This window comes from Gracilibacillus pellucidus, from assembly GCF_033949965.1.
GTDB lineage: Bacteria > Bacillota > Bacilli > Bacillales > Amphibacillaceae > Gracilibacillus > Gracilibacillus pellucidus.
The window spans coordinates 346028-403698 of the sequence record NZ_JAWZSR010000003.1 but is presented as its reverse complement, the minus strand read 5'-3'; the positions used below and the strand labels follow the sequence as shown (position 1 = coordinate 403698).

Sequence of the window (57671 nt, the reverse complement as noted above, 5' to 3'; positions counted from 1 at the left end):
CTCAAAGTCAGCATCATTTTCTGGCATGACAGTGAAGGTTGCTTGTTTATTCATACCAGCATTAGCGATTGTAGCATCTTCTGCTTTAATTTGTTGATACTTGTCACCATCTAATGTCAAAGATATTTGTAATAAGTAATTTTCAATAAAAACTGAATTAGCATCCTTATTTGTAGATGTTTTTATTTCTAGCGTTAAGTGTCCATCTTTACCGAGCATCTCTTCTGGATTCATTTCTTCTCCATTTAGCTTGTAATCAACGGAAAACTTCCAAGGTAATGACTTATTATCCAAGGTTCCTTGGTAATAAAAAGAATCACCTGATCCCTCAAAGGAAACTTCATCTCCCGATTGGGAAATTTCTGATAGATCGGTTAAGTTCTTAACAGCTGTATAATCACCGTAATCTACTACTTCTCCCTCTTCATTCATCTCAAAACTATTCACTACATATGTGTCTAATTCTTCACCAGTTGAAGCTAATGTTGTATAAACGACTTCATCCTTTGCCGGAGTTGTACTAGCACTAACCATTGTAAACGGTGAAAGTACTAAGACACTTATCATTAACAACAGTAACAATCGTTTTATTCGCATAATCAACCCTTCTTTTTATCTAGATTCACAGAGCTATTTTGAACGTTTATCTCCATGATAAAAGTTTGCCCTCCATGTTGTTTTTTCCATTACTTTATCAAACACAAGTAACATCGCCGGTAAGAAAAAGACTACCAAAATAAACGCAAGTAATGCTCCTCTACCAAGCAATAAACCAATCGATCCTACAATCGGATTAGACGAAGTCAGCCATAGGATAAATCCAACACTTGATAAGATCGATGCCGAAATTAATATCGAGAATATCTTCTCATCAATCGTTTTCTTAATTGCTTCAAGTGCAGACATCTTTCTTCTATTAACGTGATATGCTTCCGATAACAAAATTGCATAATCTACTGTTGCAGCTAATTGAACTGTACTAATAATCAAATAGCCTACATATACAAGTGGCGAATCCATAAAGTATGGAACAGACAAATTAAACCAAACAGCCGCTTGAATCGTTAACAATAAGACAATTGGCATCGAAATCGAACGGAAGGTAATCAATAATACAATCGCAATTGCAGCAATCGTTAATGTATTGACGACAATATTATCTTTCTCCACCGTTTTCTTAATATCATAAAGAGTCGCGCTTTCACCTAAAGCATGAACATCATCTTCACCATAATAATTTTCTGCTAATCCGGTGATATCCTCCACAATTTGAAAGGCTGCACGCCCCTCTGGCTCTGTATCAGAATAAATAACAATTCGTGCGTAATTATCTGAGTAAAATTGATCTGTTACGGACGCATCAAGATATTCTGGTGGAATAACTGGACTGACGGTATTCACATAAGCAAGTACACTTGATACATGATTGAGTTCCTCTATATGCTGGACGAGCTCTTCTTCTTTCACTAGATCACCTTTTGGCACTAATACAACCATTGGCGTGTACTTACCAAATGTATCTTCTATTGTTTGCACATCCTGACCTATACGAGTAGAATCTGGATGTTCTCCGACACCGTAAATGAAATTCGTATTACTTTGAGCTAAAAATGCTGGCACAATTAGAAGCAGTACTAATAATAAACTAGGAATTCTTACTTTCACCACTTGCTTACCGAAATTTCGGATTGGTGGAATAAACGGTTTATGTTCTGTTTTATCAATCCATTTATAAAAAGTAAGTGTTAAGGCTGGTAAGAAGACCATTACACTAATAAAACTTAATACGATACCTTTCACTAAGTTAATTCCTAAATCTGCACCCATTTCGAATTTCATAAATGTTAGTGCCATAAATCCGAAAAATGTAGTTGATGCACTTGCAGCAATCGCAGGGAATGACTGTTTCATCGCTAAACGCATCGCAGTTGTTGGTTCCTCACCTTTGTTACGAAAATCAGAAAAACTATGTAACAAAAAGATTGCATAATCAAGTGACACCGCTAACTGGAGAATTGGTGCGACCGACTGCGTAACAAACGATACTTCTCCAAGAAAAATGTTTGTTCCTAAATTAATCAAGACAGAGACACCAATAGCTGTTAAGAAAAAGACGGGCTCTATCCATGAGTTCGTTGACAGAACTAAAATGATAATAATAATTGGGACTAATAACAGTGCAGCATAAGCAGATTCTGTACCTGCCATTTGTTGTGATACTGCTGTATCTGCCGCCTCTCCAGATAATGCATTGTCCTCACCAATTACCTCATATACCTGATCCGTAATAGCCACTTCATCACCATCACGAATATGGAAAGAAATCAATGCATGGTTATCTTTATAATAAGATTCAACCGTGTCAGTATCAGCCATTTCTATAGGAGTTTTAATATCAATAGCATCATCTAACCACATAACATCAGTTACACCATCAATCGACTCTAATTGTTCTTTGTAGGTTAATGCTTCTTGTACTGTCACATCATGAATCATAACCCGTGCATTTGCGACAGATGCATCAAACTCTTCCTCCATTAAATCCATTGCTTCAGTTGATGGAGCATCATCAGGTAAATAATCTACCATATTGTAATTAACAGCTACCGCAAACTGTGTGATAACACTAATAAGTGCCACAATAATAAATGTAATTACAATCGATTTTTTATGTTTAATAATTCTAGCTGAAAGATCAATAATCAGTCATCCTCTCTTGCAAAATTCATTCAATCACATTAACATTATATAGACACTGTGTTGGACATTCAACAAACAGTTATGTTCACTTCGTTAGTTTTCCAACAAATTTGTGATCTATGTTGGAAATTAACAAAATCTTCACATTTAAGGAGTGGTTCTTTTGGGTGAAAAATTAGATCGCCGAAAAAAATATACACGAATGGTATTAAAGGACAGCTTAGTACAATTAATGAATGAAAAATCATTTTCGTCCATTACCGTTAAAGAAGTTTGCTTACATGCTGATATTAATCGTTCCACCTTTTATACCCATTTTACAGACGTAGAAAATTTACTTTTTTCCATTGAAGAAGAAATTATCACGGAGATGAATAGATCATTAGAGGCATTAAAATTTGCTAAAGAAGAAGAATCGATCAAAATGACAGAAAAGCTTTTAGAATATGTGCAAAAGCATAAAGAAATTTTTGAAGCATTATTAGAAAATAACACAGGAACAAGTTTTGAAAAACGAGTTATGGATATTGCAAAAATATGTTTATTAGATAGTACACCTGCTACTAACACAGATGCCGCAGCTTATTTAAGTACATTTATGATAAGTGGTTCTGTTCATGTCATTAAAGATTGGTTATTTAATGAAAAAAAACAAACACCAAAGCAAATGGCAGAACTGATTAGTGAGTTTACCAATAAAGGCCTTGGTGCGTTAAATGTGTGAATAACACAAATGTAACTACATTTGTGTTATTTTTGTTTGATTTTTATAATAACAGAAGCAAATATATTTGCTCCCCAGAACAATGGATTGCCTTGTGCATTTACAGTAAGAATCTGTTCTGAGACCGTTTTTCCTCCGTAGTATTCCAGTTGTGTTTGTCCTGCTTTCTGTTGTTCCTCTTTTAGCCCAGTCAAATAACGATACTGGAATGGGGTAATAATAACCGAAAGCAATATGTATATACCTAAAAAAGTCCAAAATAACGTTACTACCATCCTCATCACTCTCCATTCTCATTTTAACTTTCCTAACTAAAAATACGATCATAATGTTAAAATGTTTCAATTTTATTATTTATTCATAAGATAAGACTTGAATCAGTATAAGTGAATGTTCGTGATAAAATTTCAAACTATTAATGTATACTTTTTGTACTAGTGTCCATAATATAGACTAATAGAGTTATATTGTTACGTATTCTTCAAGATTATGTAATATATTGATAAAATCGAAGTATAATAAGGTTGGAGCGAATTTTTTTAATGGATTGATCAATGTTAGAAAGGTTGAAATAAATGAAAAAACGAAGTACTGCAAGGAAAAAAAGGAGATTTATCAAACGAAGTATACTCACCTTTTTCTTCACTGTCCTACTAATTATTGGTATTAGTCTCTTCGTACTTTTGAAAGATACACCTGCACTCGCTGAAGCACATTTAGAAAACCCGAGTACATCTGTTATTTACGATAAACACGGGGATAAAGTAGCGAACATATCGGGAATGGAACATCGCTTACCAATCGATATAAAAGATGTGCCACCACATGTAAAAAATGCGTTTATCGCAATCGAAGACGCCCGTTTTGAAAAACATATGGGAATTGATCTGCAACGAATTGTCGGAGCAACCCTTGCTAACATAAAGCAAGGATGGGGTGCAGAAGGTGGTAGTACCATTACACAACAAGTAGTAAAGAACACACACCTTTCACCAGAAAAGACGTTTAAACGAAAAGTGCAAGAGGCATATCTTGCTATCAGGATGGAACAAAGTTACTCTAAAGACGATATATTAGAAATGTATTTAAATAAAATTTACTTCGGACACGGGGCATATGGATTAGGTGCTGCAGCAGAAGTATATTTTAACAAAGATGTAAGTAAACTCACCATCTCGGAAGCTGCTTTACTTGCCGGCCTGCCACAACGTCCTAGTGGATATGATCCTTTTAAGTATCCAGAGGATGCGGCAAACAGAAGAGAAATCGTCCTTTCCGCAATGGAAACACACCATTTCATCTCAACAGACGAAGCCAAAGAGGCCAAAAACATCGATGTAGAAGATATGTTATATGATAAACAACAAACAGACAGCTACCAAGGCTTTATCGATTATGTGATTACAGAATTAATTGATAAAGGATATGAGGAAAGTGAACTATTTAACGGGGGATTACAGATCTATACGACACTTGATCAAGATGCACAGGACTATACAAATGAATTAATGACAGGAACAGATATTATTCCTTTTCCGGATGATGCGTTTAAAGCTGGTATCGTATTAACCGAAACAAACAGTGGTGCAATCCGGGCAATTGGTGGTAATCGTGACCCAGAAAGCCAAGGAATACAACGCGGGTTCAATTTTGCTACAGATATTAAACGACAACCTGGTTCGACTATCAAGCCAATCTTAGATTACGGGCCGGCTATAGATTTTCAAAAATGGTCTACTTATGAGCAAATAAAAGATGAAAAGCTTGTCATTAATAACAAAGAATTTAAAAATTATGACGGGAGATTTCATGGCATAGTTTCCATGAGGGAAGCTCTTGTCCACTCCTATAATATCCCTGCAATCAAAACATTTTTGGAACAAGATCAGCAGCAAGTACAGAAATTTGCTTCAAACCTAGGTATCGATTTAGAACAGATTTATCCAGCTTATGCGATTGGTGGTTTTGGTGAGGATGATGGTATTTCGCCATTGGATATGGCAGGTGCATATGCTGCATTTGGTAATAATGGAGAATATCATGAACCATATGCAGTGGAAAAGATCGAATTCCCTAATGGTGAAGTAAAACAATTGGTATCTCAGTCCGTTCAGGCGATGAATGATTATACTGCCTATATGATCACAGATATGTTGAAAGATGTAGTAGAACGCGGAACAGGAACAGTCGCAAAAATTGACGGTTTACCTATCGCCGGTAAAACAGGTACGACTAATGCACCAGAAGGAGTAACAAGTGGTGCTACTGATTCATGGTTTGTTGGCTATACAACAGAGTACACTGCAGCAGTTTGGACTGGATATGAAACGACGAATAAAGAACAATATGTACGAACAGAAGATGCACGTGTTTCCAGGTTAATCTTTAAAGAGCTGATGTCACACGTCTCAAACGAGAAAAAGGCCATTGATTTTAAAAAACCTGATAGTGTAGAAAAAATAAATATAGATACACGTAACGGAAAAATAGCTACTGACTATACACCTTCAAGCAGTATTATAACCGAATTATTTGTCAAAGGGACTTCCTTGCCAGATACTTCATATCTAGGCTCTCCTACTCAAGAGAAAACAGAGGATAAAGAGAAAGAAGAGGAAAGTGTTGATGATGAGGAAGAGGTTGAGGAAGAGGTTGAGGAAGAGGTTGAAGAAGTACCAGACCAACCTACGGATACCGAAGAAACAGATACCGATCAGCCTGAAAGCAATGAAGAAAAACAAGAAGAAACAGTTCCTAACGAGGAGGCAGATCGAACAGAAGATGAACAGGAAAATGATGAGACGGTAGAGGACGAGGAGGAAGAGCCAGCACCAGACGAAATGAATGCAGAAGACAATGAACAAACAGAGGACCTAATGGAGGAAACAACAGAGCAAGATGAAGAAGATACGGAAGAATAGTTTCCCAAGAAAAGAAGAAAGCAGTGAGAAAATGTTAATAATTAGATTTGCTGACAAAACGAAGAGAAATTCGAAGAAAAAGTGTTAGCAAATAGATTTACCGACAAATCAAAGAAGAATTCAGCGAGAGAATGTCATCAACTAATTTTGTTTACTAAACTGTAGAGGAAAAAAGAATGGATTGATAAAACAGTATACTCACACAGTGAGGCACTCCCCCTAAGACTATAGATTCACAATACCAGACCAAGCTTCTTTCCTATCAAAACAAAGTCAGATCGGGTTTACACCGTAAGAAAAGGACGTTCTGCTTTAGCCATGAAGAACGTCCTTTTTATCTATTTCACATCGAGTGATAATAAAGTTGCTTTAAAACTTTCATATACATAATTCCATAGTGTTTCATCACTAGAATATTTTGCTGTTAATATCGTATAAAATTCTTTTTGTTTTTCAGTAAAGTCTGGTGCATCTTTAGCAGGTAATGCCGCTCTTCCTTCATCTACAATCGCTTGTACTTCCGGTGCTCTAGGTCCCCATTTTCCAATTAGTTGTCCTTCTCCATTTAAAATAAGGACCATTGGAATTGCTCTTCCACCATTAGTTAGGTGGCGATCAATTAGATCTGTATCTTGATCACGCAATGTAACGCGAGATTCAATGTTAGCAGCCTCCGCTATCTTGCGAATCACCGGATTAATCATCATTGCATCCCCACACCAATCTTCCGTGATCGTTAGGAAATGAATATCTGCATCTGTTATTTGTTCCATTAATCCGTCATTTGGCAGTTCAAAGTTATGGTAAACTTGAAAACTTTCGTCCTTTAATTGGCTCATTTCATCCATATATGTTTGAATCGTTCTACCTTCTTCAAAATATTGTTGTTCTGATTTCATTTTTCCACCTCTTCATTCCATTACTTGTAAAAAAGGTATCATACTATACTCCACATGTACAGAGATTAAACCAGACTTCGTTCAACTAGATTTTTATGAGCGTTTACACTGCAAGAAAAGTTACTATATTATAAGTAGTGGAAACCAAGATTGATTTTGATATTGCTTCTTTTCGGGCGTTCATCAGCCTTATGAGTGACTCAAATTCTTGGATTCGCTCTTCCTCGGTCGTTCATCCGACTCATGAACATGGAATGAAAACATTTCATGATTGGTTTTTATTGTCATATAATTTTAATGAAATGTTAACTCAAAGTTCGAACTATTATGATATAATAATTAATTAGTGGGATTTATAACATAAATCTTTTTTCATTTAACGTACGATAGAAATATATACTGTAAGCGGAGGTTTAACTCGTGCAAAGCCGATTTAATCAACACATGAAACCAAGAGAAATTGTCATGCAATTTCATCCAGCAAGGTCGATTTTTCTTCATCATGAAATTGACTACCGTTATAGCGAAGAGCGTACTCTTGAAGAGGTAATAGAAGAAAAAAAATTAGACAAAAATCAGATTTTAAGGGAAATAACAAAACTTTATCAAGCAACCTCCAAGAAAGACTCTAACAAGGACTGGGCGCAAAAATCTATGGTTGAAATAATCGAATATATCATGGAAACTAGTCATGAATTTTTACATAAGACATTACTAGACTTAGATGCTATGTTGACCGTATTAGTGGAAGATGATGATAGCGAAGACTATGCAACTATCCAAAAAGTTCAACCCATGTTTCAACATAGTAAAGAAAAAATAGAACAGTATCTTTCAAAAGAAGAGAGTGTTCTGTTCCCTAAAATGTTTGAAGACGATATCGTTTCTGTAAGAAAGCTCCTTCCTTTTTACAAAGATGAGCTGGAAACTATTCTAGATCTTGTACAATCCATAAATCAGGAAACATCTTCCTATATAGTGACTAAAAATTCTGATTTCATAACACCTTTCGTATATTTGACATTACATGAAGTGGAATCGGTATTACTTAAACATTATTACCTTGAAACAGAGATATTATTCCCGCGCTTTTCTTGTTAGCGCTGGTTCCATAACATAACTGTAAAGAAACTACTATTTATATCAATCTACTATTCATCCAACTATTAAAAATCTAGTAGTTTCTTTTTTAATGCATATTCTACAAGCTCTGGTTTACTATTCAAGTTTAATTTTTCCATTATCTTTGCTTTATGTGCTTCAACGGTTTTAACAGATACATAAAGCATGTTAGCAATTTCTTTATTTCCGTATCCTTTCGCAACTAATGGAAGTATCTCTAATTCTCGTTTCGTTAAAGCCTGCAATGGATCCGATTGTTCGAATTCCCCTTCTTGTTTCACCAATTCCTTCACTAAAGAACTTGCCATTTTTGGTTCAATATATGTACCATCTTGATAAACAATTCTAATCGCTGAAATAAGTTCCTCATCAGGCGCATTTTTTAATACATAACCGGAAGCACCATTTCTTAAAACATGGAATAAGTATTCATCGTCATCATGCATCGTTAAGATGAGAATTTTCGTTTCGGGAAAATCATCATGAATTTTTCCCGTCGCAATTAATCCACTTTCGCCAGGAGGCATGCTTAAATCTAATAAAATAATATCTGGATGATGCTTCGCCACTTCTTGATAGGCTTCCATACCATCTGCTGCTGTCGACACTACTTCCATATCCTCTTGATAATTAATAATCATAGAAAAACCACTGCGCACAACCGCATGGTCATCTGCTATCACAATTCTCATCTAAATGACTCATCCCTTTCTTTCAAAACAGGCAATGTTAAATAAACCGTTGTGCCACTTCCTTGATCTGAATGAATACGTAAGTTTCCATTAATCAATTCGGCTCTTTCCTTCATACCATATAAACCAATTCCAGATCCTTTAATATCTGGCTTCGAAACATTAAAGCCTTCTCCTTCATCTTTAACCATCAATTCTAATTGGCCCTTTTTTTCCGTTAACATAACCAAAATTTCTGTTACCTTGGCGTATTTTACTGCATTAAAAATGGCCTCCTGGCCGATACGGTATACAGCTGTTTCAATATCAGCTGGATATCGTTGTTGTTGGAGTGTAGAATGAAATTGAATGACTGTACCATAATGTTGTTGAATCCATTTCATATGTGATCGAAAAGCTGCTTCCAAACCTAAATCATCCAGAGAAGCCGGTCGTAAAAACACCGAAATATTACGAATATCTTCGATTAAGCGATTCATCGATCCTTCTGTTCGTTTAAGCTGTTCTTGTATTTCTTGTTCATCTTTCATATATTTCGTTACACGCATATCAACCAGTGTACTAATTAATTCTTGTAATACACTATCATGAAGCTCTCTAGAAATTCTTTTTCTCTCACTTTCTTGCGCTTCAATTACTTTTTTCATCATTTTATTTTGATAATAATCTTCCTGTGTTTTATATTGCACAGATAGATCTCGTAGCATAAAGACATAGACATCGTTCTCTTCATCAATCGCGTGATAGCTCGCAGCATACGGAACTGTCCCTTTATCACGGGTCTCTAGATATACTTGAAAAGATGAGAAATCACCTTCAGGATTTTTTACATAACAGCTAGAACACGTCATCAATTGCTCCTGATTTGTATATCCCCGACAAAAAGAACAGATCGAACTATTTCCGTGATGTTTGATCGTTTCTAAAATCGTAGGATTAATAATCTGCTCTGCAGCTGGATTTAACGCCAACACACTACCTGTATGATCTAAGAAAAATATTGCCTCAGAGCTGTTTTCATACATTTTAATCAATAAATCTACTACTTCTGTTCTCTTCTTTGCCAACATTTATTGTCATCTCCTCCGTGTAAAACGGACCAAATCGGTCACCAATCTCCGCCATCAACAATTGATAAGTTTCTTCCGTTACTTCTCCAGGCTTTCTTGATGCAACTAATAACACTGCCTCCACACGGTGATATTGAAACAACGGAATAGCTATCAAACTTTTAATATCTTCGAATTGTACGATCGGGTATTGATAGATTTCGTCTGGAGCAATCGCAGCGTCTACATCAGGCATTTTCAGGACTTTTCCTGTTTTAAATACGGTCCCAGCAATGCCCTTCTCCGCCTTTAGCATAATTCGATTGTATTGATTATGCTTATTCCCTGCAATAAATACCCATTTTAACATAAAATGATGATCTGGTTGAACGAGTGCTAAAGCTGTTAAATCAAATGAGTACGTTTCTTTTAATTCAGTAATCATTACTTGAAAATCGTTTCTCTCTCCCATCCACACTCTTCCCTTCTTTTATTTTAGCATACCGCTACCTATCTATGCTTATGTCTTCTATATAAAATATAGCTTCTTCCTACGTACGAAAGTGGAACACTCCAAACATGGACAAGTCTTGTATATGGCCATAATCCAATAATTAAAAAACCGAGTAACATATGCAATTTAAATGATAACGGTACACTAGACATATACGATACATCTGGCCTAAATATCAGCAGATCTCTAAACCAAACAGAAATAGTCTCGCGATAATCAAAATCATGTTGAATAGTGTTTGTTACAAGTGTAGAATACACCCCTAAACATATAATAAGCAATAGCAAGACATTCACTGCTATATCAGAACTAGAACTTAACTTACGAACAGAACGTTTCGTCACCCTTCTCGCAGTTAGCATCAGCATCCCTAACAGTGTAAGTACACCAAATAAACCACCAATATACACTGCCCCAATATGATAAAGATGGTCATTAACCCCGATTGTGCGCATCCATTCTTTCGGAATACCGAGCCCTGCTACATGACCAAATGCAACAGGAATAACGCCAATGTGAAATAATAAGCTGCCGATTACTAATTGCTTTTTCTCGATAAATTCACTAGATTTCGCTGTCCATGTAAATTGGTCATGCTTATAACGATAAATATGACCAATAATAAACGACGCTAGACATAAATACGGAAAGATCAGCCAGAGGAATTGATCGATCATGTTAGCTCTACCTCCTCTGCTATAACACAATCCTTCATCGTTTCTCGTAAACTCTTGATCAAGTAATAATAAGGAGAATCCTCTTCTTTAAGTGCCTCGAGGACATGATAAGTACCATCTTCTATTACGGCAAATAGCATCGCAAAACTCTCTGGTGCCCGCTCATCCCCTAACCATTCCGCTGCATAGATGAACTCACACATTAACGGAAGAAAATCCGATAATTCCCCTTTGGGCATATCTAACCCAAACATTTCATACAACACTTTTAATCTAGCTAACATTTGTCCTCGTTCTTTACTATCTTCCAATTTAGCATAGGTCATGTATAAGGCTGCCTCTTTTTGAAAATCAAATGTCTCGGTATAACGTTCTTGTCTTTCATCTAAACTATCATCTTTCACTAATTGCCAGTAAGCACAAGCAAGTTCATATCCTGGGTCGTTCTCCTCAAAAAATAAAGAAGGAGAATCGACTTGTTCAGGATAAGAAAGATGTTGGCTATAAAAGGCAAATGCTTCTTTACATTGATGTAATTGTTCTAAATTAATCACGCCAAATCCCTCCGTAGAAATTTTCCTCATAGATGTCCTTACCAGATTTTCCGGCTGGAACTGCTGGACCACATCCAGCACAATCCATACCATATCCTTCAGATCCTTGTGCACGATAAGTATCCATATATTCTTCTTTATGACTTGTTGGAATCACAAAACGATCTTCATATTTCGCAATAGATAGAAGACGATACATTTGTTTTGTTTGTTCAGTAGTTAACCCGACACGATCAAGCCTTTTTTCATCAAATTCTTTTCCACTTGATATTGCACGCATATAAGAACGCATCATAGCCATCCGTTGTAAGGACTCTTTCACAGATTCTGTATCACCAGCAGTCAACATATTAGCTAAATATTGAATGGGTGTACGCATTTCCTCAATGGCAGGGAAAATCATATCTGGATTTTTGATGGAATCTTTTCCTTCAAAATAACTCATAATCGGGCTAAGTGGTGGTACATACCATACCATTGGCAATGTGCGATATTCTGGATGAAGCGGGAACGCCAATTTATAATCAATGGCTAATTTATAAACTGGTGAATGCTGTGCTGCCTCAATCCAATCTTCGGCAATCCCATCTTTTCTCGCTTGTTCCATTACCTCCGGATCATGTGGATCTAAAAATAAATCACATTGTGCTTGATATAAGTCTTGTTCATTTTCTGTTGATGCTGCTTCTAACACGCGATCTGCATCATATAACATCACACCTAAATAACGGATTCTTCCTGTACATGTTTCAGAGCAAACAGTTGGTAATCCTGATTCAATTCTTGGGAAACAGAATGTACATTTTTCCGCTTTATTTGTTTGCCAATTGAAATATACTTTTTTATACGGGCAACCTGTCATACAATAACGCCAGCCGCGACATGCTTCTTGATCGACTAAAACAATTCCATCTTCATCCCGTTTATACATCGCACCTGACGGACATGATGCGACACAACTTGGATTTAAGCAATGTTCACAAAGTCGGGGTAAATACATCATAAACGCTTGATCAAAATTGAATTTAATTTCCTCTTCGATCTTTTCAATATTAGGATCTTTTGGTCCGGTCACATGTGCACCTGCTAAGTCATCCTCCCAATTCGGTCCCCAGTCAAGTTCCATTTCATCACCTGTTACAACAGAATGTGGTTTCGCTACGGGTTGATGCTTCTTCTCTTCTGCATTCGTTAAATGTTCGTAATTGTATGTCCATGGCTCATAATAATCTTTCATTTCTGGCATATCTGGATTGTTAAAGATTTTCCCTAAAGCAATTTTGGACATCTTTGTTCCTGATTTCAGTTCTAAATTACCTTTTTTATTTAATTGCCAGCCGCCTTTATACGTTTCTTGGTCTTCCCAACGTTTCGGATAACCGATACCAGGTTTTGTTTCGACATTGTTAAACCACATGTATTCTGCACCTGGACGGTTAGTCCAAGTGCTTTTACATGTCACACTACATGTGTGACATCCAATACATTTATCTAAATTCATGACCATTGCTACTTGTGCTTTAATCTTCAAGCCAATCAACCTCCTTCATTTTTCTCACTGCAACATAGACATCTCGTTGATTTCCGATTGGTCCATAATAATTAAATCCATAACTTAATTGTGCGTAGCCACCAACCATTTGTGTCGGTTTAACATGAATTTTCGTAGGTGCATTATGACTACCACCACGCTCACCAGTTATTTCTGAGCCAGGAACATTAATATGTTTGTCTTGAGCATGATACATGAACATCGTACCTTTAGGCATTTTGTGGCTAACAACGGCTCTTGCCGTCACAACACCATTTCGGTTATAGACTTCTAACCAGTCATTGTCTTCAATATGTTGTGCTTTTGCATCGACATCACTGATCCATACAGTCGGTCCACCTCTAAACAACGTCAACATGTGTAAATTATCTTGATACATACTGTGAATATTCCACTTACCATGTGGTGTGAGGTAACGTAAAACAAGTGTGTCTTTACCCGCGATTACCTTTTTATCTTTTGATCCGAATACCATTGGTGGCAATGTTGGCTTGTAAACTGGTAATGCCTCACCAAACTGTAAGAAGATCTCATGGTCAATATAGAAATGTTGTCTACCTGTCAATGTTCGAAATGGTACTAACCGTTCGATATTCGTTGTAAATGGAGAATAACGTTTATCTCCTTGATTAGCCCCTGTAAACACAGGTGTTGGTATTACTTCACGTGGTTGTGCTGTAATTTGGTCAAACGTAATTTTTTCTGCTGCCCGATCTGCTGAAATATCCTTTAAGCTGACACCCGTATCTTGTTCCAATGATTCATATGCAACCTGTGATACTTCACCATTTGTCGCCGATGACAAATGAAGCATTGCATTTGCTGCTTGTCGAGCTGTTTTTAATTTAGGTAGACCATTCTTAATGGAATCATCTACATAAGAACCATTAATCGCTTTTAATTCTTCATATTGCTTTTCTACAGGAAAATTAACGCCATGTGCGCCAAGCTTGCCTTTTTCCAGATTTGGGCCTAACGTAATATATTTATCGTGGATTTTCGCATAATCTCGCTCCACTACCGTAATATTTGGCATTGTTTTTCCTGATATCGCGTCAATTTCACCTTTTTTCCAGTCCTTCACGATGCCATTTGGCTGTGCTATTTCACTTGGTGAGTCATGCCCAAGTGGTGCTGTCACCACATCTTTATATGTACCTGGCAAATGGGTTTCCGCCATTTTCGAAAATGTCTCTGCCAAGGTACGATAAATATCCCAATCCGATTTTGATTCCCATAATGGATCGATTGCCGGATTAAATGGATGTACAAATGGATGCATATCTGTTGATGATAAATCTGTTTTCTCATACCATGTTGCTGCTGGTAAGACAACATCGGCATACATTGGTGTAGCTGTCATTCGAAAGTCTAGCGCGACTAATAAATCTAGTTTTCCTTCTACATCTTCACGCCATCTTATTTCCTCAGGCTTCTCTTCTTCATTTGGTGTAGATAATAAACCATTATGTGTACCGAATAAATGCTTCATAAAGTACTCTTGCCCTTTTGCCGAGCTAGAGACTAAATTAGATCGCCAAACAAACAAGGATCTTGGGAAATTTTCTTCCGCATCAGGATCTTCTACCGCAAATTCCATTTCACCTTTTTTAAGCTTATCTGCTGTGTACTGTGCAATCTCTTTATTTGATTGCTTACCTTTTGCCGCTGCTTCTTTTGCTAGCTCCAAACTATTTTGATTAAATTGCGGATAAGACGGTAACCAACCAAGTCTTGCCGCTAATACGTTATAATCTGCTGGATGTTTATAGCGTAAATCACCACCTGTTGGCGATTTTAATGACTCTGTGCTTGATTCTTCATATTTCCATTGATCGGTAGCGAAATAGAAGAACGATGTCGCATTTTGCAAACGTGGTGGTCCTTGCCAATCTTTCGCAAAAGCGATCGTAGACCATCCTTCAATTGGACGACATTTTTCTTGCCCAACATAGTGCGCCCAACCTCCGCCATTTTTACCTTGTGATGCAGTTAAAATAACGAGATTCAAAATAGCGCGGTAAATCGTATCACTATTAAACCAGTGATTAATTCCGGCTCCCATAATAATCATCGAGCGCCCATCTGTATCGATCGCATTTTGGGCAAATTCACGTGCAACTTGTGTAACGATGGATGCTTTCACCCCTGTTATACTCTCCTGCCATGCAGGTGTATAATTTGATGAGGTATCATCATAGCCTTCCGCCTCATACTCCGTTCTGAACTTATTAATGCCATATTGACTAATCATTAAGTCGTAAACTGTCGCAATATATTTTGTGCTACCATCAGCAAATGTTACTTCTTTGACTGGAATAGGTCGCTTAAATGTTCCTTTTTTGTCCTTCTCAAAGTATGGAAATACGATTTCTTTGCGCGTAGAATCTGTAGAAACAACAGATAGCGCTGGTTCAATAAAACTTCCGTCCTCTTTTTCTAAAGAAAGGTTCCACTCTTTTCCTTCTTCCCAACGTTGTCCCATCGTTCCATTCGGTACAACCAATTCATTTGTTGCTTGATCAAAAATAACTGGCTTCCATTCAGCATTGTCTTGATGTTGACCTATATCACTAGCTCGTAAAAATCGCCCTGCTTTTAGCTCATCACCTTCCGGCTCTAACATAATAAGAAATGGCATATCCGTATATTGCTTGGCGTAATCAATAAACATTGGCTCTTGACGTTTTTCATAAAATTCATTCAAGATAACATGTGTCATTGCTTGAGCAACAGCTGCATCTGTACCAGGATTTGGTGCTAACCAGTTATCGGCGAACTTCACATTTTCCGCATAATCGGGTGCCACAGAGACCACTTTTGCCCCTTTATAACGTACTTCTGTCATAAAATGGGCATCTGGTGTACGTGTTAGTGGTACATTGGACCCCCACATAATTAAATATTGGGCATTGTACCAATCAGATGATTCTGGTACATCTGTTTGTTCTCCCCATATTTGCGGTGAAGATGGTGGTAAATCTGCATACCAATCATAGAAACTGAGCATTTCTCCACCTAATAGATTGATAAAACGAGCTCCCGAAGCATAGCTAATCATCGACATCGCTGGAATGGGTGTAAATCCAGCAATTCGGTCTGGACCATATTTTTTTATCGTATAAATTAATTGTGCAGAAATGAGCTCTAGAGCATCCTTCCAATTAACACGAACATGCCCACCTTTACCTCGTACCTTTTTATAGCTTGCTGCCTTTTCTTTATCTTCTACAATACTTGCCCACGCTGTTACTGGATCTTGATGTTCCTTGATTGCTTCTCGCCAAAGTCTCCATAGTTTCCCTCGCATATATGGATATTTAACACGCAATGGACTATATTCATACCAAGAAAAAGAAGCACCTCGTGGGCAACCACGTGGTTCAAACTCTGGCATATCAGGCCCGCAAGATGGGTAATCAATTTGTTGATTTTCCCATGTAATAATGCCGTTTTTTACAAACACCTTCCAACTACATGAACCAGTACAGTTAACACCATGTGTCGTTCTAACCACTTTATCGTGTGACCATCTGTTACGGTACATGTTTTCCCAGTCGCGATTTTTTTCTTCTAATAAAGACCAATTGCCAGAATAGCGTTCCGTTGTTTTTAAATATTTTAATCTGAATTTATTCTTCTTCAATTCGCTCACCCCTCTTGTATTTCTTATAGTAGGTAACTTATGTTGCTGTTCTAGGCTTTTTTCTTTGATTTGTCGTTGAGGCTCCACTAAGTTAGGTTAATAGGAAAAATAATCATAGTTTTATTATGAAGTGTTCGTGAAGAATTGAACATTAGGGAATAACCTATATTCTTAGAGGAATCCCCTTGTATACTGTAGACAGCATTACCGATATATTTGTGAATGAATATATAGAACGCTGATTATATCAAGGTATAGAGAATTTCCTACAATATTTTTAGGGATTTCCCTCATTATCAGCACAGAGTAATTTTGATAGGATGGAGATAAGAAATGATGAACCATTTGTTAAAAAATGTTCAACAAATCACAGATAAAGTGAGATTTCAATCAGTGGGAGTTTTTGACTCCACTGATTGTTAGCGAAACTTATCAGGGCGTTAGCGTCCGTTTATCCCCCACTTACCTTCTTTGTTTTAACTCGAATCTTGAAGTGGGGTATTACGGACGTTTACACCGTGATAAAAATATAAGCTTCTGCTAGTTAGGGGGGAATGTGGATGTTACAAACAAGTACAAACTTTAAGCAATTTCCAATATTTCAAAAGTTAACAGAAGATGACTTGCTTCGCCTTCAAGAAATCTCTATAGAACGAATATACACGGAAGGCACGACGTTATTTCGCCAAGCTGAACCGAGAAAGACCATTTATTTCATTTTGTCAGGCTTCATAAAAGTTTATAAAGTCGATGCAGAAGGTCAAGAGCTTGTTACGAATATACTTCACGCTAATGAAATGTTTCCTCATTTCGGTTTTTTTGAGCAATCACCATATACAGAAACAGCTGTTACACTTACAGATGTTCATTTACTAGCCGTTCCGATCAAAGAATTTGAATTATTGTTACTAGAAAAACCTGGAATGGCTATTCAAACGATGCAAATAATGGAGGAGAAATTCCTTGAAATTCAAGAGCAACTGCAATTTATGCAAACACAAGATGTCTTCCATCGTGTTGTTTTAATGCTTGTACGCTTTGCAACTGAGCTTGGTGAAAGAAAAGATGAAAGACAGATATTTTTCATTTTACCAATTACTAATTTAGAGTTCGCCAATATGATTGGTGTATCCCGTGAAACCGTTAATCGTGTCTTTAATCACTTAAAAAAAATAGAAATTATGTCCTACAATCGTAAGCAAATACTTATCAAAGATTTTCCTTCTTTACAGAGTTATTTAGGAGATTAGACATAAAAAAACAAGCCCAGTGTATGGCTTGTTTTTTGTGCTATTGTAGAAATGTTATTACGAATACTTGATCCCCATCATATCATGATGCTTTTGTTCCGAAAGTTATATATTCCATCATTGAGATACTATCGACTTCATGGGTTTCTATCAACTTTCTAGATTTACTATCAACTTCAAAGTTTTCTATTTTTGACGAGTGGAGAACATATAGGCAATCATTGCTAACAGCAGCTTTTTCTTCTCTGAATCAATTTGATTAGATAATTCTATAATATCATTATCTAATTCTTTAAAAACAGCTGTATATTCGTGTGGGAATCTACCATTATAGAAGTATGCCCAACGGTGATTTTCTTGATCACAGATATCAAAGTCCCCATATGCCCCGCTTGCCTTTACAGGTAAAATCAGCTGACCGTTCTGATCTAACAATTTTCCTTTAATCGTGAAGATGCTCTTTAATTCTTCCTGATGGTATTGACCAATAAACTGGTCATTCTCATCATATACATCTAAAAACGTTTGTTTGATGATCCCTCGTCTTTTAAAGGTTAACACTTTATCCCCTTGATAGGTAACAAAGCTCATTTTAATAGGTAAGAGCGATAAAAACGCTTCATTAAGAAGCAGTGGATATTGCCACCATGATAAACCGGTAAGTTGAAATGTTCCAAGAAATTCTCCTGTTTTTTCAAACACAAGCAATCTTGGAATAAAGGTAGCATCTTTTTTTAAAACGATATGATCCATCGATTCTAACGTTTGTTCAGAAAATGGAAATGCTACATCCTTCACTTTTTCATATTTGCTCCGACTGATTCCAGCTATCGTAATCATGAATAATAGCAGTAAAAGGATGGAGCTAAATTCGAACCACTCATTCATCGTGTTAGGCATATTAAAAAGAAGAAACAACCCACTAATTATGAGAGTGAGAAAAAAGATAATTAGCGCCAGTCTTTCTCTACGTTTATACATTTCCGCGATCAATTTCCTATCCCTCCTTTCCATATTATAACTTAAAATGAATAATTCAACAAAATAAGGTTTTTATTTAAATTATGGTAGAGTAAAATCGATAACATATAATGTGGAGAAATGGAAATGCAAAAACATGCTGGTGAAAATCACTAAATAAATTTGGCAATACACAAAAGGTACAGTATAAATTCGAAAAGTTATCATGACCTAAAAGGAAGGACGTAACATATTTTATATAACTAACAAGTTACATCTTTTCTTCTTTAACTAAAGCCCCGACTTTAAATGAAGTTGAAGATAGCATTCTTAAACTCTAATTGATTTTCAAGATAAGGATGATGGCCGCTTTCTAACCGATGAACTTCTGCATTCTTAAATTTGAACGTTTCATGATGATTTCGGCCAACAGCATCATCGAAGTTTCCCGAAATAACCAATGCTGGTTTATTTATCTGTTTCGTTAACGAAGTGAAATCCTGAAAATATTCAGCTGATGAAAAAACATATTGTTGAAAAATCGGGTCACTACGCAATCCTTCATCGATTTCATCTACTATTTTTTTATTTTGTAAATCAACATACTGAAATTGAAAATACACTTCTTTTTCCATCAACTTTGAAAGGTTTGAATAGAATATATCCATGAATGCCTCTAAATTATTCCACTCTATCCGCTTCTGCTCCATTCCCAAAATTTCAGAGCCTTTTTGAATTTGATTCGTAAAGGAATCAAACATATTAAGTGTTACATTTGATAAGATAATTCCTTTTGTCTTTTCTGGGAAACGTTTCGCATAATTGACTGCAAGTATGCCACCAAATGAGTGTCCCATTACATACCATTCACTTATCCCTAAGAAGATCCTTAATTCTTCTATAATATTTTAAAATAATCTCCAGTCTACTTTTCTAGACTCACTTTATATAAAATATCATCCGCTTCCCCTGGTGTACCACGTCCATCTGTATTGTTCGTTACAACATATAGATTATCCTGTTCGATCCAGACATCGCGCACTCTACCAATGTCAGATACTACTTCCTCATAACCTTCTGTCTCCAGATCAAATGCTAATACTGCTGTCCCTCTTAATGCAGCTACATATAATTTTCCATCATGATAAGCCATTCCTGATGGAGCCCATGTAGTATCAGCTCCAGAAGTAAATATAGGAGTAACCAGCCCTTCTTGTTGTTCATTTCCTTCAATGACAGGCCAACCATAATTGTTACCTGCTTCGATTTGGTTGATTTCATCGTTTGCATTACTACCGTGTTCACTTGCATATAACGTACCAACATCTGTCCAAGCCAACCCTTGAGGATTACGATGTCCATAACTATATACATAAGAATCTTCAAAAGGATTATCTTCCGGTATCGAACCATCTATGTTCAGCCTGAGAATGTTTCCACCTAATGATTCCATATTCTGCGCCAAATCAGGTTCTGATGCATCACCTGTTGTCGCATATAGTTTATTATCTGGCCCAATCTTTAATCTCCCACCATGATGATACGTACCGCTTGGAATTCTATCCACTAAGACATCCTCTTCAATCCACGTATCTCCATTTAACTGTAAAGTAACAATACGATTAAACTGTCCCTCATCATCTACATAGGTATAGTAACCATATGCTTCGTTTGTTTCAGCAAAATGTGGAGCAAGAGCAAATCCAAGTAAACCAGCTTCTGCAGAATCCGCTAACTCCCGTTCCAGCTCAACATACTGGCGGTTTACTTGTCCATTTTCGATTTTTACAATGGTGCCAGGTCGTTCCGTTATAAAAAAGGTATCTCCTACCTTTTCTATTGCCCATGGAATATCCAAATTTTCTGCGATAACTTCTACACTGTCCGCTTCAGTCTGTTCTTCTGTTTGATTCAAGCTTCCTGTATCATCGTCTGTAGAACATGCAATAACGAAAAAGCAAACAAAGATTAGCATACTCCCCACTTTACACCGCATCCTGTCACCCCTTATTGAAAAATTAGTTTAAGAAAACCGAATCACTGAGTTCAACAATCTTTTGGCATATTCACTCTGCACATTCGCAAGATTTTCCGTCTCTACGCGCTCAACAATTTTCCCCTCATGTAGAAACATAACTGCATCACATAAATAGGCAACTGTTTGCAAATCATGCGCAATAAAAAGACAAGTCATACCAAATTCTTTTTTTAGCTTATGGAGTAATTCTAAAATTTGCGCCTGAATCGGCACATCAAGAGAGCTAACTGCTTCATCTAACACTAAAAATGTGGGATTTGTACTGATAGCCCTTGCAATACATACTCTTTGCAGCTGTCCGCCACTTAGTTCATGAGGATAACGATCTAATAGTGATAAAGGTAAATCAACCTTTTCCATCAAACTTTCCATTATCTTGCTATGATTCGTTAGCTTCAATGATTCATTGATAATATCTTTTACCTTAAAGGAGGGATTTACAGAAGAAGTATAATCTTGAAAGACAACACTCATTTTCCCTCTATTTTCTTTTATCCACTTCGCAGCTGTTTTCCCTTCTATTAGCACGTTACCACTGTCCGCTTTTTCTAAACCTAACATTAACCTACTTAACGTGCTTTTCCCACTACCGCTTTCCCCTACTAATGCAACCCATTCACCTTTATTAATTGGAAATGTAATATCCATTAAGACAGGCATGCTTTTTTTTCGAAATCCTGTACTTGTTTTAGAATAGCTTTTGTAAACATGATTCACTTCAAGCATGATCTGTATCCTTTCTTAATACTTTTTCAAATGATTTCGTCATTGTTAATCTCGTGTTCACCAAATATTGCGTATATGTATGCTGCGGTCGGCGCAGTACATCACTTGTTTTACCAGATTCTACTTGTTTACCATTTTTCATCACCATTACTTCTTGAGTAAGTTGCTGAATCATCGCTAAATCGTGTGAGATAAAAATAAAAGTAGTGCCCAATTCAGTCTGAAGCTTCTGAAACATCTTAATAATGTCACTTTGTGTAATAGCGTCTAAAGCAGTAGTGGGTTCATCGGCAATGATCATATCAGGTTTTAATGCAACAGCAATTGCGATCATGCACCGTTGTAGCATTCCGCCAGACAATTGGTGAGGATATTTCTTTAACACATGAATGGCTTCTTTTATTCCTACTCTTTGTAGTACGCTTGTTGCTAGTTGTTTTGCTTCTTTTTTAGAGACTTGTAAATTCTCGCTAAAGGTTTCGATCATTTGTTTACCGATTGTATCTAAAGGATCAAATGCTGACATCGCATCTTGCATGATAAGACTAATATTGTTTGCTCTAACTTGTCGCAATGCTTTGGTCTTCATCTCTGATATATCTATTCCTGTAAAATAGACGGAACCGGAAACATTCATCCATGGTGCCATAAGCCCCAATATTCCCTTTACCATCATCGACTTTCCGCTACCACTTTCTCCAACAATACCGAAACTACTATTTCGTTCTACTGTAAAAGATATTTTCTCTATAATACTATTCTCTGTTTGTGTGTCATAGATAGATAAATTTTTCACTTCAAGTAGTGCCATTTGATCACCTCATTCGTTTTCCATGCTTTGCATTAAAGGCATCTTGCAAACTATCTCCTAAAAAGTTAAACGCTGCCACGACTAACAAAATCGCTATTCCTGGTGGTAACATTAACGCAGGATGGATCGTCATCACATTTTTCGCTTCATTTAACATCATTCCCCATTCAGCTGTTGGTGGTTGGACACCTAATCCGAGAAAAGATAAACCAGAAATCATGATAATGACAGAGCCAATATCTAGCGTCGCCAGAACAGATATTTCTCCAGCTGTACTTGGGAAAATATGCTTTCGCGCAATATGCCATCTACTAAACCCTGATACACGAGCATATTGAATATAGTTTGTATCTGAATATTTTCGAACAATCGAACGAATCATCCGTGTATACCAAGCCCATTTAGCGATAATGCTAGCAATAACAATATTAGTAATTCCCGGTCCCATTACCCCAACGATAGCGAGAATCATCACTTCGCTTGGAAAAGACATAAATATATCACAAACTCTCATAATGAACTCATCTATTTTCCCACGAAATATGCCTGCAATCCCTCCTATGATCACTCCTATCACAATCGTCACAACCATAGCAATACAAGCAATAAACACGGTTGTACGGATACCATATAATAGTCTAGAAAGAATACATCTCCCTAATTGATCTGTTCCTAATGGATAGGTTGCACTGATGCCTACTAATTTTTCTTTTACATTGACATCAATCGGACTGTTCGGTGCTATCCACGGTGCAAAAATACCTGCCAGTGCAACTATCAATAAAAAGATGATACAAATCATGGCAGAACGATCGTTTCTTAATTTAGTTAAAACTCCCATGATCATGCCTCTTTTCTCATTCTTGGATCAATACTGGCAGTAACAATATCTACTAGTAGATTACATACGACAAATAAAACAGCCATTAAAAAGACATATGCTTGAATAACTGGATAATCATAATTTAAAATTGCTGTCACACTCAACCTCCCTATCCCTGGCCATGCAAAGATATTTTCGACAATCACTGTTCCAGCTATTAACTTAGGGATCGACATTCCTAATGCCGTGATAGTAGATTGAAGCGAATTTTTACATATACGTTTTAATATAATACGTCCTTTCAGCCCTCGTGCTTTTGCATACAAAACAAAATTTTCTCCTTTGTTTTGCACCATATTATTTCGCATCAATCTTACATAAGTTGAAATATAAGCAAAAGCGAGCGTAACTGCTGGTAGTATGACAGAAGTCCAAGAACTCATTCCACTCGTCGGCAATAGATCTAACTTGATAGAGAAGAACCACATAAGTAAAAGTCCTATCCAATATCCAGGCATTGCTTCTCCAATAAAAACAAGAGCACGAATGCCCCTATCCAACATACTTCCCTCATAAAGCGTACATATGATGGATGCTCCAATACTAATAACGAATATAATAAGGAAAGAAGCAAATGCAAGTAGTAGTGTAGCTGGTAAGGCTTGTCCTATTTCCTCTATTACTGGCTTATTATTAATAAAGCTGGTGCCAAAGTCACCCTTGATACTATTGGTTAACCATGTCATATACCTTTCTAAAAAAGGATTATCAAGACCCAATTCCTCACGCATTTCTGATACAGCTGTTTCTGTTGGCGTAATTTCATTTACACGTAATGCTACTTCCGCCGGATCACTTTCACTTAAATTAATCAAGATAAACGATAAAAAGGATATCCCTAATAATAGAGGAACAATACTTAATAAACGTTTGATCAAATATCTTTTCAATGATACCACCACATTTCTCTACATCCGTATTCATCTAACAAATAAATTGATCGTTACTATTTATCACAGTGCAAACATGTGTGAAACTCCCACTGATAGAAGTCTCCCTTTTTGAACTACTTCTCATCTGTTTTGCTTCACTTTTTGTTGATAAATTCTTTTAAGAACAATTTCTTGCTGATTTTGCTTTATTTTTGTACATATATTATTTTATGAGCACTTTTTTACTAATTTCACTTCTTTTTTGTTCATATATCGTTTTATGAACACTTTTTTACTAGTTTTACTTCTTTTTTGTCCATATATCATTTTTTCAACACTTTCTTACCTTTTCCACTCCATTTTTGTTAATAAATTTTGCTCTTTTTATCTTAACACAAAAGAAAATCCGAACAGGAAGCTATCTTCATTTTTGTTCGGATTATCGCACTCTCTTATTTAATTAGGTGTTCAGTCTTCAAAATACATCTTTTCAAATGGAATTTCATATTGAGAAGGATTAAAGGTAACCCCTTGTAACGCTGGTCGATATACTGCTTTTGTACGTGAATAAGTGATCGGTATATAAATCGCTTCATCATGAATATAGGTTAAAACATCTTGATACATAACTGTTCTAGTATCTTCGTTATTTTCGATGAGTAAATTCGTGATTGTTTCATCTAGCCATTCTTTCTTGTCTAAACCAGTTTGCGCTTGGTAATCACCATGTGCTGGTATTCTCCAAGAAGACAAATAGGATTGCGGATCATATGGTGTTCCCCATGATAAAGAATACTGTAAATCAAAGTCTCCAGATTTTTGTCGATCTAAAAATGCTTGCTTTGGCTCACCTGTAATATGTAATTCTACGCCAATCGCTTTTAAGTCATGCTGGATATACTCACTAATCGTCTTTTCCTGTGCATTATCTGAATTGTAATATAAATTAAGCTCTAATTTTTGCTCATTTTTGTAACGATAGCCATCGCTTCCTCGTTCCCAACCATCTTTATCTAATAGCTCTTTCGCTTTATCGACATCATATTTCCGCTCTTTTAATTGGAAGTCACTATATGGAACGGTCGATGAAAGTAATGTTGGCGCGACAGACTCATACCCATTTAAGACACCATTAGCAATTGATTGTTTATCGATTGCATATTGTAACGCTTCTCTTACTTCAATGTCCCTTATAACAGGGCGATTAGAGTTAAGTAAAATCGCTCTGGACGCAATCGGATCACTCAATTTCGTTACATAATCCCCTTGTTCTTCTAACGCTGAAAAGGAATCTAAGTCAATCATATCTCCATCTGAACCAAAAATCAGGTCGATTTCACCTTTTTCAAGGGCAAGCAAAATAGTTTGATGATCAGGCATCACTTTCCACCTTACAGAACTAACTTTAGGCTTTTCTCCCCAATAATCTTCATTAGCTGTAAATACTGCTTCTTGATTCTCTTTATGTTCTGATAACATCCAAGGACCTGTTCCATGATAATCACGGATGCCATCTTTTGTCTCACCTTCAATAAAATCATTTGGCGAAACGAAACGGAATGGACGGGTAAGCCCTAGCTCTGTTAATGTTGGATAATACGGAGATTTCAACACGAGTTTATAAGTATATTCATCTATTACAACATTTTCTTCGATCAGATTTACTAGATCTAGCCATGCATGTCTTTCTTTATTATCCATAATGGCATCCATATTTTTCTTTACCGCTTCCGCATTAAATGTTTCTCCATCTGTAAAGCTAACATCTTCTCTTAAATGAAAAGTATATGCTAAACCGTCATCTGATATCTCCCAATCTTTAGCCAGCCACGGTTCTACACCATCATTTGTATTTATTACTAGTGATTCAAACACCATATTCTGCGCCGCCATTTCACCACTGTATAAATGCGGATTAATATCTCGAATATCTTTTGAACTAGCATATACGATTTCATCTTTCGTTGCTGCGTCGCCTCTCGAATTGCTACAGCTTGTTAACAACAGTAATAACAATATGGAAAACAACCCGATACTTATTTTTTTCATTTTATTTCCCCTATTTTCTTATCCATATGTAATGTGTTCCACACTGGATCTGATTCAGCAAGTCTTTCTTCAAATCCTAATGATTTCCAAAAAGGAATACCTCCAGGTAAAAACGGATGACTATGCAAATAGATCTTATCGTAACCTGCAGCATGAATCGACGCTAATGCGGTTTGATATAATGCAGTGCCAACCCCTTGGCGTCTATATTGTGAATCTATATAACACCTTACTAGCTCCGTTGTTTTTGTCTCTGTATATAAATGCCATAAATCAGCAAAACGGTTATCGTAAGGTAAATAACCGATCGTTCCTAATACTTTTCCTTCTTCACTAATAGCAGCAAAGACTGCTGCATCATTTCTGTTCATATAATAATCATGAAACTGTACGATGTCCGCCGGTAATGGTTGCTTATCCAACATTGGAAATACTTCTTTGCGGAGAGCTTTCATAAATTCCACAACCGGTCCAGCATTATCTTTGTCAACCTGCTTAATCACATATGTAACAACCATTATCTTAACCAATTCCCCTTACTTAATTGTATGTATTCAATCTACACAGTCTAAAGGCGAGAGTTAACGTTGATTCTTGTTGGCTACTCTATAAATGCGCTCACTCATACTTATTGATGAATAGTGGAGACCTTATCGCTACGTTAGAATACTCCGCTTTCACCTTCGGGGCACAAGTGCAACATCTGCTAAAGCAAAGAACATTTTGTGTTGTTTAGTCAGATCATTTTGCGAGCATTCATCGTCAATGGAATGGAAGAAACCTTATCTAAAACATCCAACCTCACTTTTAGACAGTTTAGCTGACTTATATTACATCTCTCTTTTTTAATATATTTCTTTTATTACCTTAAAATGGATTATATCAAATTAAATAATAATCATAGTGTGATAACAAAAGGCATAGTCAATACAAGTAGACCATATGGAAGGAGCAAAATGGATATACTCAGTGTTAATCTTACTTACATATTGAGTTGTTCTTTATCATAAAATCTTCGTTATAAAAACGCAAGTGTTTTTTCAAAATATTCACCGTTTTCACAATGAGCTGATTTCGTCTTTATTAATCCTCAAAAATATCTATCTTCTTATCCACGAAAAATTATTCCAATAATATCATCTCCATGCTAATATAATAGAGACAATAAAATATGGAGAAAATAGAATATGAGAATAGTAACTTTTAATGCATTTCGAACAATTGGAATTCCTGGCGTTCGCTATATTAAGCCAGAGCATATGTTTAATGAAATAAATGTTATAAAAAAAGCAGATATTGTGCTGTTTCCAGAAACATGGCAAGTCCCAACACTTGTCCACGGATTAAAAAAACAAATATTTCCTAGCATCGAAACTATGCAAATCGGTGCTAATAAAATTGAAATGACTCGTGTGTTACAAGCAATCGCAAACGAGTATATTCCATATACAGAAATACTAGCCAATACAGAAGGTAACATTACGAATGTTTTAGAAACATTCCCCTTGCCTTTCGTGGTAAAAGAAGCAAAGAATTCTATGGGGAAAGGCGTTTTTCTTATTGAAGACGAGCAAGCATTCGTGGAATACGCCAAAAATACTGACATATTATATGTACAGGAATACTTACCGAATGATGGTAGAGATTTACGCGTTTGTATAGTTGGTGATCAAGTTTATGATGCCTATTGGCGAATTGGACAGGATGGAGAATTTCTTCACAATGTTGCTCAAGGCGGGAAAGTAAGTCATCAATATATCCCTGAAGATGCAGTAACACTTATCTTAAAGCTCGCAAAACAATTAAATGTTAATCACGCTGGTTTTGATATCATTGTAAGTGAAGGAAAATATTATATTCTAGAATTTAACGTACTGTTTGGCAATCAAGGGCTAAACAATCAATCCCAATCAGTCGCACAAGCTATTCATGAATATATTAAGAAAAACTTTGTTCCACCACATCCAACTTCACCAGCTCCAGGCAAGATTATTTCTTAATAAAGCGAGAATTCTTTGCAATTTATCGGGCACTTTTTTGATTTGAAAAAGGTTGCACTCAACAATACGTTGAGGCAGCCCTTTTCCTTATGCTACTTTATCAGAACTTGCTAGCGCTTCTTGCTTATTCTTTCTAAAGTTAAAAATAATATTTAAAATAATAGCTGTTAAACTCCCGATTACAATACCACTCTCGGTTAATATTTGTAATCCAGATGGTACAGCTGCAAATATCTCTGGTACTACTGTCACACCTAAACCTAAACCAATGGAACATGCGACAACTAATAAATTTTCTTGTTTGGAAAAGTCGACATTACTTAACATCTTGATTCCATATGCAATTACCATTCCAAACATTGCTACTGTCGCACCACCTAATACCGCTTTAGGAATAACTAATGTTAATGCACCAATTTTCGGTACAAGCCCAAGCAAAATTAACATCACTCCAGCCGTATAAATCACATTTTTAGTACGTACACCAGACAATTGAATAAGCCCAACATTTTGCGAAAAGGTTGTATATGGGAATGAATTAAAAATACCACCTAAAATGATAGCGACACCTTCTGCACGATAACCTTTTTCTAAATCTTTATCTTCGAGTTTTTTATCACAAATATCTCCTAGGGCAAAATACACTCCAGTTGATTCTACTAAACTGACAATAGCTACTAATGTCATCGTCAAAATAGGTACTAAATGAAATTCAGGCGTACCAAAATGGAACGGTGTCGGCAAATGGAACCACGTACTCTCTGCTACAGGACTTAAATCTACCATTCCCATAAAATAAGCTACTCCTGTTCCAAGAAGAATACCTAATAAAATAGCAATTGCTTGAATGAATCCTTTGCCGAAACGGAAAATAAGCAAAATAATCATTAACGTACCAAAACCTAAAGCTAAATTCGTCATACTACCAAAATCAGCACTGCCATCTCCACCAGCTAAATCTTTCATCGCTACCGGAATAAGCGTAATACCAATTATTGTTACAACAGAACCAGTAACAACAGGTGGGAAAAACTTAATTAACTTACTAAAAAACTTCGCAATCAGTACTACAATAAGGCCAGATACAATAATCGCTCCATAGACGGAAGTAATTCCATAATGGTTACCAATTTCAATTATGGGCGCAACTGCCGTAAAACTACACCCTAATACAACAGGCAAACCAATACCTGTGAATTTATTCTTCCAAACTTGTAAGATACTGGCTACCCCACACATCAAAATATCGATAGCTATTAAATAAGTAAGCTGTGCGTTGGATAAGCCAATACCAGCACCAACAATTAAAGGAACAATAACAGCACCAGCATACATGGCTAAAACATGTTGAAAACCTAATGATGCCATTTTAGTTTTTGTAATTTTCATTGTGCATACTCCTGTTCTTCAACAAATTCCACTTTCCCTTGAGTTAATGATTTGATTCGAGCTAATGACTCTACTTGATAGCCTTTGTTACGCATCAAATCTCCACCATCTTGAAAAGCTTTTTCTATTACAATTCCTACACCAGAAACTGTTGCATTCGCTTGTTCTACAATATCGATTAATCCTAATGCTGCTTGTCCATTTGCAAGAAAATCATCAATGATCAATACATGTTCGCCTTCGGTTAAAAACTTTTCTGCAATCGAAATGTCGTTTGTCTCTTGTTTCGTAAAAGAATAAACAGAAGCCGTAATTAGCCCCTCTGTTAGTGTTAATGATTTCTTTTTGCGGGCAAATACTACTGGTACATCTAGCATCAAGCCTGCCATTACTGCAGGTGCGATTCCAGAAGATTCTATCGTAACGATTTTCGTAATTTTTTTATGACGAAATCGTCTCACAAACTCCTTACCAATTTCTTGCATTAATTGTGGATCTATTTGATGATTCAAAAAGTTGTCCACCTTCAACACTGTTTCTGACAATGCCAATCCTTCATCCAAAATCTTTTGTTTTAAACTTTCCATAGCTGTCACCTCTTCTGAAATAAAAAAATACCCAAAGATTTTTACTCACCTAATGAGATGAGCAATGATCTTTGGGTATTGTTCGTTATTGGAATATATAACTATTCCCATAACATACATTGCCCACTCATAGTCAGATTATTTACGGTAATCTGGTAGAGACTCGTGGGCCTTATTCCCACTATTATATGAGTGAATCTTATTCAAAATATATTGTCTTATTGTAACATGTTATGTCATGTTTGCAAGAACTTTTTTGCGTTCAATGACGAATTATAACTATTTAATTTTTCTGAATATTCGTTTTTAAGCGGATATGTCCCGTAAAAGCGTCGAGCAAGTAAGCTCCGTCATAATAAGGGATAACTTAACAGGAAGTTAACACTCATTTCTCCCTCACCTAGCTTCTTTGTTACTACTCAAACCTGTAACGGGATGATAGCTTTTCCGCAGCGATAAACAAAAAATCTGTTCCATAAAAACATAAAATGACAGGTTTTCCAGTCGATTTATTTTTATAATAAAAACGGAGGACTTGGCAATGGTCGAACCCTTGCAAAAGGCAATAGAGTTTATGGAAGGAAATTAGCAGGATAATATTACTATTAATAATATCGCAAAATAAGCTCATCTTTCACCGAATCATATCAAGAACCCGATTCAAAATAGCAGGGATTACAAAGAAATTCCATACACTGCAGAAGGAATATTAGATCAGCTCCATACTGTGGTTAATGGCGAAATAAAAGGGTTATTAAGAATCACAACAAAGTACGACAATGTTAATCAAAAAATAGAATACTGTAAGTGAGACTTATTAGGAAGTTAGCGTTCATTTACACCGTGATTGCCTCCTAACAACCAGTTAAATTTTTCTTGTAAATGGAAAAATTTCATAAATTATATTGACGTCATAATTTTTTGAATATATACTTTATTAAGTATTGAAAAAATCACAGGAAAAGGAGGTGCGGCATAATGATTCGCAACTATCAAACTAATAACCTACAACTCAATATTAACTACGCCGTGACTTCCTTTTCATCAACATAATTTGCGAGCAATATTTTCCTACATTTTGCCAATGAAAGAATCACGGACACGTTCGTGATTCTTTTTCTTATTATTGCCTTGGATACGTGTATCCTTTTCGTGCATACGTCATGAACGTATGCACTTTTTTGTGTTTTTTTCAATACAAATATTTGTAATAAAGGTGGAAAAAGGATGGATATCAACTTATTACTTCATAAAACAATAAGGTTAGATAGCGGTTAGCACCTCTTATAGTTTGTATGTGTTACCTACAGAAGGGAGAGAAATAAATGTTTGCTGTATTTAACAAATTGTCTTGGTTTTTTAAAGAACATTGGGGACGGTATACACTTGCTATTATTGCATTATTGATTGTTAACTTTATTGATCTTGTACCACCTAAACTAGTCGGAATCACTATTGATGCTATTCAGTATAATCAATTAACTACAGCTAGATTAATGGAGCTTATCTTGATATTCATTGCTTTAATTATCATTAGTTATGCAGTTATGTTCCTCTGGGACTACAAACTGTTCGGTGGCGCCTTATTATTAGAAAAACAAATGCGATCGAAATTAATGCGACATTTTCTCAAAATGAGTCCGAAATTTTATAGCAAAAATCGTACTGGTGACTTAATGGCACGATCTACTAATGATTTAAAAGCAATCATGATGACCGCTGGATTCGGAATTCTTACTCTAGTTGATTCAACTGTCTTAATGACAATGATAGTACTAATGATGGGCTTTACAATTAGCTGGCAGTTGACGATCGCTGCTCTGTTACCGATGCCAATTATGGCCTTCATCGTTCAAAAATATGGAAATATTATTCACCAACGATTTATGGCAGCACAGTCTGCTTTCAGTAATTTGAATAATTATACATTAGAATCTGTACGAGGCGTCCGCGTAACACGTGCATTTGTTCAAGAAAAGCAAGATTTAGGACGTTTTAACGATATGACAGAGACCGTTTTTCAAAAGAATAAATCAGTAGCGAAGATGGAAGCCTTCTTTGAACCAACAATAAATGTATTAGTCGGTATCTCCTATACAATAGGTCTTGGCTACGGTGCATTTATGGTATTTGAAAATAAAATTTCACTAGGTGATCTTGTCACATTTAATGTTTATTTAGGCATGTTAATTTGGCCAATGTTTGCAATCGGCGAATTAATTAATGTCATGCAGCGTGGTAATGCATCGATTGATCGGGTTGATCAAGTCCTAGCCCAACAACCAGATGTACAAGATCCAGCAAAACCAGCATCCGCGAAAATCCCTGAAGTAATCGATTTTCAATATGTCACATTTAGCTATCCAGGGACAAGCGAAAAACAATTAAATGACATCAACTTAACAATTAAACGCGGAGAAACAATTGGGATTGTTGGAAAAACAGGATCTGGGAAAACGACTTTTTTCAAACAATTATTAAGAGAATATTTACCACCAGAAGGAAAGCTTACAATCAATCAGATCCCGATTGCTCAATTCTCACTAGATACAACGAGAAGTTGGATTGGGTATGTACCACAAGAACATGTATTATTTTCAAAAACAGTAAAGCAAAATCTGTTATTTGGATGTGGAGAAAAATCGATTGATGATATTCATGACGTATTGGAATCTGCTTCATTAAGAGCAGATATCGAGGCATTACCTGAAGGCTTAGATACACTCGTAGGCGAAAGTGGTGTAACACTATCAGGCGGCCAAAAACAGCGTGTATCTTTGGCAAGGGCATTATTAATGAATCCGGAAATGCTTATATTAGATGATTCTTTATCTGCAGTGGACGGGAAAACGGAAGCAAATATCATTAATCACTTACGAAAAGAACGACACGGAAAAACAACATTCATTGCTGCTCATCGACTATCAGCAGTAAAACATGCTGACCAAATCATTGTTTTAGAAGCTGGGAAAATCACCGAGCATGGTACACATGAAGAGTTGATGCAGCAAAACGGCTGGTATCAACAACAATATATGATTCAACAAATGGAAAATGAGGTGAAATAATGAAACCCTCTACAGAAAAAAGACTTTTTCAATATGCTTTAACAAATAAGAAATATATTTTGATCGGTTTAATCTGTTTAATTATTGCTGTTGGTTTAGAGCTCACTGGTCCATTTATTGCCAAAAGAGTGATCGATAATCACATCGTAGGAATTCAAACAAATTGGACAGAAGTTGCCGAAAAGCAAGACAAGGACACTGTCGATTTAAATGGTACTTTGTTAAAACGGTCTGATCGTCTGACAGAAAATGACCAAATAATTGGCCAGCATACGCTTCTACAAGCAGAACGTCAGTATTATTTTGTTCATGATCAAGTACCACCTAGTAGTACTGTAGAAGATGTAACGAATGATCTGTTTACGATTCGTATTAATGGAACAACAGAACAAATAACGGGTGTTCAACTAAGTGCTGGAGAGCTATATACTTTTTTTCAACCAGAAATACATCCGATTATTTTATTACTTGGATTGTATTTAGGATTGATTGTAATCGCTACTGTTTTCCAATACTTGAAAACTTATTTATTACAAGTGTCAGCTAACAAAGTCATTCAACGCATGCGGAATGATGTATTCGAACATATCGAAGAGCTACCAATGAATTACTTTGTCAAACGTCCAGCAGGTAAAATCGTTGCAAGAGTGACAAACGATACAGAAGCAATTAAAGAATTGTATGTAAAAGTACTCGAAACATTCGTCAATGGGTTCATCTATATGATAGGTATTTTCATTGCACTCTTTTTACTCAATGCAACACTAGCAACTATTTGTCTAGTAATTATTCCTATTTTATTTATTTGGATGAAGCTATTCAAAAAATATGCTGGTAACTATAATCGCATTATTCGCTCGACCAATAGCGAAATTAATGCATCGATCAATGAATCGATCCAAGGGATGCCTGTAATTCAAGCATTTCGTCGCACAAAAGAAACGCAAGAAGAATTTGAACAATTAAACACACGTCACTTTATTTATCAAAAGAAAATGATCGTTCTATCTGCATTAACTTCCTTCAACCTTGTTAATGTATTACGAGGAGTAGCTTTCGTTGCGTTCATTTGGTACTTTGGTAGTCATTCTTTATCAGGCGAAACGATTATCACTGCTGGAGTGCTCTATGCATTCGTTGATTACCTTACACGTTTGTTTGAACCGATGACCCAGATTGTTAACCAGCTGCCACAATTAGAACAAGCACGAGTTGCAGGTGCACGAGTCTTTGAATTATTAGATGAAAAGGGAGAAAAAGTGGAACAAACAGAAAACCAAGAGGTAAATGGGGATGTACAGTTTGAAAATGTAAGCTTTGCCTATGAGAATGACAATTACATTCTTAAAAATATTCATTTCCAAGTGAAGCCTGGTCAAACAGCTGCCTTTGTCGGACACACTGGTTCTGGCAAAAGTTCGATTATGAATTTATTATTCCGATTCTACGATCCACAAAAGGGGAAAATTACGATCGATGGAGTCGATACATCCACGCTGACACGTCAACAAATCCGTCAGCCGATCGGTATCGTACTACAGGATCCGTTTATTTTTACTGGAACGGTAATATCCAATATTACATTGAATGATCCAGCTATTTCTCGAGAAAAAGCAATCGCTGCACTCAAAGCTGTTGGTGCTAACCAATTTATCGAAAAGCTACCAAATCAATACGATGAACCAGTTGGTGAAAATGGGAACGAATTTTCAACAGGACAACGGCAATTATTGTCATTTGCTAGAGCATTAGCTTTCGATCCAGCTATTTTAATATTGGATGAAGCAACTGCTAATATTGACACAGAAACAGAAGGAATGATTCAAGAAGCAATGAAGGTTCTTGCCAAAGGACGTACGATGCTTATTATCGCCCACCGGTTATCAACGATTCAACATGCCGATCAGATCATTGTCCTCCAGCGTGGAGAAATTATTGAACAAGGAACACACGAAGAACTATTACAACAAGACGGGAATTATCAACAAATGTACAAAATGCAACAAGGTACAGCTAAACATATTACCGCTATATAATGCAAAAGCCCCGTTTGCAAACGGGGCTTTCGCTTATTATCACGTAATCAATCCTATTCACTTCAAGATTTTAAATAGAAATCTTACATCAAGAATATGGATATTGTTTACGATTATGTTGGATAGAAATCCATTTTGTCGTTGTAAAAGCGTCGATGCTCCATTCTCCATTTAATCGGCCAACACCTGAGTTTTTCATGCCACCAAATGCAACATTGGGCTCATCATTAATCGTTCCATCATTTATATGAATCATACCTGTTTCCATTTGTTTGGCGAGCTGAGTACCTCTTTCAATATCCTGAGTATGTACTGCACCACTTAAACCATAAGAACTATCGTTCACAATTTCCATGATTTCTTGGTCATCTTTTGCTTTCATAATGCTTACAACAGGAGCAAAAATTTCTTCCTTAGCCACAGTCATTTCGCTTGTTACATGACCAAAAACAACAGGTTCCACTACATTGCCACGGATTTTCCCTTTGACTAATGGTTCTGCTCCTTCTGCTATACCTGCTTCAATCAATTTGGCAGTAGTTTGCACTTGTTTTTCGTTAATAAGCGGACCAATAATCGTTGCATCATCACTAGGATCACCACTTGTTAATCCTGAAACAGTCTCTACATACCTCTCAACAAATGCATCATAGATAGCTTCATGAACAATTAGTCTGTTAGCAGACATACAAATTTGACCTTGATGTGTAAAACGACTAAATACGGCTGCACTAACCGCTAAATCAAGATCCGCATCCTCTAAAACAATTAATCCGCTATTTCCACCTAACTCTAAATGCACTTCTTTTAGGTTACGACCTGCTACACTACCGATATGACGTCCTACTTGTGTCGAACCAGTAAAGGAAATAGATTTTGGAGTAGGGTGCTCTACAAACGCATCACCTATTTCTGAAATTTCCGTTGTAACAACATTCAATACACCTTCTGGTAGCCCTGCTTCTTCAAAGATTTTCGCAATCATTGTTCCACCAGCAATTACTGTATGTTCATGCGGCTTTAGTACAACGCCATTACCTGTTGCGATAGCAGGTGCTACAGACTTCATAGATAAAAAGAATGGGAAGTTAAATGGGCTGATAACACCGACAACACCTATAGGAACACGGTATACTCTATTTTCTTTCCCTTCTGTAACAGACGGTAATATTTTCCCATCCATACGAAGTGGAAATGTAGCAGATTCCTTCAACATATTTTTCACAAGACCAATCTCAAACTCTGCTTTTAGACGCGTACCACCAATTTCTTTTGTAATAACTTCGACAATCGCTTCATGATTTTTTTCGATAACATTTACTACTTTATCAAAAATGTCACGCTTTGCAACTGGATTTACGTGTTCCCAACTTTTTTGAGCTTTTTTAGCTGCTTGATATGCCGCGTCAACATCCATAACATTTGCTGCCTGATAACTTGCTAGAAGCTCCCCATTATAAGGATTTGTATTTTCCATTTTAAGCGTACTATTTCCTTCACGCCAGCTGCCATCAATATATTGACTATGTAAATGTAATAAATCCATCTGTCCTACCTCCTAATTCTCTTTTAATGCAACATTCTTTTGAGCAAGGCTTGCTAACACTTGTACATTTGAGTTAACCTCTTCCATCGTGGCAGTTAATTCCTCAATAGAAGCCGCTTGCGAATCAGACTGTTCATTCACATTTTGGATGCGTTGATTAAGAGTACTAATAGCATCTTTAATTTCTTTCGTTATGCTTTGGATTTCATTCACTTGTTCTTTTGAATTGTTGGCCATTTTTCTAATTTCATCGGCTACCACAGCAAAGCCTTTCCCATGTTCTCCGGCGCGAGCTGATTCAATTGCTGCATTAAGTCCCAATAAATTACTCTGCTCTGCTATTTCTTTTACCACATTAGACATTTTCTCAATCGTCTCTGCGCTACTACTTACCGTACCAGCCTCTTCTGAAACTTGATGAATATCGGTAGAAAGTGTATTAATCGCATTTGCCATATCTTCTACTGTATGTGTCACTTCATCCATCACTAAAGATAGGTTACCGGATGTTTCATTTAACTGTTGTGCATCGGCAATGCTTTGACCGATTCCAACCCCACCAATGACATTCCCTGCTTCATCATGTAGAGGAATCGCTCTGGCAATAAGGTGAACACCAAATAATTCTAGTGGCACTGTTGCGGCTTGATTTTTATTTTCTCTAATCGCTTGCGTTACAATATCACCTTCAACCAAAGGGTCTCCCGGTTGTACATTTAAAGAGAAATTTTGTGCAGGATAATTAATAATTAATTTCTCTTTATCATAAATACCGATCGTAATATCATCATTAATAAGGGTTTGTATGAATGGACTAACTTTCACAAAAGCTTGTATAATAGGATGGTACTCTTCTACATTAATTGTCATTTGAATCCTCCTCCTTCCTTATTATCGGTAAAACTTCCGATTCGTTAAGTACGCTTTTCGTCTATAAAAGGAATTGGGATGATTACAATATACGAACGTTTATCACGGTGCATGAGTCCCTAAAACTCCCACTGATTGAAGTCTCACTTTATAAATGACAAGCTGTGAATACTTAGGAGCGACTAATTTTAAATTTTTTTATTATATTTGTCTAAAGGAGAAAATAATGCAGACACTTTTGATTGTATCTCACCCAGATATTATTGATTCAGGTAGTCAACAATATTTTTTAAACGCTATTAAAAATGAAGAAAACATCACGATTCATCATTTGGAAGAACAATACCCAGATGAAAAAATCGACATTGCCAAAGAACAACAATTATTAAGTAAACATGACCGAATTATCTTCCAGTTCCCATTTTACTGGTATAGCGCTACTCCTCTTTTAAAAAAATGGCAGGATGAAGTCTTAGGAGAAGGGTTCGGCTATGGTACAAGAAAAAAACCACTAGATGGGAAAGAATTTGGTTTAGTGATGATGATTGGTGTTGCCGAAAGAGAATATCAAGCAGGTGGCGAAGAGCTTTTTACTATTAGTGAGTTAACGAAACCTTTTCAAGCAATGGCTAATAAACTAGGAATGACCTATCTGCGACCACTGTCTATTTTCCAATTCTTTTATTTAGAGGAGGAACAGAAGATGGATTACTTAATTCAATATTGGCAAATGTTGATGATGGATAAAGAGAAAAGTTTAGCTAATCGTGAAAAATGGTTAATCGATCAACTTGAAAAGACACAAAATACATCTGCTGCTCCAAATACATTGCGCTTTGCTATTGATCAAATTCAAACAAATCGAGATAAAATGGATGAATTAAAAATGGTTTTAGATGATATGTTTCTCGACTAGGAGGGGTTATAATGAATGAGAATGAATGGATCTTAGAACAGTTAAATCAGGCTTTACAAACAACAGATGATTATTATGAACGAACGTTGATTAAAGCCTGCCAAGATATGTTAACCGAACAAGCCAAACGGATTGACCAAATGGAAGGCGAAATGGAAGGAACGATATGGAGTCCTAAACGCTGGAGTGAATAAAAATGTGGAAAGACTATACTTAAGAGCAATTAGATAGGAAAAATCCGAACATAAAGGCACGATTATACATATCGCTTCAGTCAAACGTGTCACACAGTAAACCTTTGTTTCGTGCTGTTCCAGCAGGAATCTGTAAGTTTTGCCTACGCTTAACTTATAATTGTTCGGATTCTTCTCCTATTTAATTATGACCCAGTATTTTTACAAGGGATTCCCTCGTGAAGGAGATTTACCTTTTCCTCTTTTTTGTTCATTTGGAATATTCTTTTCAGGATTAGTAGGAGCATAGTTAGGTTTTTCCTTCTTTCGTTGTTTTGCCATTGCTATCCCTCCTTTTCTGCATTATACTTATTATGATCCATATCACACCTTCGAATTCTACAATCTTCGTATTTTCCACTAGAAAAATGTCCCATCCCGAAACCCCAGCATGTATTATTCACCAAGGATTCTTTAACAATAACAGGCACTCTGACATCAAAATGTAATAAAAAATATTGCCTAATTAGGTTGACTAGATGCGAAAATAGATGTAACTTGTTAATTGGTGTTTCATAAAAATAGTAAATCGACTATATTCGATAATATGAGACTTCCATACTAATTATAAGAAATGAAACTATTTCTAATAGAATACTAGACGTAAAAGTGAGGTAGTTACTTTGAGCGCAAAAAGAAGAAGTGATAGAAAAAAAACTAGCCGTTGGAAAAAAGGCCTACTGTGGACTTTGTTGTTGGTAATTGTTGCCGTTGTATCCTATAGTATTTATTTTATAGGAAACGTATATCAAGCAACTAACGAGGCATATGATGAAATCGATCGTCCTAATGGAAAATCTGAATTGAGAGAAACAGATGTCGCTATTACAAAGGATCCTATTTCGATTCTATTAATGGGGATAGAAGACTATGAAACTGACGGACAAAATGGTCGTGCGGATACACAAATTTTAGCAACATTAAATCCACATACAAACAAAATGACAATGACAACTATACCGCGTGATACGATAACAGAGTTTACGGAAGAAGAAGCAGGTCAATATGCAGGTACGCACAAATTAAATGCTGCATATACGTACGGTTCAATTACAGATTATGGCGAAGTGAAGCTTCAAGTAGAAAAGGTGGAAGATTTACTCGGTATTCCTATTGATGAATATGTAGCAGTTAATTTCGATGGTTTCCGTGATATTGTCGATGCACTTGGTGGTGTTTCTATTGATATCAAAGAACCCTTCTGGGAAAAGAACTTCTATGTTCCCGGTGAGAAAGTACACTTTGAGCAAGGTGTAAGTAAATTGAACGGTGAAGAGGCTCTAGCCTTCGTTCGTATGAGAAAACAAGCTGCTAATGCAAACTATTCTCGTGAAGAACGTCAACGCCAATTTATTGAATCGACAATTGATCAAGCTATTTCAACCAATACATTATTCAAAGTTGGAGAGATCTCTAACATTTTAGGGCAAAACGTTTCAACTAGTTTTAGTCCAAGCGAAATATTCCATATGCAACAAACGTATTCTTCCATCGACACGTCAAATATTGAAACATTTGAAGTCGGTGGGCAAGACGAAGTAATTAATGGTATTTGGTATTTCAACCCTGATCCAAACAGTATTGACGAATTAGCAAATCAATTACGCCAAGAATTAGAACTACCTTTAGAAGATAATACAACTTCTACAGTTGAATATTAATATTATCAAAACACCTTGATGTATCGTTCCTTTTATACATCAAGGTGTTTTTTGTGTTAATACACCAAGCTACTTATCTATACAACTTATCATACCTCACATACATTGTATTGTTAACATTTCACGTTAATAATATAAAGTCTCAAGAGGAGTGAATAATGTATGTGTTCAAAACATTCATGTGTAGAAGAAGTGGTTAAATCAATATTAGACGCTCAAGATGACGCACTAGATAATCAGTGTGATATTAGCTGTCATCGCTCTATTCAAGATTTAGTATCTCCTACTACTGGAAACGGTTATGATACAGTTCCGTTTATTTTATTCGATAAGAAAGGTAATCCTTTCAAAGGTGTAGGTGTACAAGGGACAACGCAATTAAACTGTGTAGAAAGCTTTATTTTCCGTGTAACAAGCGTTAAAGATTCTTGTGTTACATTGGAATTATTAACTACTGAAAGTGATTCGGTATGTAAGAGTCCTTGTGAACAATTAGATGGCGAAAACGTACAAAATATCGAAAGAACTGGCATTTGTATCACAGTGGATCTAAGCTGTTTCTGCGCTATTTCTTGTTTACCAGCAATTTCTTTATTTTAATATGGTCACAACTAACCACAGTGATTTTGTCACTGTGGTTAGTCTCATTACTCATATAGTTCACTCGGCACTTCAATTTCTTGATTACCTGATACATATGGCGCTATTTCATATTGTTGAAAAACAAGTGTTATTCCTTCATCCGTAAAGTAAAAAGCAGTATCCTTTGTCAAATGAATATCTTCCTTCTTTAAATCTGGATAAAAAATATCTGGCCTCTCTGTAGCGTATTCCCATACATGGTCACGAACTACCTCGATTTGTTCTTTCTCCTTTAAAATATTCGTTAAATAGATTCGTTTACCATCCTTAACATTAAAATTAAAGGATTCAATGAACGTATTACCATGTGCTCCACCACTATATATATAATTACTTGTTAAAATACTCAAATATGGATTTTTATTGTACTTTAGCTGATAATCTGTCATATACTCCGCAGGGAAATCTAACTTTTCCCCTAATTGAACATTTTCTTCATATGCTAGATAAGCTTTTTCGATATACATTTCAAATGTTTGATTAATCTTATCTGCGACTTTCTCTTTCTCTATTTCCGAAACGTATGGATATTTCAATGCTTCGATATCCTTATAAATCTCATCTGTCACAAGTGCTGCTTGGTTATCAGCAAATACTGGAAATGCAATCATCATACATAAAATAAACAACACAATAGTCCTTTTCATATTTACACACTCCCTTTTTACACTTAGCTTTCCATAATCTCATACAATCATTCATCATTGCACAAGGTTTTACGGGTAATTGACAACGTGATAAACTAATCAAGGGGGGAATGTTAGTGGGACGAAACGGTAAAATGGAAGATACAATCATTCAAAGTAACTATTTAGGTGAACGCATCAAGGTAAAATGGTATTTACCAGAAGGATTTACACCATTCAAGGATTATCAACTATGTTTGATGAATGATGGTGATGATTATTTCAGAATGGGGCGAATTGCTACTTTAACCGACCAACTACATGATGAATTAGCAATAGAATCTACTATTTTCATTGGTATTCATTATCAAAGTAGACACGATCGCTGGAAAAAATATTACCCTGGTGGAGAACAGCATAATCAATATATTTCTTTCCTAATTAATGAAGCGATTCCACATGTAGAAAACCATTTACATATTACACCAGTTAAACGAATAACAATGGGTGATTCATTAGCAGGCACATTAGCTTTTATGTTGGCTACACAATATCCTCATACATTCGATACAGTGATTATGCAATCACCATTTGTTGATGAAACGGTTTTGCAACTAGCGCAACACGCAGAAAAATTCACCAATTTAGAAATTGCCCACTCCATAGGTAAAGAGGAAACAAACGTAGATATGACAAATGGACAATCTGGTGACTTTCTAACGCCAAATCGTACACTACATAATCAATTAACAGGAAATGTAAGAGTTTATCACTATCATGAATTTGATGGTAACCATACATGGAAATATTGGCAGCAAGAATTACCAGACTTATTAAAGAAAATGTTAGGGTAAGGGGAAATCATAATGGACTTACAACAAGTGAATAATGAACAAGAATTACAAGATGCTTATAAAGTACGCTTTGATGTATTTGTCGAAGAACAAGGCGTACCAAAAGAATTAGAAATTGATGAATTAGAAAATGAAGCAGTGCATTTTATCGGATACGAAAATGGTCAGCCCGTAGCAGCAAGTAGAATGCGCTTTGTTGATGGTTACGCTAAAATGGAACGAATCTGTATTGCCAAAAGCGAGCGTAAAAAAGGATATGGACGTGATATCCTGTTATTTATGGAGGAAGCCGCTAAAGAAAAAGGGATGCAAAAAGCTAAACTGAACGCTCAAACACATGCCGAAGCATTCTACCAATCGCTTGGTTACCAAACAGTCTCAGGTGAATTTATGGATGCGGGTATACCACATGTTACGATGACAAAAATATTTTAAACGAACAGACTTTGCTCACTGTTTTATAGACAAGAGCAAGGTCTGTTTTATTTATCACGATACAATCCCACCTTGATTGAAGTCTCACTTTATGTATGTTCTGCCGCTATTCGAGACATCCTATTCTTATTAGTAATACATAAATATTGATGAAGGTAGGTGGAATATCGTGCATTTCGGTTCGATTTTTGTTGAAACACTATTCGGTTTTTTTATGCTATTTATCGTGGCAAAAATTTTAGGAAAAACGCAAATCAAACAGCTTACTGCCTTTGATTTTATTTCTGCACTGATCCTTGGAGAATTAGTCGGTAATGCTCTTTACGACAATGAAGTCGGGGTTAGTGATATTGCATTTGCTGTTCTCTTGTGGGGTGGGTTACTTTACTTAACAGAACAAATCACACAGAAATTCAAAGGAACAAGAGCCCTCTTAGAAGGAAAACCCTCTATTGTTATTCATAAAGGGAAACTCCAATGGAAAGAAATGAAAAAAGCAAAACTAGACATCAATCAACTTTTACACTTATTACGTTCTAAAGATGCTTTTTCCATTAGAGAAGTTGATTATGCGATTCTTGAGACAGACGGAACCGTTTCTGTTATGAAAAAAACAAATTATCAAATGCCAAATCGACATGATTTTAATCTTGCACCCGAGAATGTCACACTACCATTTATGCTAATCAACGATGGAGAGATTATTTGGGATAGTCTTTATGAGATCGGTAAAGATGAAGAATGGCTAAAAGAGGAGTTGCAAAAACAAGAAATAAATAACTTTCAAGAGGTCTTTTACGCAGAATACGAAAAAGATAAAAATCTTTTTGTACAAGGCTATTAAAAGAAAGCAACCTGTTCATGAGATATATGATTATCCCATGAACAGTTATTAAACAGATGCTTCAAAATGTTTCCCTTTACCCGTTACGCCCGCATAAGCAGTATCATGCACGACTAGTTCAGATGGTTGGCTTTTTATTGATGAAGTCATCTTTCTTTTTTTAAAGGATTCTTTTGTTTTCATTTTACGGTCATGCATGCCTAACTGGATTGGGTAAAGCCTCTCTATTGGAAATGGATCTTGTGTAGACCGCTGTACACGATTATGGTATTGCTGATACTGATAATGTTCAACTGGTATGATATAACCCATACTTTCCCTCTCCCTTCATGCTTTCCCTTTATAATCTATACCCATATTTTCGTTCACTAAAACTTCTTTATGACGGTCTTGCTTAGATTAAACCCATGAAAACGGTGGACGTTCGTCTCTATCGTCTTTCTTTTCTTCTACCTCTTCTATACTGTCCAGTTCTTGTTCTTCTTGTTCCATTCCTCTTGGACCAAAGAAATGGTCATGACGGCGATTTGGTTCAATCCTTACATTATCCGCTTTAATAACTAAATCCTTTACATAAATTACTTTCTTTTTTTCTGACATTTAATTTTTACTCCTCTCCATAAATATATGCTATTAGAACCCCACCAGATTGATCTCGGTAATTCGTCTCAAAGGAATGACTACTGGTTGATTTCTACTTGCAACCCTCATCACTACTTTCCCTTCGTCTTCATCTACAATTATTCCTATATATGTTTTTTTATCTGTAACTACTTGGCATTTTACTCTTGGTGCATGAAACGGCATATTAGCGAAATACCGCACCTTTTCTTCCATTGTCATATCCATTACTTTTTTCTTTTCCTCATTTTTCTCTTCAACATATTTATCGGTTTGTTCTTCTGCCTCCTGATCTGTTGTTGAATGATAATGTGATTGCATGACTCGAGATGGTTCAGCTATTTTCGGTTGCGCGATATAAAGCTTCGGAATATATTTCTTTTCATTAACAGAGTCCATCTATATATCCTCCTTCTTTACCTTTCACCATTCATATCTTTGCTGTTACGGTAAAGGTTCATTTTTCACGTCTTAAGCATCCGCAATACTCTCACTCACTGATTGAATTCTCCCTTTATAAAACCAGCATATGTTATTAGCCTATTGTTGGTGAAAGTTTCATGTTATTTATTTAGAATTCATGATAAACGTCCATACACATACGTCATTACTACATAGATTATTAGTGTTAATGAATAGTTTAAAATTGGAGGAATGATTATATGGGTAGAAAAGATGATTGCCGAGATGATGTAGTAGACATCAGTAGTGAAAATTGTGTGTGTGACGTTGTCAGAGCGATTGCAGATGCGCAAGAGAACGTTGTAGAAATGGAATGTGATGTAAGCTGCGCACGGTCCATCCAGGATTTGGTATCCCCTGTGAGAGGGAATGGTTTAGATACAGTTCCATTTATCTTATACGATAAAAAAGGGAAACCATTCAAAGGTTTTGGAGCAGAAATCCGTGATGGTCGCTTTGAATGCTTTAGTAGCTTTATCTTCCGCGTAAATGAAGTAGACGAAGATGAGTGCTGTGCAATTCTAGAATTACTTGTATTCGATGACGATGACAAAGCTTGTGGTGATCCTTGCGAACAATTAAACAACGAAAAAGTTGATGATTTATCACGTACAGGTATCTGTATTACCGTTGACTTAAATTGTTTCTGTGCAATTACTTGTTTACCAGCTGTCTCATTATTTTAACCTACAGCTCTTCCGGTATTTACCATCCGGAAGAGCTTTTTTTCTGTTTTCCTCTGTTATCACTTGAAGTGTACACACAAAATTTGATACAATTCGACTCGTTATGTGGAAATTTGAATATTTTTCTCCTAATAGGGTATAATAAGTTGAGCACTTTTTCGTCATAGTAAAAAAACAACTTGAAAGGATGTTTTGATGAAGAAAGCGACAAAAGTATTTTACATATCTATTGCGATCTCTCTTATATTTATTATTTGGGGCGTAATTCCTGATAGCATCTTAGCAAATTGGAATTTAGATAATGTAACCTCCTTGATTCAAGGATTTCTCGTAACAAGATTCGGTTGGTTTTATTTATTAGTTACAACCGCGTTCGTTATTTTTGCTATATTCTTGATTGTTTCCAAATACGGTAATATTGTATTAGGAAAAGATGGAGATAAACCGGAGTTTAATTATATAACATGGTTTGGTATGTTATTTAGTGCAGGAATGGGAATTGGACTAGTATTTTGGGGGGCAGCAGAACCTATCTCACATATGCACTCTCCTCCGTTCACACCAAATTCTGACGCAGATGCAGCACAAATAGCGATGCAACACAGTTTCTTCCATTGGGGTTTCCACCCATGGGCAGTATATGCAACATTAGCAATGGCGCTCGCCTATTTTCAATTTAGAAAAGAGGAACCTGGTTTAATTAGTAGTACATTAAAACCACTTTATGGAGATAGAATGAATGGTGGATACGGAACATTGATTAATGTAATTGCCGTATTTGCTACTGTTTTCGGTGTTGCAACATCTCTAGGACTTGGCGCTCAACAAATTGGTAGTGGGCTAGAATTTATTACTGGTAGTATTCCTAACACTGTACAAACACAACTAATTATTATCGGAGTTGTAACCGTGTTGTTTATGTTATCAGCCCTAACAGGATTAAAAAAGGGTATCAAGTATTTAAGTACTTCAAATATTATCGTTGCCTTTTTATTAATGTTATTCCTTCTATTCACTGGACCGACTAACTTTATTATGAACTTCTTCACGACTACATTAGGGTCCTACATTTCCAATTTACCAGAAATGAGCTTCCGCATGGCACCATTTAATGATGATAATGCTCATTGGCTTGAGGACTGGACTATTTTCTATTGGGCATGGTGGATTGCTTGGTCTCCATTCGTTGGTACATTTATTGCGAGAATATCTCGTGGACGAACAGTTAGAGAATTTGTCATTGGTGTTCTATTAGTGCCAACAATATTTGGTGCACTATGGTTTAGTGTATTTGGCGGATCTGCTATTCATTTAGAAATGAACGAAGGCTTAGATGTGTATAATATCATGCAACAATCAGGTACAGAAGTAGCCTTATTCACTGTATTAGATAGTTTCCCTTTAAGTACCGTAATGTCCGTGTTAGCAGTACTATTGATTAGTACATTCTTTATCACGTCTGCAGATTCTGCAACCTTTGTGCTTGGAATGCAAACGACAAATGGACAATTAAACCCTAATATAAAAATTAAAGTTATTTGGGGAGTTATACAGTCAGGTATTGCTGCTGTGTTATTATGGCAAGGTGGTTTAAAAGCATTACAGACTGCCTCGATTTTAGTGGCATTCCCGTTTGCGATTATCATGATCATGGTTATCATATCCATTAGTAAAGCATTCAGAGAAGAAGCTCGACTTTATACATTGAAGAGAAGAAAACGTGAAAATAATAATTAACATATAAAAAGGCTATCTCGTGAGAGATAGCCTTTTTAGTTATCTAAAAATCGTTGTCTTATATCGGGGGATGGTACCATACATTGCTCTTGTTTGCCAAACCAACGATAACGTTTTTTTGCGATGAATTGATATACAACATCACGAATTGGTCGTGGAACAATGCGAAAAATGGCAAAGAGTTTATATGCACCTTGCAGCTGTCCTGCGATTTTTAAGACAGCCGTTGATTTTGTATACACCCGCTCACCTTCAATCAAGATGATAGTATCTAAATGAGTTGAAATGTGTCGCTCTTGAAGTAATTGTTGAGCTACTTCACTTTGCAAGGAAGCAAATTGAAAGGTACCTGTTGGATCACGTTTGATGATAAACTGCACACTACTACTACACAAATTACAGACACCATCGAAAAGAATCACTTTTTGCACCTTAACACTCCCTTACACAAGATAACTTAAAAATGTTGTTGCTAAGCCAAAATAAATCACTGTAGAAATTAAATCATTCAATGTTGTAATAAACGGCCCCGAAGCTACCGCTGGATCAATGTTTAATCGGTGCATAATAAGTGGAATGATTGCACCAGATACCGTAGCAACCAATAATGTAGCCATAATTGCTACACCAACTAATAGCCCTAGATAAATATTTTGTTGCCAAAGCATAACAGTAAGTGTAATCAGTACACCGCATGTCACACCTGTAAGCAAACCTGTTTTTGTTTCATTCCAAATAAGTGATACTTTCCCTCTCTTCTCACTCTCACCTGTTGAAATACTTCTAACAGCGACAGCTAGAGCTTGCGTACCTGTATTACCAGCCATACCACCAATTACTGGGATAAAAATAGCAAGTACTGCTACTTCTTCTAAAGAATCTTGGAATCGCTGGATAACACTTGCTGTTATCATTCCTAAATACAGTAATAATATTAACCAAGGTAACCTTTTTTTCGCAGAGGCAAGAGCAGTACTACCACTTGATTCCACATCTGAAATACCAGCTAATTTAGAGTAATCATCACTTGCTTCTTCTTCCATAACATCCATAATATCATCAACAGTGATAATACCTAACAGATGTTCTTGGAAATCAATTACTGGGAGCGCAAGGAAGTCATAGTCACGCATCATCTTAGCAATGTCTTCTTGATCCTCCCCAACAGGTACAGATACGACTCGATCACTCATTACATCTTGAATAAGCCAGTCACCTTCTGCGATAATTAAATCTCTTAGTGAAATAACACCGACAAGCTTTTTAAAGGAATCGACAACATAAATATAATAAATCGTCTCGGCATCAGGTGCTTCTTTTCTTAAATGCCTCATAGCATCTTTCACCGTCATTTTAGTCGTTATGACTACATATTCTGTCGTCATAATACTACCAGCTGTTTTCTCTTCATAATGAAGCAATTCTTTTATTTCAGCCGACGATTTCTTGTCCATTATCGTTAAAAAACTTGCCACTTTATTCTTATCTAATTCATTTAATAAATCGACAGCATCATCTGTTGACATATGCTCCAAAATTTTCGCAGCAAAACCTGGTACCATTTCAGTTATAAAGTCAGTAACTAAATCTTCATCCACTTGCTCAATCACATCTGCCATTTCTTCTGGTGACAGATAAGAGTAAATTAAAAAGCGAATTTGTTCCTCTTGTTCTTCAAAGATTTTTGCTTGGTCATATGGGTGCAACTCTAAAAATTCTGCACGAAATTGATCAATCTGTTCATTAACCAATGCCTGTTCAATTTTCTCCCACATTTCCATTCGTTCGTGTTGTTCTAAATGCTCCATAAGCAATCCCTCCTCTACTGTTAAAATAATAACATATATCGGGAAAGAATCGTAACTTTCACTGATTATTTATGTATTTTGTATTACACTAAAGATAACGGAGTAAGATGAAAATATGAATACTAGGAGTTAACGAGATGAAATTAGATATTATTGGCGATGTGCATGGCTGTTTTGAGGAGCTTCAGTTATTATTAAAGAAATTAGGCTATCAAGAACAACACGACAAGTTCCTTCATCCTGAGAATCGAAAAATAGCATTTGTCGGTGACTTAACAGACCGTGGTCCACAATCACTCGATGTTATACGCTTAGTTTATCAGCTTGTGATCGAGCAGCAAATAGCCTACTATGTTCCAGGTAATCATTGCAACAAGTTATACCGTTTTTTCTTGGGTAACAATGTAAAACAACAACACGGTTTAGAAACAACTGTTGCTGAATACGAACAACTAACAGATAAAGAAAAAACGGAAATAAAAGAAATGATGATGACACTTTATGAAAAAGCTCCACTATACCTCGAGCTTGATCCATTACAACTAGTGATTGCACATGCTGGTATTCCAGAAAAGTACATCGGTCGACATGATAAGAAAGTAAAAACATTTGTTTTATATGGTGATATTTCTGGCGAAAAGCATCCTGACGGAAGACCAATTCGCCGTGATTGGGCACAGAATTATCATGGAGATAAATGGATTGTTTATGGACATACCCCTGTATTAGAGCCTCGTTTCATTCATAATACCGTCAATATTGATACAGGATGTGTCTTTGGTAATAAACTAACCGCTTTTCGCTTTCCTGAGAAAGAAATCACCAGTGTTCCATCAACAATGCCTTTTGTGGAAGAGAAATTTAGTTATTAGTACTTTAGCGATACCCACTTTCACTTTATCACGGTGCATGGGTCCGTAAAACTCCCACTGATCGAAGTCTCACTTTATATGAACGACAAAAAGTCTTCGAGTAGTGTCAACTACTCGAAGACTTTTTTATGCTTACGTTTATATCCTCTGCTAACGGAATTTCAAATGCGAGTTTTTCCTTGGTGATAGGATGTTCAAACGCCAGCTTATGGCAATGTAATGCTTGACGCTTGAGAATCGACGTATCACCACCATAAAGACTATCTCCGATAAGCGGGTGTCCTAGGTAAGAGAAATGGACACGAATTTGGTGTGTTCGGCCTGTTTCTAATTTCACCTCTACAAGAGATTCGTCCTCATATTCTTGTTTCACTTGATAATGTGTGATAGCTCGTTTTCCTACCTGAGACACCTCTCTTTTGATGATGGAATCTGGCGCACGATCTATTGGATAATCAAGTATACTCGCTTTTTTGTCTAGTTTGCCTGATACAATAGCTTGATATCTTCTGTTTATCTTTCCATCTTGTTGATACTGAAATAAAATGGAATGACTATACCGATGCTTAGCAATTAATAATAAACCAGATGTGTCTCTATCAAGCCTTGTAACAACATGGACAGTATAAGGGATTTGTTTCGTATTATAGTAATGAATAATTCGATTGCTAAGTGTATTTTCTGGATGATGTAACCCCGGAATTGTCGCAAGATTTGGTGGCTTATTAATAACAAGCACATCCTCATCCTCATAAACGATGTCAATTGGTTTATTTTCTGGCTTTAACCAATCACTCCTTGATTCAGGAGGAAACACGACTTCCACTACATCATTTTCCACTAATTGATAGCGGACCGTCACACTTTCATCATTCACTAACAACTTACCTCCATCAAATTTAACAGAGGTTAAAATCGCTCTAGATATCCCTTTTACTCTCATTAAATATTCTCGCAACAATAAGCCTTCATGTGACTTATCTATTTTCCATTTCAATACTTCCACCTACTACATTAAGCTCTTTCATCTGAAATAAAGGAATCATGTACTCTTTTCCAGAATGGTAATGCTCGAAAACGGGCAAAGCGAATTTTCTCATCAGAAACACGACATTCAATTCTATCAATGCTGTCATACTTATCTGTATGATGGTCAATCGTAATCAATAAACTACGATCATGATATAAGGGTAGGAATTCACACACATGATGGCTAGGCAATATTAGTGGCGAGCCAATTGTACGAAATACTCGGTTATTGATCGATGCCATCTCGGTAATTTGCATCGCATTAAGAGACGGATGAAGAATTGCTCCACCCAACGCTTTATTGTATGCCGTACTTCCTGATGGTGTTGATACACATAACCCATCACCACGGAATCGTTCAAAGTGTGATCCTTTAATAAGCACATCCATCGCAACTGTGCTATCAATGGATTTAACGGATACTTCATTTAAAGCAATAAATTGCTCTGTCTGTTCATCGACTGAATGAAGCTTAACATCAATCAGCGGATACTCTACGACATCAAAAGGCTTCTTGGCAATTTCAATAATTAATTTTTCCACTTCATCAGGAAGCCAGTCTGCATAAAAACCTAAGTGGCCTGTATGAACACCAATAAATGCCGTTTCTTTTAGACGATGCTTATACGTATGAAATGCTTCTAAAAATGTACCATCACCACCGACAGAAATAACAAGCTCAGGCTTTTCTTCATCATATTCGAGCGAAAAATCAGTTAAATACTGCTTAATCCTTGACTTGATTACCTCTGATTTGTTGTCTTTTCTCGACAGAATTGCAAAACGCATGGCTATTTCCCCCATTTATTTATCGTGATTATCCTTATTCGTTTTGAATACTCGTTGTGCTTCTTGTATTTCATCCTTAATTTTCGCCATTTCTTCATCTAATTTAAACGCAGCTTCTGCCGCACGCTTTAATCTAGCACGTACTTTTTCCGGAATTTGTCCTTCATATTTATAATTTAGTGAATGTTCATTCGTTGCCCAGAAGTTCATCGCTAACGTTCGAATTTGGATTTCCGCGATAATCTTACGCTCACCGTGAATAGATTCAACTGGATATGCAATGATTAAGTGGTATGAACGATAACCACTTTCCTTTTTATGATTAATATAATCTCTTTCTTCAATTACTTCAAAGTCATTTCGCGACCGAAGCCTGTCTACGATATCATAAATATCATCAACAAACTGACACATCACTCGAACTCCTGCTATATCTTGCATTTCTTCAATATTATTTATATGTATATTTCTTCGCTTCATTTTTTCTTTAATACTTGATATTGGCTTTACTCGTGCCGTAACAAACTCTATTGGCGAATGGTTTGATTCATGTTCAAACTGTGATCGCATTCCTTTTAACTTAACTTTTAATTCTTCTACCACCTGTGAGTAAGGTGCTAAGAATTTTTTCCAATTCATGTCTTGCACCACCTATGTATACATTATCTGTCTATATTTTATCACATATCACCCCTAAGCAGTAACGATTGCTCCTATCGAAATTTTTGCTTTTTGTTCAAGAATAATTCACAATAGAAAAAAATGAAAGGGTGATTAAAATCAAACAGGAAATCGAAATTGAATTTAAAAACCTGCTAACAGAAGAAGAATATCAACAACTAATTAATCATTTCTCTTCTAGTAATCAGCAAATAATCCATCAAAAAAATCATTATTTTGATACATTTGATTTTCAGTTAAAGACACATAAATCAGCACTACGCATTAGAGAAAAGAAAGACCAATTCCAATTAACATTAAAACAGCCTAATCCAAATGGACCTGGCTTGTTAGAGACACATTGTACTATAACAGAAAAGGAAGCTAAACAGTTTATTAACGGAACGATTATAGATAAAGCACCAATCACACATGCACTAACTAAGGTGAATATTCCTATTGATCAATTGCGTTATGGCGGTGCACTCGAAACATATCGCATCGAACACGATTATCAACAAACAACACTTGTCCTTGATAAAAGCCATTATAACAACCATATCGATTATGAATTAGAGCTAGAAGCAAGCAGTGAAGAACATGGCACCGAAGTATTTAACACTCTATTGGAACAATGGGCTATTCCAAAACGAAAAACACCGAATAAAATTGAACGATTTTATCATACAATAAAGTGAGACTTATCAGAAGGTTTGCTTGTTTTTATACCTTAATATAAAGTAAATGTTAGTCAACTCCTTAGCTCCTTTGTATCATCAAAAACACATAAGTTGCTAGTTCTATGTAAAGACTGTTACAATATAGGAACATAAAGAGAGACATCAAGTAACATGAAATGAAAGGTTTGGAGGAATATGAGAGAAGAAGTAGGCTCCATTTATGAAGCAATTGGAGGACAAGATAAAATTGATGAATTAGTTGAGGCTTTTTATGCACGTGTGTCTAAACATCCTGATCTAATTCCCATTTTCCCAGATGATTTTACCGAAGTAGCGCGAAAACAAAAACAATTTTTAACTCAATTTTTTGGCGGTCCACCACTATATATTGAAGAACATGGGCACCCTATGATGAGAAAGCGTCATTTGCGCTTTCCTATAACCCCAACACGGAGAGATGCGTGGTTAGCTTGTATGGCAGGGGCTTTAGAAGAAGCAAAAATTGAAGAACCAATTCGAAGTGCAATGTTTGATCGGTTAACATTAACAGCCAATCACATGATGAATACGCCTGATGAGAAAGGAGAATCATTGTGAATTGGAACTCAGCAGGGTCTTGGCAACCTCAAGACCGCAACCAAACAACACATTATCACTTTATTGATGTTTTAAAGAAGCCAATTGAAATATATTTATTTATCGATCCACTCTGTCCAGAATGTTGGTCATTGGAACCATATATTAAGAAACTTACGATTGAATATGGGCGATTCTTCACGATTCGAACGATTTTGACTGGTCAATTAACAAACTTGCATAAAGATAAATTTGAAAAACCACGTAAATTAAAAGATATTTGGGAAAAAACAGCTAGTCGTACCGGAATGAGCTGTGATGGAGACCTTTGGATTGAGAATCCGATTCAACACCCATTACTTGCTTCTATTGCTATAAAAGCCGCAGAGTTACAAGGAAAAAAAGCTGGCAAGCGATTTTTACGCAAACTACAGGAAGCAGCCTTTTTAGAGAAGCAAAATATTTCTAACGAGGAAGTGTTAGTAGCCTGTGCGAAGGAAATACATCTTGATATCGAGGAATTTCGTAAAGATCTCTCCTCTCATTCATCGGAGAAAGCATTACAATGTGATGTAAAGCTAACAAAGGAAATGGATGTAGACTACATGCCAACAATGGTCTTCTTCAATGAATCAGAAGATGATGCTGGTCTAAAAATATCTGGTATCTATCCTTACGAAATTTACGTAAAAGTGTTAAAGCAAATGTTACAAAAAGAACCACTTCCTGCGAAGAAACCGAAATTAATTGATTTCATCTCCCACTACGATTTTGTCGGCACAAAAGAAATCGCAGTAGTATACGATTGGTCAATTGATAAAGCCGAAAAAGAGATGAAAAAGCTACAATTAAAACAACTAGTAGAAAAAGTACCTGTTAAATTCGGTTACTTCTGGAAATATATAAAGTGAGCCCTATCAAGAAGTTAGCGTATATTTATTCCTATTTACTTCCTTGTAATAACCCGCATTACGGACTCACCCACCGTGATAAAGGGACTTTTAATCTTTATATTCCTACCAAAACGGCATTTGCTATATTTTATAGCAAGTGTCGTTTTTTATATACACAACACTTTTCTGTACACAAAAAATGCAAAAAGATTTATTACAGACCCATCCTTTATACACAGTCTAAAAGCGAGAGTGAGTGGTGACTCATGTTAGTTACTCAACGAAATGCGCTCACTCATTCTGATTGATAGCTAGTGGACATCTTATCGCTACGTCAGAATACTACGCTTTCCATGGGCACGGCTTCAACTAACTTTTCAACAAGAGCGGTTGAAAAGCGGATTTTCAGCTCGCGCTGTTCCCATAGGAGTCTCCGTATTCTGCCTTCGCTAGATTTACACGTTCTGATGTTTGAGAGAAAACAACGAAGGTTCTATGTCCATAAAACACGATGATCGCATGTTGTGCTAAGGGTAGAGATATCCGTGCTACATATAAAAAGCAATTTCCTACCCGGGATATGATTTTAACATGTTTCTACTTGCAAACATTAGATCGCATCACATAGCGGAGACAAAACACGAAGACTCTTGCGGGAACAGTACGAGCTGAAGATCCACTTTGGGAAGTGGTTTTCTTCCCAAAGTTAGCTGAAGCCGTACCCGCAGAAAGCGTAGTGTTTTGTCGGAGCTTATGTCAGCACTCATCATCAATAGAATGGGAGAAAGTCTAGCCCGCAGGAGACTCTCGCTTTTAGACTGCGTAAGTTTGACTAATTTTCTTTTTAAAAGCTCCATATGAATAACAAGACCCTTTAAACATCAATGTTTAAAGGGTCTTGTTTACCTATTACTAGATAAGGGATGGGAGAAAGTTTCAGGTCAAACAAAGGGGTTGTTTGTTTAACTTATCTTTACTATATCAATCCAATTGACGAATGACAATAGGTATGTTCAGTTTTTCACAAAAGTGTCACACTTCTATTCTCATAACTGCTAACATACGTATATACTACTGATATCTTCTTTTGGGAAGGTGGTGTGGAAATGAAGTTATTACTAATCATTCTACCGCTCTTCGCTTTTATTTTAAACATTTTTGGATTGATGCGTTTGATTCCTCTTTATTTCACTATACCATTATTATTTATTACCATTCATACGACACTTTATTTTTGGCAAGATAAAAAACAATTTAAAGGATTTGCTAAAGTGCACAAATAAGTAACAAGCAAAGACCACACATTGCGTTACATATGTGTGGTCTTTATTTTTACTTATTAATTTCTTCTAATAATTGTTCCATTTCGTCTAGCTTTTCTTCGAAGACTTTTAATGCATTGATTACCGGTGTTTTCTCTGTCATATCTACGCCAGCTTTTTTCAGTACTTCGATTGGATAATCACTGCTTCCTGCTTTTAAATATCCAAGATAACGTTCTACTGCAGGCTCTTTTTCTTCTAAAATTTGTGCTGCTAATGATTGTGCAGCTGCAAATCCAGTTGCATATTGATACACATAATAATTGTAGTAGAAGTGTGGAATACGCGCCCATTCCAAACCAATTTCCTCATCGACAACAATATCATCACCAAAGTATTGTTTATTAAGGTCATAATATACTTCCGTTAAGCGGTCAGCAGTTAATGCTTCGCCATCTTGTGCTAATCGATGAATCTTATGCTCAAATTCTGCAAACATTGTTTGTCTAAATACTGTACCGCGGAATCCTTCTAAGAAATGATTTATTAAATATAGTTTTTCTTTCGGATCCTCTGTTTTTTCCACTAAATAATTGTTTAACAATGCTTCATTACATGTAGATGCTACTTCCGCTACAAATATCGAGTAGTTACCATAACGATATGGCTGGTTTTCATGTGTATAATAACTGTGCATGGAGTGACCTAACTCATGTGCCAAAGTAAACAAATTATTTAAATTGTTTTGCCAATTCATCAAAATATATGGGTTTGTGCTATAAGAACCAGAAGAATATGCCCCACTTCGTTTTCCTTTGTTCTCTTCCACATCAATCCAACGCTCTGTAAAAGCACGTTGCATTACATCCAAATATTCATCACCTAATGGTTTTAATGCCTCTGTTACTGTTTTTTGTGCTTCTTCATACGTAAATGACATATCTACTTCTTTCATCAGTGGTGTATATAAATCATACATATGCAACTCGCCTAATCCAAGCACTTTCTTTCTTAAAGCTACATAACGGTGTAATAATGGTAATCCTTCATGAATCGCTTCAATTAAGTTGTCGTGTACTTTTTCTGGAATATTGTTGTTGTCTAACGCAGCTTGACGAGCTGAATCATAGTTATGAACCTTTGCATAAAAATTATCTTTTTTCGTTACACCTTGTAATGTAGAAGCAAAAGTGTTTTTTAATTCACCATATGTTTCGTACATAGCTTTAAAAGCATCACGACGAACATTT

At 36.2% G+C, this 57671-nt stretch carries 55 protein-coding genes and 1 riboswitch (2 of these 56 running past the window's edge); of the genes, 21 read left to right on the top strand and 34 right to left on the bottom strand.

Going from position 1 to position 57671, the window contains the following annotated elements; all coding sequences use genetic code 11:
• Both SH601_RS07580 and SH601_RS07575 read right to left on the bottom strand, forming a co-directional pair.
• Positions 1–597 carry the start of a YhgE/Pip domain-containing protein gene (locus SH601_RS07580; protein ID WP_319957671.1) on the bottom strand. 1173 nt of this gene lie to the left of the window's left edge, so only the first 597 of its 1770 coding nucleotides appear in the window; its start codon is at positions 595–597; the stop codon falls past the left edge of the window.
• Positions 598–630: 33 nt separating this feature from the next.
• Positions 631–2703: an efflux RND transporter permease subunit gene (locus SH601_RS07575; protein ID WP_319957713.1), complete on the bottom strand. Its 2073-nt coding sequence runs from the start codon at positions 2701–2703 to the stop codon at positions 631–633.
• 160 nt (positions 2704–2863) lie between these two features.
• On the opposite strand from SH601_RS07575, the gene SH601_RS07570 reads away from it, so the two are divergent.
• Positions 2864–3424, top strand: coding sequence for a TetR/AcrR family transcriptional regulator (locus tag SH601_RS07570; RefSeq protein ID WP_319957670.1), 561 nt, complete (start codon positions 2864–2866; stop codon positions 3422–3424).
• Between the two features lie 26 nt (positions 3425–3450).
• Here SH601_RS07570 and SH601_RS07565 read toward each other — a convergent pair whose 3' ends face one another.
• Entirely contained in the window at positions 3451–3699 is a 249-nt protein-coding gene (locus tag SH601_RS07565) for a DUF3949 domain-containing protein (RefSeq protein WP_319957669.1), read from the bottom strand.
• A gap of 300 nt (positions 3700–3999) precedes the next feature.
• Between SH601_RS07565 and SH601_RS07560 the strand changes: the two genes are divergently transcribed.
• The gene (locus SH601_RS07560; RefSeq protein WP_319957668.1) at positions 4000–6345 is read left to right on the top strand and encodes a transglycosylase domain-containing protein; all 2346 of its coding nucleotides are present in this window, start codon (positions 4000–4002) and stop codon (positions 6343–6345) included.
• Positions 6346–6683: 338 nt separating this feature from the next.
• On the opposite strand, the gene SH601_RS07555 is transcribed toward SH601_RS07560, so the two are convergent.
• A complete protein-coding gene (locus SH601_RS07555; protein ID WP_319957667.1) occupies positions 6684–7244 on the bottom strand; it encodes a thioredoxin family protein in 561 nt (186 codons plus the stop codon).
• Positions 7245–7664: 420 nt separating this feature from the next.
• Between SH601_RS07555 and SH601_RS07550 the strand changes: the two genes are divergently transcribed.
• Complete coding sequence (locus SH601_RS07550) at positions 7665–8345, top strand: hemerythrin domain-containing protein (RefSeq protein ID WP_319957666.1); 681 nt, start codon at positions 7665–7667, stop codon at positions 8343–8345.
• A gap of 65 nt (positions 8346–8410) precedes the next feature.
• On the opposite strand, the gene SH601_RS07545 is transcribed toward SH601_RS07550, so the two are convergent.
• The 7 genes from SH601_RS07545 to SH601_RS07515 are packed head-to-tail and all read right to left on the bottom strand — an operon-like array spanning position 8411 to position 17050.
• Positions 8411–9058, bottom strand: coding sequence for a response regulator transcription factor (locus tag SH601_RS07545; RefSeq protein ID WP_319957665.1), 648 nt, complete (start codon positions 9056–9058; stop codon positions 8411–8413).
• A complete protein-coding gene (locus SH601_RS07540) occupies positions 9055–10128 on the bottom strand; it encodes a sensor histidine kinase (RefSeq protein WP_319957664.1) in 1074 nt (357 codons plus the stop codon). Before SH601_RS07540 ends, SH601_RS07545 begins: the two co-directional genes overlap by 4 nt.
• On the bottom strand, positions 10085–10579 hold the full coding sequence (locus tag SH601_RS07535) for a GAF domain-containing protein (RefSeq protein ID WP_319957662.1): 495 nt from the start codon (positions 10577–10579) through the stop codon (positions 10085–10087). The genes SH601_RS07540 and SH601_RS07535 overlap by 44 nt, the downstream gene beginning before the upstream one ends.
• A gap of 38 nt (positions 10580–10617) precedes the next feature.
• Positions 10618–11298 carry a respiratory nitrate reductase subunit gamma gene (narI, locus tag SH601_RS07530; RefSeq protein WP_319957661.1) on the bottom strand — a complete coding sequence of 227 codons (681 nt, stop codon included), beginning with the start codon at positions 11296–11298 and terminating at the stop codon, positions 10618–10620.
• Complete coding sequence (locus SH601_RS07525; RefSeq protein ID WP_319957660.1) at positions 11295–11852, bottom strand: nitrate reductase molybdenum cofactor assembly chaperone; 558 nt, start codon at positions 11850–11852, stop codon at positions 11295–11297. Before SH601_RS07525 ends, narI begins: the two co-directional genes overlap by 4 nt.
• Entirely contained in the window at positions 11845–13383 is a 1539-nt protein-coding gene (gene narH, locus SH601_RS07520; protein ID WP_319957659.1) for a nitrate reductase subunit beta, read from the bottom strand. The genes SH601_RS07525 and narH overlap by 8 nt, the downstream gene beginning before the upstream one ends.
• Entirely contained in the window at positions 13373–17050 is a 3678-nt protein-coding gene (locus tag SH601_RS07515) for a nitrate reductase subunit alpha (protein ID WP_319957658.1), read from the bottom strand. Before SH601_RS07515 ends, narH begins: the two co-directional genes overlap by 11 nt.
• Before the next feature lie 560 nt (positions 17051–17610).
• On the opposite strand from SH601_RS07515, the gene SH601_RS07510 reads away from it, so the two are divergent.
• Positions 17611–18300 carry a Crp/Fnr family transcriptional regulator gene (locus tag SH601_RS07510; RefSeq protein WP_319957657.1) on the top strand — a complete coding sequence of 230 codons (690 nt, stop codon included), beginning with the start codon at positions 17611–17613 and terminating at the stop codon, positions 18298–18300.
• A gap of 186 nt (positions 18301–18486) precedes the next feature.
• Here SH601_RS07510 and SH601_RS07505 read toward each other — a convergent pair whose 3' ends face one another.
• The 9 genes from SH601_RS07505 to SH601_RS07465 form a co-directional block, all read right to left on the bottom strand.
• Positions 18487–19293, bottom strand: a complete 807-nt coding sequence (locus SH601_RS07505; protein ID WP_319957656.1) for a hypothetical protein — start codon at positions 19291–19293, stop codon at positions 18487–18489.
• Between the two features lie 272 nt (positions 19294–19565).
• Complete coding sequence (locus SH601_RS07500) at positions 19566–20135, bottom strand: alpha/beta fold hydrolase (protein ID WP_319957712.1); 570 nt, start codon at positions 20133–20135, stop codon at positions 19566–19568.
• A 50-nt stretch (positions 20136–20185) separates the two neighbouring features.
• Entirely contained in the window at positions 20186–21256 is a 1071-nt protein-coding gene (locus SH601_RS07495) for a PQQ-dependent sugar dehydrogenase (protein ID WP_319957655.1), read from the bottom strand.
• 27 nt (positions 21257–21283) lie between these two features.
• Positions 21284–22024 (bottom strand): ABC transporter ATP-binding protein, encoded by a 741-nt coding sequence (locus tag SH601_RS07490; RefSeq protein WP_319957654.1) that lies wholly within the window; start codon positions 22022–22024, stop codon positions 21284–21286.
• Positions 22017–22835 carry an ABC transporter ATP-binding protein gene (locus tag SH601_RS07485; RefSeq protein WP_319957653.1) on the bottom strand — a complete coding sequence of 273 codons (819 nt, stop codon included), beginning with the start codon at positions 22833–22835 and terminating at the stop codon, positions 22017–22019. Before SH601_RS07485 ends, SH601_RS07490 begins: the two co-directional genes overlap by 8 nt.
• A 4-nt stretch (positions 22836–22839) precedes the next feature.
• Positions 22840–23676, bottom strand: a complete 837-nt coding sequence (gene opp1C, locus SH601_RS07480; protein ID WP_319957652.1) for a nickel/cobalt ABC transporter permease — start codon at positions 23674–23676, stop codon at positions 22840–22842.
• Positions 23677–23678: 2 nt separating this feature from the next.
• Complete coding sequence (gene opp1B, locus SH601_RS07475; protein ID WP_319957711.1) at positions 23679–24617, bottom strand: nickel/cobalt ABC transporter permease; 939 nt, start codon at positions 24615–24617, stop codon at positions 23679–23681.
• Between the two features lie 441 nt (positions 24618–25058).
• Positions 25059–26639, bottom strand: coding sequence for a nickel ABC transporter substrate-binding protein (gene nikA, locus SH601_RS07470; protein WP_319957651.1), 1581 nt, complete (start codon positions 26637–26639; stop codon positions 25059–25061).
• The gene (locus SH601_RS07465) at positions 26636–27169 is read right to left on the bottom strand and encodes a GNAT family N-acetyltransferase (RefSeq protein ID WP_319957650.1); all 534 of its coding nucleotides are present in this window, start codon (positions 27167–27169) and stop codon (positions 26636–26638) included. The genes nikA and SH601_RS07465 overlap by 4 nt, the downstream gene beginning before the upstream one ends.
• Before the next feature lie 657 nt (positions 27170–27826).
• Here SH601_RS07465 and SH601_RS07460 point away from each other — a divergent pair.
• Positions 27827–28639: an ATP-grasp domain-containing protein gene (locus SH601_RS07460; protein ID WP_319957649.1), complete on the top strand. Its 813-nt coding sequence runs from the start codon at positions 27827–27829 to the stop codon at positions 28637–28639.
• Between the two features lie 87 nt (positions 28640–28726).
• Here SH601_RS07460 and SH601_RS07455 read toward each other — a convergent pair whose 3' ends face one another.
• A complete protein-coding gene (locus tag SH601_RS07455; RefSeq protein ID WP_319957648.1) occupies positions 28727–30028 on the bottom strand; it encodes a nucleobase:cation symporter-2 family protein in 1302 nt (433 codons plus the stop codon).
• Positions 30025–30615 carry a xanthine phosphoribosyltransferase gene (locus SH601_RS07450; RefSeq protein WP_319957647.1) on the bottom strand — a complete coding sequence of 197 codons (591 nt, stop codon included), beginning with the start codon at positions 30613–30615 and terminating at the stop codon, positions 30025–30027. The genes SH601_RS07455 and SH601_RS07450 overlap by 4 nt, the downstream gene beginning before the upstream one ends.
• 110 nt (positions 30616–30725) lie before the next feature.
• A riboswitch (purine riboswitch) is annotated at positions 30726–30827 on the bottom strand.
• 1113 nt (positions 30828–31940) lie between these two features.
• Between SH601_RS07450 and SH601_RS07445 the strand changes: the two genes are divergently transcribed.
• Complete coding sequence (locus SH601_RS07445; RefSeq protein WP_319957646.1) at positions 31941–33683, top strand: ABC transporter ATP-binding protein; 1743 nt, start codon at positions 31941–31943, stop codon at positions 33681–33683.
• Complete coding sequence (locus tag SH601_RS07440; RefSeq protein ID WP_319957645.1) at positions 33683–35719, top strand: ABC transporter ATP-binding protein; 2037 nt, start codon at positions 33683–33685, stop codon at positions 35717–35719. Before SH601_RS07445 ends, SH601_RS07440 begins: the two co-directional genes overlap by 1 nt.
• Before the next feature lie 88 nt (positions 35720–35807).
• Here SH601_RS07440 and SH601_RS07435 read toward each other — a convergent pair whose 3' ends face one another.
• Positions 35808–37265, bottom strand: a complete 1458-nt coding sequence (locus SH601_RS07435) for an aldehyde dehydrogenase family protein (protein WP_319957644.1) — start codon at positions 37263–37265, stop codon at positions 35808–35810.
• A gap of 12 nt (positions 37266–37277) precedes the next feature.
• Complete coding sequence (locus SH601_RS07430) at positions 37278–38135, bottom strand: methyl-accepting chemotaxis protein (RefSeq protein ID WP_319957643.1); 858 nt, start codon at positions 38133–38135, stop codon at positions 37278–37280.
• 226 nt (positions 38136–38361) lie between these two features.
• Between SH601_RS07430 and SH601_RS07425 the strand changes: the two genes are divergently transcribed.
• The 4 genes from SH601_RS07425 (at position 38362) to SH601_RS07410 (ending at position 41545) form a co-directional block, all read left to right on the top strand.
• A complete protein-coding gene (locus SH601_RS07425) occupies positions 38362–39051 on the top strand; it encodes an NAD(P)H-dependent oxidoreductase (RefSeq protein WP_319957642.1) in 690 nt (229 codons plus the stop codon).
• Positions 39052–39062: 11 nt separating this feature from the next.
• Positions 39063–39245 carry a hypothetical protein gene (locus SH601_RS07420; RefSeq protein WP_319957641.1) on the top strand — a complete coding sequence of 61 codons (183 nt, stop codon included), beginning with the start codon at positions 39063–39065 and terminating at the stop codon, positions 39243–39245.
• A 662-nt stretch (positions 39246–39907) separates the two neighbouring features.
• Positions 39908–40945 carry an LCP family protein gene (locus SH601_RS07415; RefSeq protein ID WP_319957640.1) on the top strand — a complete coding sequence of 346 codons (1038 nt, stop codon included), beginning with the start codon at positions 39908–39910 and terminating at the stop codon, positions 40943–40945.
• A 162-nt stretch (positions 40946–41107) separates the two neighbouring features.
• Entirely contained in the window at positions 41108–41545 is a 438-nt protein-coding gene (locus SH601_RS07410) for a CotY/CotZ family spore coat protein (protein ID WP_319957639.1), read from the top strand.
• Positions 41546–41592: 47 nt separating this feature from the next.
• Here the strand turns inward: SH601_RS07410 and SH601_RS07405 are convergent, their stop codons facing one another.
• Complete coding sequence (locus SH601_RS07405) at positions 41593–42234, bottom strand: DUF3298 and DUF4163 domain-containing protein (protein ID WP_319957638.1); 642 nt, start codon at positions 42232–42234, stop codon at positions 41593–41595.
• Between the two features lie 116 nt (positions 42235–42350).
• Here SH601_RS07405 and SH601_RS07400 point away from each other — a divergent pair, with 116 nt between their 5' ends.
• The 3 genes from SH601_RS07400 (at position 42351) to SH601_RS07390 (ending at position 44346) form a co-directional block, all read left to right on the top strand.
• Positions 42351–43067 (top strand): alpha/beta hydrolase, encoded by a 717-nt coding sequence (locus SH601_RS07400; RefSeq protein WP_319957637.1) that lies wholly within the window; start codon positions 42351–42353, stop codon positions 43065–43067.
• 12 nt (positions 43068–43079) lie between these two features.
• A complete protein-coding gene (locus SH601_RS07395) occupies positions 43080–43502 on the top strand; it encodes a GNAT family N-acetyltransferase (RefSeq protein ID WP_319957636.1) in 423 nt (140 codons plus the stop codon).
• 169 nt (positions 43503–43671) lie between these two features.
• Positions 43672–44346, top strand: coding sequence for a DUF421 domain-containing protein (locus SH601_RS07390; protein ID WP_319957635.1), 675 nt, complete (start codon positions 43672–43674; stop codon positions 44344–44346).
• 48 nt (positions 44347–44394) lie between these two features.
• Here SH601_RS07390 and SH601_RS07385 read toward each other — a convergent pair whose 3' ends face one another.
• The 3 genes from SH601_RS07385 to SH601_RS07375 form a co-directional block, all read right to left on the bottom strand.
• Complete coding sequence (locus SH601_RS07385) at positions 44395–44658, bottom strand: hypothetical protein (RefSeq protein ID WP_319957634.1); 264 nt, start codon at positions 44656–44658, stop codon at positions 44395–44397.
• Between the two features lie 87 nt (positions 44659–44745).
• Entirely contained in the window at positions 44746–44946 is a 201-nt protein-coding gene (locus tag SH601_RS07380) for a hypothetical protein (RefSeq protein ID WP_319957633.1), read from the bottom strand.
• Positions 44947–44979: 33 nt separating this feature from the next.
• The gene (locus SH601_RS07375; RefSeq protein WP_319957632.1) at positions 44980–45366 is read right to left on the bottom strand and encodes a CotO family spore coat protein; all 387 of its coding nucleotides are present in this window, start codon (positions 45364–45366) and stop codon (positions 44980–44982) included.
• A gap of 263 nt (positions 45367–45629) precedes the next feature.
• Here SH601_RS07375 and SH601_RS07370 point away from each other — a divergent pair, with 263 nt between their 5' ends.
• Both SH601_RS07370 and SH601_RS07365 read left to right on the top strand, forming a co-directional pair.
• Positions 45630–46115 carry a CotY/CotZ family spore coat protein gene (locus SH601_RS07370; protein ID WP_319957631.1) on the top strand — a complete coding sequence of 162 codons (486 nt, stop codon included), beginning with the start codon at positions 45630–45632 and terminating at the stop codon, positions 46113–46115.
• Between the two features lie 195 nt (positions 46116–46310).
• Positions 46311–47852, top strand: coding sequence for a glycine betaine uptake BCCT transporter (locus SH601_RS07365; protein ID WP_319957630.1), 1542 nt, complete (start codon positions 46311–46313; stop codon positions 47850–47852).
• A 35-nt stretch (positions 47853–47887) separates the two neighbouring features.
• Here the strand turns inward: SH601_RS07365 and SH601_RS07360 are convergent, their stop codons facing one another.
• Both SH601_RS07360 and mgtE read right to left on the bottom strand, forming a co-directional pair.
• The gene (locus SH601_RS07360; RefSeq protein WP_319957629.1) at positions 47888–48283 is read right to left on the bottom strand and encodes a thiol-disulfide oxidoreductase DCC family protein; all 396 of its coding nucleotides are present in this window, start codon (positions 48281–48283) and stop codon (positions 47888–47890) included.
• 12 nt (positions 48284–48295) lie between these two features.
• Positions 48296–49660: a magnesium transporter gene (gene mgtE, locus SH601_RS07355; protein WP_319957628.1), complete on the bottom strand. Its 1365-nt coding sequence runs from the start codon at positions 49658–49660 to the stop codon at positions 48296–48298.
• 137 nt (positions 49661–49797) lie between these two features.
• Here mgtE and prpE point away from each other — a divergent pair, with 137 nt between their 5' ends.
• The gene (prpE, locus tag SH601_RS07350) at positions 49798–50532 is read left to right on the top strand and encodes a bis(5'-nucleosyl)-tetraphosphatase PrpE (protein WP_319957627.1); all 735 of its coding nucleotides are present in this window, start codon (positions 49798–49800) and stop codon (positions 50530–50532) included.
• Between the two features lie 106 nt (positions 50533–50638).
• Here prpE and SH601_RS07345 read toward each other — a convergent pair whose 3' ends face one another.
• From SH601_RS07345 to yjbM, 3 genes are read right to left on the bottom strand one after another with little or no spacing between them, the layout of a single operon-like run.
• Positions 50639–51538, bottom strand: coding sequence for an RluA family pseudouridine synthase (locus SH601_RS07345; RefSeq protein WP_319957626.1), 900 nt, complete (start codon positions 51536–51538; stop codon positions 50639–50641).
• 8 nt (positions 51539–51546) lie between these two features.
• Positions 51547–52350: an NAD kinase gene (locus SH601_RS07340; protein WP_319957625.1), complete on the bottom strand. Its 804-nt coding sequence runs from the start codon at positions 52348–52350 to the stop codon at positions 51547–51549.
• Between the two features lie 15 nt (positions 52351–52365).
• Entirely contained in the window at positions 52366–52989 is a 624-nt protein-coding gene (gene yjbM / locus SH601_RS07335) for a GTP diphosphokinase (RefSeq protein ID WP_319957624.1), read from the bottom strand.
• A 131-nt stretch (positions 52990–53120) separates the two neighbouring features.
• Here yjbM and SH601_RS07330 point away from each other — a divergent pair, with 131 nt between their 5' ends.
• From SH601_RS07330 to SH601_RS07315, 4 genes are all read left to right on the top strand, one after another.
• On the top strand, positions 53121–53708 hold the full coding sequence (locus tag SH601_RS07330; RefSeq protein ID WP_319957623.1) for a CYTH domain-containing protein: 588 nt from the start codon (positions 53121–53123) through the stop codon (positions 53706–53708).
• Positions 53709–53885: 177 nt separating this feature from the next.
• Positions 53886–54287, top strand: coding sequence for a globin domain-containing protein (locus SH601_RS07325; RefSeq protein ID WP_319957622.1), 402 nt, complete (start codon positions 53886–53888; stop codon positions 54285–54287).
• Complete coding sequence (locus tag SH601_RS07320) at positions 54284–55177, top strand: ClpXP adapter SpxH family protein (RefSeq protein ID WP_319957621.1); 894 nt, start codon at positions 54284–54286, stop codon at positions 55175–55177. The genes SH601_RS07325 and SH601_RS07320 overlap by 4 nt, the downstream gene beginning before the upstream one ends.
• Before the next feature lie 1088 nt (positions 55178–56265).
• Positions 56266–56442 (top strand): hypothetical protein, encoded by a 177-nt coding sequence (locus SH601_RS07315; RefSeq protein WP_319957620.1) that lies wholly within the window; start codon positions 56266–56268, stop codon positions 56440–56442.
• Between the two features lie 49 nt (positions 56443–56491).
• On the opposite strand, the gene pepF is transcribed toward SH601_RS07315, so the two are convergent.
• Positions 56492–57671: the 3' portion of an oligoendopeptidase F gene (gene pepF / locus SH601_RS07310; protein ID WP_319957619.1), read on the bottom strand. It continues 632 nt past the right edge of the window; 1180 of the gene's 1812 nt are visible here — the last part of the coding sequence; the start codon falls outside the window, past its right edge; it ends in the stop codon at positions 56492–56494.

Excerpts from the sequence above, each read along its gene's own strand:
- SH601_RS07565 (WP_319957669.1), bottom strand. The coding sequence starts at position 3,699 with ATGGTAGTAACGTTATTTTGGACTTTTTTAGGTATATACATATTGCTT.
- SH601_RS07560 (WP_319957668.1), top strand. The coding sequence starts at position 4,000 with ATGAAAAAACGAAGTACTGCAAGGAAAAAAAGGAGATTTATCAAACGA.
- SH601_RS07555 (WP_319957667.1), bottom strand. The coding sequence starts at position 7,244 with ATGAAATCAGAACAACAATATTTTGAAGAAGGTAGAACGATTCAAACA.
- SH601_RS07545 (WP_319957665.1), bottom strand. The coding sequence starts at position 9,058 with ATGAGAATTGTGATAGCAGATGACCATGCGGTTGTGCGCAGTGGTTTT.
- SH601_RS07540 (WP_319957664.1), bottom strand. The coding sequence starts at position 10,128 with ATGTTGGCAAAGAAGAGAACAGAAGTAGTAGATTTATTGATTAAAATG.
- SH601_RS07535 (WP_319957662.1), bottom strand. The coding sequence starts at position 10,579 with ATGGGAGAGAGAAACGATTTTCAAGTAATGATTACTGAATTAAAAGAA.
- narI (WP_319957661.1), bottom strand. The coding sequence starts at position 11,298 with ATGATCGATCAATTCCTCTGGCTGATCTTTCCGTATTTATGTCTAGCG.
- SH601_RS07510 (WP_319957657.1), top strand. The coding sequence starts at position 17,611 with ATGTTACAAACAAGTACAAACTTTAAGCAATTTCCAATATTTCAAAAG.
- SH601_RS07495 (WP_319957655.1), bottom strand. The coding sequence starts at position 21,256 with ATGCGGTGTAAAGTGGGGAGTATGCTAATCTTTGTTTGCTTTTTCGTT.
- SH601_RS07490 (WP_319957654.1), bottom strand. The coding sequence starts at position 22,024 with ATGCTTGAAGTGAATCATGTTTACAAAAGCTATTCTAAAACAAGTACA.
- SH601_RS07485 (WP_319957653.1), bottom strand. The coding sequence starts at position 22,835 with ATGGCACTACTTGAAGTGAAAAATTTATCTATCTATGACACACAAACA.
- opp1C (WP_319957652.1), bottom strand. The coding sequence starts at position 23,676 with ATGGGAGTTTTAACTAAATTAAGAAACGATCGTTCTGCCATGATTTGT.
- nikA (WP_319957651.1), bottom strand. The coding sequence starts at position 26,639 with ATGAAAAAAATAAGTATCGGGTTGTTTTCCATATTGTTATTACTGTTG.
- SH601_RS07460 (WP_319957649.1), top strand. The coding sequence starts at position 27,827 with ATGAGAATAGTAACTTTTAATGCATTTCGAACAATTGGAATTCCTGGC.
- SH601_RS07455 (WP_319957648.1), bottom strand. The coding sequence starts at position 30,028 with ATGAAAATTACAAAAACTAAAATGGCATCATTAGGTTTTCAACATGTT.
- SH601_RS07450 (WP_319957647.1), bottom strand. The coding sequence starts at position 30,615 with ATGGAAAGTTTAAAACAAAAGATTTTGGATGAAGGATTGGCATTGTCA.
- SH601_RS07445 (WP_319957646.1), top strand. The coding sequence starts at position 31,941 with ATGTTTGCTGTATTTAACAAATTGTCTTGGTTTTTTAAAGAACATTGG.
- SH601_RS07440 (WP_319957645.1), top strand. The coding sequence starts at position 33,683 with ATGAAACCCTCTACAGAAAAAAGACTTTTTCAATATGCTTTAACAAAT.
- SH601_RS07435 (WP_319957644.1), bottom strand. The coding sequence starts at position 37,265 with ATGGATTTATTACATTTACATAGTCAATATATTGATGGCAGCTGGCGT.
- SH601_RS07430 (WP_319957643.1), bottom strand. The coding sequence starts at position 38,135 with ATGACAATTAATGTAGAAGAGTACCATCCTATTATACAAGCTTTTGTG.
- SH601_RS07425 (WP_319957642.1), top strand. The coding sequence starts at position 38,362 with ATGCAGACACTTTTGATTGTATCTCACCCAGATATTATTGATTCAGGT.
- SH601_RS07420 (WP_319957641.1), top strand. The coding sequence starts at position 39,063 with ATGAATGAGAATGAATGGATCTTAGAACAGTTAAATCAGGCTTTACAA.
- SH601_RS07410 (WP_319957639.1), top strand. The coding sequence starts at position 41,108 with ATGTGTTCAAAACATTCATGTGTAGAAGAAGTGGTTAAATCAATATTA.
- SH601_RS07405 (WP_319957638.1), bottom strand. The coding sequence starts at position 42,234 with ATGAAAAGGACTATTGTGTTGTTTATTTTATGTATGATGATTGCATTT.
- SH601_RS07395 (WP_319957636.1), top strand. The coding sequence starts at position 43,080 with ATGGACTTACAACAAGTGAATAATGAACAAGAATTACAAGATGCTTAT.
- SH601_RS07385 (WP_319957634.1), bottom strand. The coding sequence starts at position 44,658 with ATGGGTTATATCATACCAGTTGAACATTATCAGTATCAGCAATACCAT.
- SH601_RS07380 (WP_319957633.1), bottom strand. The coding sequence starts at position 44,946 with ATGTCAGAAAAAAAGAAAGTAATTTATGTAAAGGATTTAGTTATTAAA.
- SH601_RS07375 (WP_319957632.1), bottom strand. The coding sequence starts at position 45,366 with ATGGACTCTGTTAATGAAAAGAAATATATTCCGAAGCTTTATATCGCG.
- SH601_RS07370 (WP_319957631.1), top strand. The coding sequence starts at position 45,630 with ATGGGTAGAAAAGATGATTGCCGAGATGATGTAGTAGACATCAGTAGT.
- SH601_RS07365 (WP_319957630.1), top strand. The coding sequence starts at position 46,311 with ATGAAGAAAGCGACAAAAGTATTTTACATATCTATTGCGATCTCTCTT.
- mgtE (WP_319957628.1), bottom strand. The coding sequence starts at position 49,660 with ATGGAGCATTTAGAACAACACGAACGAATGGAAATGTGGGAGAAAATT.
- prpE (WP_319957627.1), top strand. The coding sequence starts at position 49,798 with ATGAAATTAGATATTATTGGCGATGTGCATGGCTGTTTTGAGGAGCTT.
- SH601_RS07340 (WP_319957625.1), bottom strand. The coding sequence starts at position 52,350 with ATGCGTTTTGCAATTCTGTCGAGAAAAGACAACAAATCAGAGGTAATC.
- yjbM (WP_319957624.1), bottom strand. The coding sequence starts at position 52,989 with ATGAATTGGAAAAAATTCTTAGCACCTTACTCACAGGTGGTAGAAGAA.
- SH601_RS07325 (WP_319957622.1), top strand. The coding sequence starts at position 53,886 with ATGAGAGAAGAAGTAGGCTCCATTTATGAAGCAATTGGAGGACAAGAT.
- SH601_RS07315 (WP_319957620.1), top strand. The coding sequence starts at position 56,266 with ATGAAGTTATTACTAATCATTCTACCGCTCTTCGCTTTTATTTTAAAC.